The organism is Nocardia vulneris (assembly GCF_001613425.1).
GTDB lineage: Bacteria > Actinomycetota > Actinomycetes > Mycobacteriales > Mycobacteriaceae > Nocardia > Nocardia vulneris.
In genome coordinates, this window is the sequence record NZ_BDCI01000002.1 from 398,122 (window position 1) to 455,792 (window position 57,671).

The following is a 57,671-nucleotide window of genomic DNA, read 5'->3' on the forward strand; positions in this document are numbered from 1 at the left end:
CTTCGTGCCGGCGGGCGCCGCGAGCACGTAGGTACCGCTGACGGCGTCGATGCCGAACTGCGCGGACATGCCCGGAAACTGCTTGTCCAGGATTTCGGTCGCGCGTTCCGACGGCAGCGCGGGCATGCTGAACTCGTCGCTCATCGACTTGCTCAGCAGATGCGAGCCGGCACCGAGCGCACCGAGGAGGACCAGCCATAGCGGCAGCACGATCCACTTGCGGCGGAAGGCGAACTTTCCCCATTTATAGAGGTATACGGACACGAACGGGCTCTCCTCGAGGTCACCGGGTTGTGCTGAGATCAGGGCCCGTACAGCACCTTCGCGGCCCGCTTGCATGCGAACAGCTCCCCCGCGCCGTCCTTCTACCTACCGCACGGTAGGCGTGGCGTGGACGTAAGCGGAGGAGCAACCTCTAGTACGGCCGATGTTTTATCAGATCTCATCGCCGATGTCAGCTTTTCGGCCTATTCAGTCGAAAATCCCCGCGTGTCATGCTTTCCCGGCGCGGCGGCCGTCGCGTCGTGTCACCCCTGGTCCGCGGACGCTCGATTCGTCGCGGGGAGGAGGGCTTTCAGCGCGATCGTCAGGTGCGCGCGCGCCTGCTCGGTGCTGAGTTCGCCGGAGAGCCAGCGGGCGGACAGGCCGTCGGTCAGCGCGGTGACGATGAGGCCCATGGCTTTCGGATCCACGGACTGCGGCACGTCGCCCGCCGCCTGCGCCAGCCGGATCGCGTCGGCGATCTCCGCGTCCCACTGCCGCGAGGTCGTGGCGAGCGGTGCCCGCAGCGGCATTTCGAAGACCGCCGACGCCCGTAATTCGTGCCAGACCAACGCGTTCTCGAACACCTCGGGCTCGTCCTGGATGTCGGCGAGCGCGTGCGCGTGCAGCCGGTCCAGCGGGGAATCCGAACCCTCACTGGCGGTTCCGGATTCGCGGGCCCGGTCGTTGATATAGGTCAGCGCGGCGGCGAGCAGGCCGTCCCGATCCTTGAAGTAGTAGTAGAGCAGGCCGGGCGAGACGCCCGCGGCCTCGGCGACATCGTGTACGCGCAGCCCGCGCACACCCCGCTCGGCGATCGCCTTGGCACTCGCCCGCAGGATCGCTTCGCGTCGGCTCGCCATCGCAGTGTGCTCCAGTCGGTCGGCTCCGTTTCCCGAACCAACATAGCCCAACTGAACTTTCAGTCGGGCACCCTCGGCTGCTGCTGGGTGATGCAGTGGATGCCGCCGCCGCGGGCGAAGAACTCCCGGGCATCGACCGTCCGCACCTGCCGGCCCGGATACATCTCGGCGAGGATGCCCTGGGCCACGTCGTCATTGGGATCGCCGAAGCCGCAGGCGATTACGCCGTCGTTGACGACGAGGTGGTTGACATAGCTGTAATCCACCCAGCCTTCGCGATCCCGGAGCACCCGCGGAGCGGGGAGTTCGACGATCTCCCAAGCCCGGCCGTCGGCATCGGTGGTGTCCGGCAACAGTGCCAGCAGTTCGCGGGTCACCGCCCAGTCCGGGTGCGCGGTGTCGCGCTGAGCATGCACCAGCAGGGTTGCGGGCGCGGGAATCGCGGCGACGATATCGACGTGCCCGCGGGTGCCGTGCTGCTCGTTGTCCCGGGTCAGGCCGCGCGGCAGCCAGATGACGTGCCGCGCGCCGATGGTGCGCGCCAATTCGGCTTCGACCGCGGCCTTGTCGAGTCCCGGATTGCGCATCGGATCGAGTTGCACTGTCTCGGTGACCAGTACGGTGCCGAGCCCGTCGACCTGGATGCCGCCGCCCTCGTTGACCAGCTCGGAGCCGATCGTTTCGGCGCCCGCCGCGCGGGCGACCGTCGCACCGATCTCGCTGTCACGCGCCCAGTTCGCCCACTCCTGCCTGCCCCAGCCGTTGAAGGTCCAGTCGACGGCACCGAGCCCGCCGCCGCCCGCGTCGAGCACGAAGGACGGGCCGATATCGCGCATCCAGGCATCATCGAGCGGCGCTTCGAGCACATCGACCATGTCCGACAGATACTTTCGAGCCGCCTGCCGATCGCGCGGGTCGACGACCATGGTGACGGGCTCGAACTCGAGAATCTCGTGCGCCACCCGCGCCCAGGCCTCGCGCGCCTCGTGCGCGGATTCCGCCGTGGCGAACACGCTCGCGCCCAGCGGCGGAAAGGCCATCCAGATCCGTTCCTGCGGTGCCGTTTCCGACGGCATCACCCAGCTCATGACGCCCGGCTTCCGACCTGATCCGCGCCGAAGGCGTGGTCCCGATCGACCGGCGCGGTGAGCCGGCCGTAGGTATCGGGCCGGCGCGTGGTGAGGAACGGGAACAGACCGAGCCAGTCCTTGCGCTGATCCAGATCCAGGTCGGCGACCAGCACGGCGGCGCGGTCCCGCGGCGCTTGTGCGAGCACCCGGCCATACGGGTCGGCGATGAACGAAGAGCCGTAGAAGGTGACACCGCCCTCGTCGCCGAACCGATTCGGCACGATCATGAAAGTGGCTGCAGTGATGGCGTTTCCGACGATGACCTGCTGCCACAGCGGCTGGGTGTCGAAGCCGGGGAACGACGGCTCGGACCCGATCGCGGTGGGGTACACCAGGATTTCCGCACCACCGAGTGAGTACATCCGGGCGGCCTCGGGAAACCACTGGTCCCAACAGGTCGGCAGGCCGATGGCGGCACCATCCAGCACGGCGGGCCGGTAGATCGGATAGGCGTCCTCGGCCGGGCCGGGCCGGAAGTAGGTGTCTTCGTAGTAGCCGTCGCTGATCGGGATGTGCACCTTGCGGGTCCGGCCGATCAGATCCCCTTCGGGCGAGACCAGTATCGCGGTGTTGTAGCCGAGACCGTCTGGGCCGGGGGCCTTTTCGTACAGCGAGGCGTGCACCGCGACGCCGTGCGCGCGGGCCGCGGCAGCGGCGAAGGTGAACGTCGGCCCGGTCCGCAGATCCTCGGCCGCCGCGCCCGGGTTCGCCGCTGCTCGCACATCGGCGGGATAGCGCGACAGCGTCAGTTCCGGTAGGAACACCGCACGCGCGCCCTCGGCGGCGGCCAGGCCGATGCCGTCGTACAGCGTCGCGCGCAACGCCTCCGCCTCCGGAACCCATTGGTGCTGAACAAGTCCGACGCGCAGCGGCGTGCGGTCGCTCGGCGCGACGCGCGCGGGCGACACCGGCGGCGTCGGCGCGGTGGTAACCACGAAGGTCTGCTCGGTCATCACTACCTGCCTTCTCGTTATGCATAACTGAATATTCAGTCAAGATGGGTGGGACGAAAATTCATGCTTTCGTTGAACCCGGACACCGCCCGTGGCAGCGGAACCGATGCGGCCGAGGTGGTCCGAGTCCGCGAGGCGACCAGGTGGACCGCCGCGGCAACCAGTCCGGAACCGATCATGCTGATGTCGATCCCGTCCGCTATCGAAGCGATCGGACCCGTGTACACCGTGGTGTGGACCGCCAGCACGCCGACGATCGCGCCCGCGGCCCACGCCACCACCGCGCCGAGCTGCCAGCCGCCGGTGTACCAGTATCGACCGCCGGTGCGCCCCTGCGCGAAGGTTTGCAGATCCACGACGTCATAGCCGTGCACGCGCCGGCGCAGCGCGCCGATCACCATGATCACCGCCCACGGCGTGACCACGGCGTTCAGGATCACCGCGACCGCGCTCACCGAATCCACTGCGTCGAAGACGAAGACGCCGACGTAGAGCAACACGACGACCAGAGCCGCGGTCATCATCGTGGTCTGCACGCGCAGCAATCGCGGGAACACCCCCTCCAGGTCCAGCCCGCTGCCGTAGATGCACAGCACGCCCTGGCCCAAGCCGCCGAGGATCGAGATCACCACGATCGCGAAGGTGAACCACAGCGGCGCCGCGGCCACCAGATCTGTGGTGTAGGAGCCGGTGTTGCTCGTGAGGGTCGACGCGGTGAACGCACCGAACGTCGCCGGAATGATGCCGCCGAAGTACAGGCCGAGCCCGAGCGCTCCCGCGATCCGGCGGTCGCTGTGCCGTCGATGCGATACCCGGCGGGTGTAGTCGCCGATCGTGGTCGCATACGAGATCGGCCCGGACGCGGAGATCACCACGGCCACCACCCAGGTCTGCACGAATCCGCCGAGGGCGTACTCCCCCGCCGCCGCGTCCGCGTCGAAACGGCCCGCGAAGGCGAAGACCCCCGCGAGCATCAGCAGCCCGACCACCGGGACGATGATCTTCTGTGCCGCAACGATAGTGGCGTGCCCGAACAGGGCGATCGCGACCATCGCGGCGCCGATCACGCCGTAGGCGAGCCCGCGCACCCACCCGGCGTCGGGCGTCCCGAGCAACCGGGCGCCGGCCGCGACGAGGGCGTCACCGCTGGTCCACACGGTGATCGCGCCGAAGACGACGGCCGTCGCCAAAGCCAGCCCGGAACCGATGAAGCGCCCGCGGATGCCGAACTCGGCACTGCTCGCGACGGTCATGTTGGTCCCGGTGCGCGGACCGATGAGCGCGGTCGGCAGCACCACGAGGGCACCGATGAGCCCGCCGACGAGCAGCGCGGGCAGCGCCTGCCAGAACGACAGTCCGAGTTGAATCGCCACCCAGCCGTAGATCACCGCGGTCCAGGTGAATCCGCTGCCCAGGAATACCGCGGCCACATTCCACGGCGACGAATCCCGGGCCGCCTCCGGAAGATATTCGACGCCTGCTTGTTCGATCCGGCCGACCCGATCGCTGGTCGGGTCCACATGCTCTTTCATGAGGTGACGGTATTCTCAACTGAATATTCAGTCAATAGTGTGGCGCTGACTGTCATCGTTCGTTACTCCCTTGTCACACAACGACTTCAAGCGAACTCGGCGCGGTGCACCACGGCTCCGGCGACGACCGTCAAAGCGATCGGCGCAGCGGCCAATTCATCGGGCGGGACAACCAGCGGATCGAGCGAGAACACCGTCAGATCGGCCGTGCCACCGATCGCCACTCGCCCGGCCGTGCCCTCCCGTCCCGCCGCGCGCGCGGCATGCGAGGTGTAGCCCTCCAAAGCCATTGCCGCAGTGAGCGATTGCTTCGGAGAAACCGGTTCGACCGCCGAACGTCCTGCCGGACGGCGCAATTGCGCGTCCGCGAGAATGGCGCGAGCGTCGTAGGGGCCGATCGGCCAGTCCGAGCCCAGCGCGACCGTGGCCCCGGAATCACGCAGATCGCGGGTGCGAAACCCGCGGCTCGCCCGCTCGTCGCCCAATCGCACCGACCAGTTGTCGGTGTGATCGGCGCGCGTGAAGTGACTGCAGTGCGTCGGCTGCATGCTCGCGACCACCCCGTATTCCCGGAATTTGGCGACGAGTTCGGTGGGAATGGTTTCGATGTGTTCGATGCGATGCCGCACGCCGGACGACGGCAGCGCGGCAGCCGCGAGCGTCTCCAGCGCGTACCGGACGCCGGCGTCGCCGATCGCGTGGGTGACGGTCGGCACCCCACGAGCGGCCAAGTAGTGCACGGCTTCTCGATACTGTGCCGGGTCCGGCCAGAACGGCACCGTCGATTCGCCATGGCTGTCGGGTTCGTCCAGCCATGCCGTGCCACCGTCGATGGTGCCGTCGATGACGAACTTCACCCCGTCGACCTGCCACCGGCGGCCGCCGCGGCGCTGCAGGTCGACGATGTGCTCGAGCCCGGCGCGCCCGGTGCCCGGGTGGCAGCGTGGCGCGAACCGCAACTGGACGGGCAGCGCGAGTTCCTCGGCCAGTCCGGTGATCAATTCCTCGCTGTCGCCGTCGAAGTCCATCACATTCGCGGCGGTGAGTCCGGTCGCGGCCATCCCCCGCAGCACCTCGGCGACGCGGTCACGGCGCACGCGCATCGGGGCCACCGGGGCGACGTCGAGCACCAGGTCCATCGCCGCCGGTTCGAGCAGGTGCCCGGTCGGCCGGCCGTCGCTGTCGCAGACGATGCGCGCACCCTGATCGAACTCGCGGTGACCGGTCACACCCGCCGCCCGCAGCGCGGCAGGGTTCACCAGCGCCGAATGCGCGTCGTTCAGGTCGAGGTACACCGGGATCGTCTCGGCGACGGCCCGGAGCAGCGGCTCGAACGTAATCGGCTGGTCCGCAAATACATTCGGGTCCAGCCCCCAGCCGCGAAGCCAGCCGTCGACCGGCGCGACGCCCTCGGCGCGCAGTGCCGCGATCAGCTCGTCGACGGTCGACACCGACGACAGGTCGACACCGTTGGTCATATCCGCGCCGACCAGCGGATGGGCGTGGCCGTCCACCAGACCGGGCGTAATGGTCGCGGCGCCGAGGTCGATGACCTCGGTCCGCGCTCCGCGCCAGTCCCGGATATCGGCCGGGCCGCCGACGCCGATGATGCGGTCGCCCTTCATCGCGACTGCCTGCGCGTGCGGCCGCGCCGGATCGAGCGTGTGCACCCGTTCGGCGAGCAGGATCAGATCGGCGTAGTCGCCGGTGTTCGTCATCCGGGTCTCCCCTTCGTCCAGCCGATGCTACGGGTCAGAGCAATGACCATGCGCCGGTGAGGGTTTCGCGCAGGATCTGTTCCATCTCGTCGAACTGGGCCTGCTCGCAGATCAGCGGCGGAGCCAGCTGGATGACCGGCTCGGCACGATCGTCGGCCCGGCAGTGCAGGCCCGCGTCGAACAGCGACTTCGACACGTAGCCCTTGAGGATGCGGGTCGCTTCTTCATCAGTGAAGCGCTCCTTGGTATTTCGATCCTTGACCAGCTCCACCGCGTAGAAGTATCCCGCGCCGCGCACCTCGCCGACGATGGGCAGATCGGTGAGCTTGTCGAGGGTCGACTTGAACCGGGATTCGTTGGCCAGCACATGCTCGTAGATGCCGTCGCGCTCGATGAGGTCGAGGTTGGCGAGGGCGACCGCGCACGCGACCGGGTGGCCGCCGTAGGTGGAGCCGTGCATGAACGTGGCGCCGTGCCGGAACGGTTCGGCCACCCGATCACTGACCAGCACCGCACCGAGTGCGGCATACCCGGAGGTGAGCCCCTTGGCGGTGGTGAGGATATCGGGCTGATAGCCGAAACGCTTTGCGCCGAAATCGTATCCGAGGCGGCCGAACGCGCAGATCACCTCGTCGGAGACGAGCAGCACGTCGTGCCGGTCACAGATCTCCCGGACCCGCTGGAAGTAGCCGGGCGGCGGGACGAAGCAGCCGCCGGTGTTCTGCACCGGTTCGAGGAAGACCGCGGCGACGGTCTCGGGACCTTCGAACAGGATCGCTTCTTCGATGCGGTCGGCGGCCCAGCGGCCGTAGGCGTCGTAATCGTCGGTGTGCTCGGTGGCACGGAAGAAGTTGGTGTTCGGCACCCGCACGGTGCTGGGCACCAGCGGCTCGAAATCCGCTTTCGCGCCGGGGATCCCGGTGATCGACAGGGCACCCATCGAGGTGCCGTGGTAGGCCATCGACCGACTGATCACCTTGTGCTTGGTCGGCTTGCCGACGAGCTTGAAGTACTGCCGCGCGAGTTTCCATGCGGTTTCCACGGATTCGCCGCCGCTGACGGTGAAGAACACCCGATTCAGGTCGCCGGGGGCGGCCACGGCCAGGCGCTCGGCCAGCTCGAGCGCCCTCGGATGCGCGTATCCCCACAGCGGGAAGTAGGCCAGTTCCCGGGTCTGGCGGGCCGCGGCCTCGGCGAGCTCGGCCCTGCCGTGGCCGACCTGCACCGCGAACAGGCCCGCGAGCCCGTCGAGGTAGCGCTTGCCGGCGGCGTCCCAGATGTAGGCTCCTTCACCGCGCACGATCACCGGCGTCTCGGCATCGGCGTCCTCGGATTGCTGGGTGAAGTGCATCCAGAGATGGTCACGGACGACGCGGGCCGAGTCGCTGGAGCCCACGGCGGACAGATCGGTGATAGCGGTCATGTTTTCGGTTATCCCACATCACACCGTGGCCTGCAACTAGATCCGTTGCGAAATACTCGCCCGCCGATCGATACGGCGAAAAATGCCGATCTGAACTACGGATTTCGTTGCACGGATCAGCGCGTCCCCCACTGATAGGTCTGTTTACGCAGCTTGAGGTAGATCATGATCTCGGCGTGCCGGACACCGGGCAGCGTGCGCAGCCGATTCGACACCAGGTCGAGCAGCGCCGCGTCGTCGGCACAGACCGCCTCGCACAGCACGTCGTAACGGCCCGCGCATTCGACCACATAGCTGATCTCGTCCATCGCGGTGAGCGCGTCGGAGACCGGTTGCAGCGGCCCGTCCACCGTGATCGCGACCATCGCCTGCCGAAACAGTCCCACTTGCAACGGATCCGAGACCGCGACGATCTGGATGACCCCGGCGTCGGACAGCTTCTGCACCCGCTGCCGCACCGCGGCCTCGGACAGCCCGACGGCCTTGCCGATCGTCGCGTAGGCGCGCCGCCCGTCCTCCTGCAACTGGGCGATGATCTTCTTCGAGGTGTCATCCAGCACCGGCGCCGTCCGGCTCGATTCTTGGTCGCTCACGCCCGGCATCCTGCCCGAACACCGGGAGACCGACAAGCGTCGGACCGTGGTGTCGACGGTCCGATCCGGCACCTGGTTACCCGCTCGGCAACGAAATCCGTCGAATTTTCCGCAGGAGCGCCGCGGACACCGTCACGAGCGGCGCACCAGGATGGCGAGCAACAGCTCCGCCCGCACCCTGGCGTTGTCGAGGTCGCAGGCCAGCAGGTCCGCGACGAAGGCGATGCGCTTGCGCAGTGTGTGCCGATGCACGCCGAGCGTCGCCGCGGCCGACTCCCACTGTCCGTTCGCCTCCAGAAAGGTGTGCAAGGCGTTCAGCAAGTCGGTGCCGTTGCTCCGGTCGTGCTCGACGAGCGGGGTGAGCACGGTGTCGGCCATCGCGTCGAGCACCTGCCTGGTCGCGTCGAACGCCAGCAGCGAGCGGCCGGTCATCGCGTCGAATTCCACCGGGGCGCTGCCGCGTTCGGCCACCGAGGCGGCCCGCGTCGCGTTGGCCGCCGCCACGCCGAGATCACGCAGCCGATGTCCGCCGCTCAGCCCGATCCGGGTGAGCTTGCGGGCCGAGCCGAGCTCGAGCACGAGGCGGCGCGCGAACGAGACACCCTCGGAGCCGGGCAGCACCACCGATACCCGCTGGTCCACCGCAAACAGGAACACCGGGTTCCCGGCCGCGTGCAGCGCCGCCGCCACCACTTCACGAACGTCGGACGTCGTTGCGGCCGAATCGCATTCGGCGACGAGCACGCGGATCCGGCCGTGCGCGTCGGCGGCAGGCAGCAGCTGCGCCCAGGCGGGAGCGAGATCGGTTTCCGCGCTCAGCGCCAAGGCGAGCGCCTGGCTGTTGAGCTGCTGCTGCGCCGCCTGCAGCCGAACCGGTTTCGCGAAATCCAAGGCGAGCAAAGAGTTCGCGTGCCCCAGCAGGATCTGATCCACACCGCTCAGCGGTGCCGGACTGACCACCACCAGTTCGCCGAACGAGCGGCGGTCGACACCGATCCGCTGGTGTGTGATCGAGGCTCCGGAGGTATCGGTCCGCACGCTGCTGGCCGCGGTGGCCGGGTCGGCGGCGAGGGCGGCCCGGACCGCGCGCAGCAGTGCGTCCGAGGGCGCCTCCGGATGACATTCGGTCACCGTGCCCGCCGCGTCGACGATCAGCACCGTCGCCGCCAGCGAGCCGGCCAGTTCCCGGACGATCGCCCGCGCGCCCGATTTGAGCAGCGCCTTGGTCATTCGCGGTTGTGCGCGCGAGGCCCGTAGCAGCGCGTCGTACTGGAGTTCGGCGACGCGCGCGGACACCTTCTTGACCACGGCCGCGAACGGCGTCGGCAACGGCACCTCGAGCAGCGGGATACCGATGGCATCGGCGGCGGCGATCAGATCCGCGGGCACTTCGGCGTAGGTGAGGCCGGTGCCGAAGCCGACCGCCGCCACCCCGCAGTCGTCGAACGCGCGCAGGTAGGCCGCGCGCTCCCGGCTGCTGCGCGGCAACCGCATACCGGTGGTGAGCACAAGTTCGCCGCGGGAGAGCCAGGGAAAGGGATCTTCCAGTTCGGTGGTGAGCACGAGATCGACCTCGCGGCCGACACCACCGGCGCCGCCCCGGAGCCGGAGTGCGAGATCCGCTTGGGACAACACCCAGCTAATCGGTACAGCCATCGCGTGCAGTGTACAGAACGGCGAAGAGTGGGCGGCTGATTCACCATTTTGTCGAGAGGCGCGGGAGTGTGTCTCAGGGCACACTGATCCCAGGGCGAACCGAAGGACACGCCCCGAGAGATGGACGGTGAACAATGTCATTGCCGGTACTCGAGAACTTTATCGACGGCGAATTCGTGGCTTCCGGCGCCGCCGCGACACTCGATCTGGTGAATCCGGTGGACGAAACGGTGGTGGGCCGGGCGCCGATCTCGAACCGCGCCGACGTCGATGCCGCCATGGCCGCGGCCGCCAGGGCCTTCGAATCCTGGGGGAAGACAACGCCGAGCGCGCGCCAGTCCGCGCTGTTGCAGCTGGCCGACGCCATCGAGGCGCACTCCGACGAACTGGTCGAGGCGCAATGCCGCAACACCGGTCAGCCGAAAGCGGTGATCGCCGCCGAGGAGGTCGCGGTCAGTGCCGATCAGATCCGGTTCTTCGCGGGCGCGGCCCGAATGCTGGAGGGCCGCTCCGCCGGTGAGTACATGGCGGGCTTCACCTCCTACGTACGGCGTGAGCCGATCGGCGTGGTCGGGCAGGTGACGCCCTGGAACTACCCGTTCATGATGGCGATCTGGAAGATCGGCCCCGCGCTGGCCGCGGGCAACACGATCGTGCTCAAGCCCAGTGACACCACGCCGGAGAGCACGCTGGTGCTGGCGCGTCTGACGAAAGGCATTCTGCCGGACGGGGTTTTCAACGTCGTGCTCGGCGATGCGAGCACCGGCACCGAACTGGTGGGTCATCCGACTCCCGGGTTGGTGTCGATCACCGGCTCGGTGCGCGCGGGTATCGCGGTGGCCGGGTCGGCCGCACAGCAGCTCAAGCGCGCGCACCTCGAACTCGGCGGCAAGGCACCCGCCGTGGTCTTCGGCGACGTCGATATCGACAGGGCCGCAACCGGTATCGCCGAGGCCGCGTTCTTCAACGCGGGCCAGGACTGTACCGCGGCGACGCGCGTGCTCGTGCACGAGTCGATCCATGATCAACTCGTCGACGCGTTGGTCCGGAAAGCGGAAACGCTGAAACCCGGCCTACCCGAGGATCCGGACACGTTCTATGGTCCGCTCAACAACGCCCGCCACTTCGCCGCGGTACTCGGCAAACTCGCCGCGCTGCCCGCACACGTCAAGGTGGTCACCGGCGGACATCGACTGGGCGAGAAGGGCTTTTTCGTCGAGCCGACGATCATCACGCAGGTGCGCCAGCACGACGACATCGTCCAGGACGAGACCTTCGGCCCGGTGCTGACCGTGCAACCGTTCCGCGACGAAGCGCAGGCCATCGAATACGCCAACGGCGTCCGCTACGGCTTGGCCGCCAGCGTCTGGACCAAAGATCACGCCACAGTCGAACGCTGCACCCGCGCACTGGATTTCGGCGCGGTCTGGGTGAACTGTCACATCCCGCTGGTGGCCGAGATGCCGCACGGCGGCTTCAAGTACTCCGGCTACGGCAAGGACCTGTCCGCCTACAGCGTCGAGGAATACACGCGCGTCAAGCACGTGATGAGCGCACACGACTAGGCGGCAGGTAGATGAGCACAACCAACGCCCCGGGTCCGGAGTTGGTCGACAAAGGACTCGCCTCGGGGCAGGTCGGCGCGTTCGCCGGTGCGGTCCTGGGGGTTTCGACCGTCGCGCCCGGCTACACCCTGACCGCGAGCCTCGGCCTGATCGTGGCCGCCGTGGGTTTGAAACTGCCCGCCATCCTGATCGCGGGCTTCGTCCCGATGTTCCTCACCGCCTACGCCTATCGCGAGCTGAACTCGCGCATGCCCGACTGCGGGGCCTCGTTCACCTGGTCCACCAAGGCCTTCGGGCCGTACGTGGGCTGGATGTGCGGCTGGGGCATGGTGATGGCGACGATCATCGTGCTGTCCAATCTGGCCTCGATCGGCGTCGAATTCCTCTATCTGTTCCTCGCGCGGATATCCGGCAACGCCGCCCTCGCCGAACTGGCGGGCAACAAGGCCGTCGCTATCGCGACCACGTTGCTGTTCATCGCGATCGCCACGGTGGTCGCCGGGCGCGGCGTCACCACCAGCGAACGGGTGCAATACGTACTCGTCGGGTTCCAGATGGTCGTGCTGCTCGCTTTCGCGGTCATCGCGCTGGTCCGGGTCGGTACCGGCGATGCACCCGGCGGCTTGTCCTTCGCCCTCGACTGGCTCAATCCCTTCGCCGGAATCACGTTGAGCGCGTTCGCGATCGGCGTCACCGGATCCATCTTCGCGTTCTGGGGCTGGGACACCTGCCTGACCCTCGGCGAGGAATCCAAGAATCCGGACAAGGTGCCGGGCCGCGCGGGTCTGCTGTGCGTGCTGTCGATTCTGCTGACGTACCTGCTGGTCGCGGTGGCGGTGATGATGTACGCCGGGGTCGGCGAGAACGGGCTCGGCCTGGGCAACGCGGCGAACGCGAACAACGTCTTCGGCGCGCTGGCCGATCCGGTGCTCGGCTGGGCCGGCCCGCTGCTCCTGCTCGCGGTGCTCGCCTCCTCGGTGGCCAGCCTGCAGACGACGTTCCTGCCCGCCGCCCGCACGATGCTGGCGATGGGCGCCTACGGGGCGTTCCCGAAGAAGTTCGCCGCCGTGAGCCCACGGTCCCGGGTACCCGCGTTCAGCACCATGGTCGCGGGTGTCGTCACCGGGATCTTCTACACCCTGGTAACACTGCTTTCCGAGCACACGCTGATGGATACCGTTGCCGCGCTGGGCATCATGATCTGCTGGTACTACGGCATCACGGCGTTCGCCTGCGTGTGGCACTTCCGCGCCGAATTGTTCAGCAGCGCACGCAATATCGTGTTCAAGTTCGCGTTCCCGTTGCTCGGCGGGCTGATGCTGCTCGCGGTCTTCGCGGTATCGGTCCGGGAAAGCATGAACCCCGACAACGGCAGCGGCGCGTCGATCGGCGGCATCGGGCTGGTGTTCTTCATGGGCTTCGGCATGCTGTGCCTCGGCGCGGTCCTGATGCTGGTCGCGCGCTGGTGGAATCCCGGCTTCTTCCGAGACGGCGTCTCCACCCGCACGGAAACGGTGCCCGCCGAACCTGTTGTCCCCGCCTTGGTTCCGGCCGAGTTGCGCTAGCACCACCGGTACCGCACGGGGCCGAACTCTTTCGACACGCCCCGAACTACTCGACCCGTTAGGGAGTCTTCGATGCTCGATATCGCCCACCGTCTCGCGCAGCAGCGCAATCTCGTCACGGTCCTGCCGGGTCCGCGATCGACGGCGCTCGCCGCCCGCCGCTCGGCCGTGGTGGCCGCCGGAGTGGGGTCCTCGGTGCCGGTCTACGCGGCCGACGCCGATGGCGGCATCATCGTCGACGTCGACGGAAACTCGTTGATAGACCTCGGGTCCGGGATCGCGGTCACCAGCGTCGGTGCCGCCCACCCCGCCGTCACCGCCGCGATCGCCGACCAAGCCGCACGGTTCACCCACACCTGTTTCATGGTCACGCCCTACGAGGGTTACGTACAGGTCGCCGAGGAACTCGCCGCACTGACACCCGGACGGCACGAGAAGCGCTCCGTGCTGTTCAACTCCGGCGCGGAGGCCGTCGAGAACGCGATCAAGGTGGCGCGCTTGGCCACCGGGCGCAGCGCGGTCGTCGCCTTCGATCACGCCTACCACGGCCGGACCAACCTCACGATGGCGCTGACCGCGAAGAACCAACCCTACAAGGCGAATTTCGGTCCGTTCGCGCCGGAGATCTACCGGATGCCGATGTCGTATCCCTATCGCGACGGCGGCCTGTCGGGCGCCGAGGCCGCGCGGCGCGCGATCTCGCGCATCGAGGTACAGCTCGGTGCCGACGCGGTGGCCGCGCTCATCATCGAACCGATCCAGGGCGAGGGCGGTTTCATCGTGCCCGCCCCCGGTTTTCTTGCGGCCCTGTCGGATTGGGCGGCACGCAACGGCATCGTGTTCATCGCGGACGAGGTGCAGACGGGCTTCGCCCGCACCGGCGCCTGGTTCGCCAGCGAGCACGAAGGCGTCGTGCCCGACATCGTCACCATGGCAAAAGGTATCGCGGGCGGTATGCCGCTCGCGGCCGTCACCGGGCGGGCCGAGCTGCTCGATGCCGTGCATCCCGGTGGACTCGGCGGAACCTACGGCGGGAATCCGGTGGCCTGCGCGGCGGCGCTGGCCACCATGGCGACCATGCGCGAGCTCGACCTGCCCGCCCGTGCCCGAGCCATCGAGGCCGCGGTGCTGCCGCGGTTGCGCGCGCTGGCCGCAGAGGTCGACGTGATCGGCGAGGTGCGCGGACGGGGTGCGATGCTCGCCCTCGAGATCGTCCGTCCGGGTGGTCCGGAGCCGGACCCGGTGCTGACCAAAAAAATTGTCGCCCAGGCGCTTTCGCGTGGCGTGTTACTGCTCGCCTGCGGCACCTACGGCAACGTCATCCGACTGCTGCCGCCGCTGATCATCGAGGACGAGCTGCTCGCCGACGGCATCGAGGTGCTCGCCGAGGTGTTACGTGTTCACTCCGCTTCGACCGCGAGGAGAAACAACGATGCGTGACCGAACCGCCCTGCTCGACGAGGTGCCGACCGGGCTGTGGCTCGCCGGACGGCAGGTGGCGGCCGGTGACGCCGCCACCTTCCCGGTCCATGATCCGGCCACCGGTGCGGTGCTCGCCGAGGTGGCCGACGCCACGGTCGCGGACGGCGCGGCCGCACTCGACGCCGCGGCGGCGGCGCAGCGCGACTGGGCGGCGCGGCCGTCCCGCGAACGCGCCGAAATCCTGTATCGGGCCTGGGAACTGGTGCTGGAGCGGCGCGACGACTTCGCCTTGCTGATGACCGCGGAGATGGGAAAACCGTTGGCGGAGAGCCACGGTGAGGTCACCTACGGCGCCGAGTTCCTGCGCTGGTTCGCCGAGGAAGCGGTGCGCGTGCACGGCCGCTACACCCATTCACCCTCGGGCAACGGCCGGATCCTGGTGACCAAACAGCCCGTCGGCCCCACGCTGGCGATCACGCCGTGGAACTTTCCACTCGCGATGGGCACCCGCAAGATCGCACCCGCGCTCGCCGCCGGCTGCACCATGGTGGTCAAGCCCGCCCCCGAAACGCCGCTCACCATGCTGCTGCTCGGCCGGATGTTCGCCGAAGCCGGCCTGCCGCCCGGCGTGCTGTCGATCCTGCCGACCTCGCGCGCGGCCGAACTGACCGGCCCCCTGCTCACCGACCCGCGCCTGCGCAAGGTCACCTTCACCGGTTCCACCGCCGTGGGCAAGCTCCTGCTCGCCCGGTCCGCCGACCGGATGCTGCGCACGTCGATGGAGCTCGGCGGCAACGCCCCCTTCGTGGTGTTCGCCGATGCGGACCTCGACGAGGCGGTGGACGGCGCGATGGCCGCCAAGATGCGCAATATCGGCGAGGCCTGCACCGCGGCCAACCGCTTCCACGTCGACAACGCGGTGCGCGCGGAATTCACCGCGAAACTCACCGCCCGCATGCTCGCGCTGAAGATCGGTCCCGGTCACCTCGACGGTGTCCAGGTGGGGCCGCTGATCAACGAGCGACAGCGAAACACGGTGTCCGACTTGGTACTCGACGCCGTGACGAAGGGAGCGGTCGTCACCACCGGCGGCCACAGCCTGCCCGGCGAGGGCTACTTCTACGCGCCCACGGTCCTCGCCGACGTCCCCGCCGACGCGCGCATCCTGCGCGAGGAGGTCTTCGGTCCGGTCGCCGCGATCACCGGTTTCGACGGCGAGACCGCAGGGGTCGAGGCCGCGAACAACACCGAATTCGGCTTGGCCGCTTACCTTTACACCAAGGATCTGGATCGAGCACTCCGGGTCGCCGAAGCGATCGAGTCCGGTATGGTCGGCGTCAATCGCGGCATCGTCTCCGACGTCGCGGCCCCCTTCGGCGGCATGAAACAATCCGGCCTGGGCCGCGAGGCGGGCACCGAAGGTATCGAGGAGTACCTCGAAACCAAATACCTCGCGTTGCGCTGAACCGTCGGCCGACCTCGGAGGCCGGTGTCGGCCGACCGAATCGGGCGACCAAGTGTCGATAAAATAGCGGTCGATGCTGGAAAATCGCCACAACGCAGAGTCTCCCGCGCCGTTGCCGCAACCGGCGCCGCACGGTGCGGGCTGGCTCGCGCACGGCTTCCACATGGATGCGCATTCGCATACCGACGGCCAACTGGTGTACGCGGCGTCGGGGGTCTTGGCCACCACGACCGAGCGCGGCACCTGGGTCGCGCCCGCCAACCGGGTGACGTGGACGCCACCGGGATTCGTGCACTCGCACCGCTTCTACGGCGGGACCGACGCGCGGCTGGTCGTTGTTCCCGCCGAGCTGTGTCCTGCCCTGGTGCCGTGGCCCGCGGTGTTCGCCGTGAATCCCTTACTGCGCGAGGCTATTCTGGCGCTGACAATGCGGCCGGAAGTCCGTCCCGGCGCGCACGAACGGCTACGCGCCGTGGTGATCGACGAACTCGTCGAGGCACCCGGACAGTCCCTGCATCTGCCCGAACCCCGGGACGACCGGCTGCGCGCGGTCACCGGCCTGCTGCGGGCCGATCCCGCGCAGACCACGACACTGGTGGAACTGGGCCGCGCCGTCGGAGCGAGCGGGCGCACCCTCACCCGCCTGTTCCACGACGAGCTCGGGATGAGTTTCCACCGCTGGCGGACCATCCTGCGCATCCATCACGCGCTGGTCGAGCTGGGTGCCGGTCGATCCGTCACCGACACCGCGATCGCGTGCGGCTGGTCCAATCCCACGAGCTTCATCGAGGCCTTCACCGCCGTCGTCGGCCAGACACCGGGCCGCTACCAGGCCGATCTCCGCGACGGAACGTAGCGCGCGACGACTTTGGCGAGTTTGCCGTATCCGCTGTCCATTCACCGGTTGGCAGCACGTGCGCTCAGGACCAGAGTGGTGGTCGGCCCACGAACGGCCACCCTTACTGCGCTATTTCCCAAGAGGAGTTTCGAAACATGAGCAGAACAGCTGAGCACCCGGCCGTAGTCGTCGTCGGCGCCGGTGTAGCCGGGCTCACGCTCGGTAATTTCTTGCTGCGCAACGGTATCGGCTGCGTCATCCTGGAGAAGGAGAGCCGGGAGCAGGTCGAGCAGCGGCAACGAGCCGGGGCGCTCGACGGCCGCGGTGTACGGATGCTTCGCGAGTGGGGTCTCGGCGAGGTGGTCGACGGTTTCTCGACCAGGACGGCCGACACCGCCTATATGCCGCTGCTGATCGAGGGCGAGACACGGCTCTGGAACGCCACCGGCGACGACACCGAGGGCATCTTCTGCACGCAGCAAGCCCTCGTCCAGAATCTGATCAAGGTCTTCCTGCGCGACGGCGGCGACCTTCGGTTCGAAGCGCGAGACATCGGTTTGGCCGATCTGCAGGATCGGCCGACGGTCCGCTATCAGGATGCCGCTGGGACCCCGCAGGTCATCGGCTGCGCGCTGGTCGCGGGCTGCGACGGCGATCGGGGCGTCAGCCGGTCGTCCATCCCGGACGGCGTCCTCACCCGCTACGCCCACGAGCACGGGTACGCCTGGCTGGCCGTGCTCGCCGACGTCCCGGCGGATCCGCCCGCGGTGATGGCGGTGCATTCGCGCGGTTTCGCCGGGCAGATCACCCGCGGCCCGCAGGCGAGCCGCTTCTACCTGCAATGCCCGCTCACCGACACGCTCGACGAGTGGCCGGCCGAACGGATCTGGCGCGAACTGGGCGCCCGCTTCGGCTATCCGGTCGGCCCCGGCCGGATCACCGATCGCCAACTGGTACCGCTGCGCAGCGTCGTGTACAGCCCCATGCGTTACGGCAACCTCTATCTCCTCGGCGACGCGGCACATCTCGTCTCACCGATGAGCGCGAAAGGAATGAGCCTGGCGCTGCACGACGCCGAAGTGTTCGCGCGCGCCGCGATTCTCCAAGTCACCCAGAATGATTCGAGCCTGCTCGACGCCTACACCGACACCTGCCTGCGCCACATCTGGAACGTCCAGACCGCCGCGGTGCAACTCACCGAGATCATGCACAACGGCGGTGATGCCACCTACGCGGGGGAATTTCGCAAGCAACTCGCGCTCGCCGAACTGCGGCGCATGTCCGAAGCTCCTGCGGCCGAACCACTTTCCGCGTAGTGCGCCGGACGCCGTGCCACCGCCCGAGTCCTGGCGGTGGCACGGTCAGCCGCACATCAGGAACTTCACCCTGCCCGCGTAGTCGACTGGCAGATAGCGTTCGGGACCGGTTGTCCAGGGCTGGGCCGAGAGCGGGTCGTATCGGTCGGGCATCGTGACGCCGGCCGGTGCCGCCGCTACGAAACCGGCGGCCGCCGTGGTTCGCGTCGCGCGCCACAGGTGATCGCGGAACGCGACAACACCCGCGATATCGGTGTCGCGCGCGCCAGCGCGCAATGCGGCGACCTTGGCGGCGACGCCTTCGGTGGACAGATAGATCGGCGAACCGTCCGGATTCACGTCGCCGTCGATGCTGATCACATCGTGCATCGCATACCGGGACCGCAGCACCGCCGCGATCTCCGACTGCGCGAACACCGGGATATCGCGCGCACCGCGCGCGACTACGACCGCGTCGGCCAGCGCCTCGTTCACCGGCCCCGGCTCGTGGTCGCCGCTGGACGGATCGGCCGGACTCCGATATCCGAAGCTGTACGCGACGATCATCGTGAGAGATTCCGCCGGTCGGGTGGGCACGGTCCACAAATCCGGCGTCGCGCAGCCTGCCGGTGCGACCGGCTCGGCCGCCGCCGCACCGCAGTACGCCACCGCGCCGGCCAGCGTGACCGCGGCGGCCACCACCGACACGGTACGCAGCCGGTGGATCTTCCGGTCCATGCATTCCCTCGCTTTCGTCGAACCCTCGTCCTCGCCGCCCCGGACGGGCGGCCCTTCGATCATGCGCTGTGCTCGGCCGGTGCGCGCCGGGGAGTGACGGTCGACACCTGCTGTCCGTTGGCTGCCATATCGGACACCGGCGGCCAGTAGGGTGTCGGCGATGCGCCAGGGAAGAGGAGGTGCCGGCCATCATGCTGATCGGATCGCGGCGACTCCGCCGACTGGGCGTTGCCGTCCTGGTCGCGCTGGTCACCCTGGCGATCGCGTACGGGCCGCGGGAACCCATCGCACCGGCCATGGTCAGCTCCGGCATCGTGGCCGCCACCCCGGACAAGCCGTTGCGCATCGCCTACGACACCGCCCCGGACTGTTTCGGCGAGCTCTATCTACCGCGCACCGGGCAAGGCCCGTTTCCGGTCGTGGTGTTGATCCACGGTGGCGGCTGGTCGCAGAATCGCACGCTCACCCAATTCGACGCCCAGTCAAGGGCTTTGGCGGAGAACGGGGTGGCGGTGTGGAACATCGAATACCGGCGGGTCAACGGGGCGGGCGGCTGGCCGGTCACCCTCACCGACGTCGCCGATGCGGTCCTCGCGCTCGCCACCACCGTGCAGCGGCAGTCGGGAAATGCGTTGGATCTACAGCGGATTCAAGTCGCGGGGCACTCGGCGGGCGGTCATTTGGCGGCGTGGGTGGCGGGCCGGTTCCAGCGGTCACCGGAGCCGAAGGCGCTGCGCATCCGCAGTGCCACCCTCATGTCCGCGGTGCTCGATCCCGAATACGCCGTCACCAAAGGGCGCGACGGATTCGTCCGGAAACTCCTCGGCGGCTCGCCCAGCGAGGTCCCCGAACGCTACCGATACGCCTCCCCCATCGCCCATCTCCCGACCGGCATGCGCATCACCGCGCTGCACGGCGACGGCGACACCGTCGTGGCGCCGGAACAGAGCCGTCGCTACGTGAACGCGGCCCGACGCGCGGGCAACAGTGCCGACCTGCGGCTGCTGCCGGGCACCGGGCACGGCGAATTCGCCGACGCCGCCTCGCCGGCCTGGGCCGTCGCGCAACAGGTCATCCTCGACCACGCCGAGACGGTGCGCTGAACCGCTGCGTCGCATCGTGCCGCACGCGCAGTTCCTGAACTCACCGCGCGCCGAGGAGATGTTCCAGCGCAAGCTGATTCAACCGGACGAAACCGTACCCCCGCTCCCCCGCGCGATCGGCGTCGAATGTCGACAACTCGGTATCGGCCAGCAAATCGGCGTAGGTTTCGCCCGCCGCCAGTGTCGGCGTACGCACTTCACCGACGCCCGCGGTCGCCAAAGCTTCGTGCACCTCGGGATCCGCACGGAAGGAGCGGGCGCGCTCGCGCAACAACAGATAGGTCCGCATATTCGCGGCGGCCGAATCCCACACGCCCGCCAGGTCTTCGGTCCGTGACGGCTTGTAGTCGAAATGGCGCGGCCCGGTATACGCGGGTGTGCTGTCCGGGCCGCCGTGCTCCAGCAGGTCGACCAGGGCGAAGGCATTCATCAGGTCACCGTGCCCGAAAACCAGGTCCTGGTCGTATTTGATGCCGCGCTGGCCGTTGAGGTCGATGTGGAACAGTTTGCCGTGCCACAGCGCCTGCGCGACGCCGTGCGCGACGTTCAATCCGGCCATCTGCTCATGTCCCACTTCGGGATTGACGCCGACCATCTCGGGATGCGCGAGCGTACCGATGAACGCCAGCGCATGCCCGACGGTCGGCAACAGAATGTCGCCGCGCGGCTCGTTCGGTTTGGGCTCGATCGCGAACCGCAGATCGTAGCCGCGCTCACGCACGAATCCGGTCAGCACATCCAGGCTTTCGCGGTAACGGTCCAGTGCGGCACGCACATCCTTGGCGCTGTCGTACTCCGCTCCTTCGCGACCGCCCCACAGCACATAGGTCCGTGCCCCCAATTCGGCGGCCAGCTCGATATTTCGGAGCACCTTGCGCAGCGCGAACCGGCGCACCGCGCGATCATTGCTGGTGAATCCGCCGTCCTTGAACACCGGATGAGTGAACAGGTTCGTGGTCACCATCGGCACCACGAGCCCGGTCTCCCGCAACGCCTTCCGCAGATCCTCGACCCGGCGCGTACGTTCGGCAGCCGCAGCGTCGAACGGGATCACATCGTCATCGTGAAAACTGAGACCGTACACACCGAGTTCCGCGAGCCGATGCACCGCCTCCACCGCATCCAGCTCCGGCCGCGTCGCCTCCCCGAACGAATCTCGCCCCCGCCACCCCACCGTCCACAACCCGAACGAGAACTTGTCCGCAGCAGTCGGCGCCACCATATCGATCCTAGAGTTCGCTCAGATACTGACCTGAGCAACTATCCCGCCGCCCGCACCTCGAAGCAACCACCGCATGACCGACGGGGTCCACTCCACGCAGCTTCCGCAGGAGACCGTTCCGCGCCTCGACCGATCAGGACACCGACGGGCCGCGGCGCCCGGCTTCCGGATCCGCGACGCGAACAAATGCGCCCGTTCCGGGATCGATGCGATGGGGGCCGCGGAGGGGTTGGGGGTCGTTGCTCAGTGCGACCTTCAGTTCCTTCGGCTGATGACCGGCTTCGGCGGCACTGGCGCGGGCGGCCTCGATAGCTTCGGCTTCGGGTATGTCTCGTCCGCCCGCGAAGACGACCGCGACGTGCTGGTGCACGATTCGACCGGTTCCGGCTTCGTAGAGCGCGACGGTGCGGACGCTGGTTACTTCGGGCACGTCTCCAGCGCCCTGCAGAAGTGGAAGTTCCATCTCGACTCCTCCGAAATATGCTGGGATCACGCCCAGATGAACCAGTTGAGCACCACGTCGGTGTGGCAGTTGTCGGAAATCAGCAGCCCGCTGACCTCGGTGATGTCCTGCGAATAGAAGGTCGGCGTATGGATCGGTAGCTCGTGCGTGGCTCCGTCCGCGGTCCGGTACCGGAACCATGCCGCGATGGCGCGCGCGATCGGCGTCGCCCATTCGTCCCAGTCGAATCTGGACGACAGACTCATCTGCACGACAGCGGTCACCGGCGCGAACGAATACTGAATGCTGACAGTCTGATTCCAGGCCTCATGCCAGGCTGTCCACTGCCCCTTCATCTGATCACCCCTCCCGAAAGCGGCACTCGAACCGTGCCGTCCCTTCGCAGGGTCTCAGCAAAGTCCCCGCGAGACCATGATCCGGTCCTTTCAGCGGACCCGTTCCCCCGAGAAGTAAATGATCATTCTGCTGCCGCAGAGTTCCTACCTGCATGTTCGCAGCAATTTGTGCGGTATGACCGTGCGGCGTGGTTAACTCGACCGCCAGTGAGAAGGGGAGATCGGGATGGAGCCGACGGGTGCGCAGCGGGCAGCGCTGCGGATGATTTGCGATACGTTTGTTCCCGGCGACGGTTCGATGCTGCCGTCGGCGAGCGAGCTGGGGGCGGTGGACACCGTATTTCGGCTGTTGCGGCGCACGCCGCGGGAGGCGGATCGTAAGCAGCTGGCAATGCTGTTGGGGTGGTGGGATTCCCGGCTGACCGGCCTGCTTCTCGGTGCGGGGCCGCGACGGTTTTCCACACTGTCGCAACAGGAACGGGAACAGGCCCTGCTGCGGCTCGGTGATTCCCGGTTGGGTCCGGTGCGGGCTATCTTCCAAGCGCTCAAACAGGCAGCGCTGCTGGCCTACAACGTGACTCCCGGCCCGACGGGGACCAACCCCCTGTGGCGCGAAATCGGCTACCCGGCACCCAGCGGACCGCTCGACACCGCCCCTGCACCCGCGCTCACGCCCCTGCGATACACCGAGAACACCACGCTCACCTGCGATGTCGTCATCGTCGGATCGGGCGCAGGCGGCGGCACCGCGGCGGCCGTGCTGGCCGCAGCGGGCCTCGACGTGATCGTGTTGGAGCGCGGAAACTATTACGACGACCGGGATTTCGGCGCAGGTGAACTCTCCGCCCTGGAACAGCTCTACGCACCCGGCGCGAGTTCCGCGGAGGGCCAGATCACCCTGGTCGCAGGCACCTGCCTGGGTGGCGGCACGGTGGTCAACTGGAGCACCTCATTGCCTACTCCCGATTCCGTCCGTGCGGAATGGGCCGCACTGGGCGCGAAGCAGTTCGCCGAGACCGAGTTCGAGCAAGCGCTGAAGGTGGTGGGCGAGCGACTGGCCGTCACCGACACCCGTTCGCCGCTCTCGGCCCGCGACGGCGTACTGGAACGCGGCGCACAGGCGCTCGGCTGGGACGTAGGAACCCTGCCGCGCAACGTGACCGACGCCTGCGATGCCGGAAAAGAATGCGGTTCCTGCGGTTACGGCTGCCGCGTCGGCGCCAAACAGTCCGTCACCAAGACCTGGCTCGCCGACGCGGCCGCGGCCGGTGCCCGTCTGGTCGTCGACGCGAACGTGCGCCGCATCCACGTGACACATGGTCGCGCCGAGAGTGTTTCGGCGCTCACCGAGTCCGGGGCGCAGATCGAGGTGCGGGCCCGCGCCGTCGTCGTCGCCGCGGGCGCGGTACAGACACCCGCGCTGCTGCGCCGATCCGGGTTGGGCAACGAGAACATCGGACGCCACCTGCGCCTGCATCCGGCCGCCGCGGTGTTCGGCGTGTTCGAGGAGGAACTGCGGGGCTGGGAGGGCGCGTTGCAAGGCCGTATCTGCCGTGAGCACGCGAATCTCGACGGCAACGGCTACGGCGTCATCTACGAAACCGGGCCGGTGCATCCCGGTCTGGCCCTCGGCTTCATGGGTTGGCGCGGGGCGGACGCACACCGTCGCACCCTGCTCGATTTCGCCCGCACCACGCCGATCGGCATCATCACCCGCGACCGCGACTCCGGCACGGTCACCGTCGACAAATCCGGCGAACCGATCGTCAACTACCGTCTCTCGTCCTACGACGCGGCACACCTGCACACCGGCATCGAGGGCGCCGCAAGCATTCTCGAAGCAGCGGGCGCCCACCGCATCTTCTCCGGCCATCAGGCCGGCGTCGACTACGAGCCCGGGCGCCGCGGCTCGCACGCCGAATTCGCCGCAGCCTGCCGTGCCGCGGGCTACCAGCCCGGACGCTGCGCCATGGGCGCCCTGCACATCATGGGCTCCGCCCGCATGGGCGGCTCCCCACAGCTGTCCGCCACCGATCCCGACGGCGCCACCTGGGACGTCCCCAACATCGTCGTCGCCGACGCCTCCTGCTTCCCCACCGCCTCCGGCGTCAACCCGATGATCTCCATCGAAGCGATCGCCCACATGAACGCGAAGAGATTGGCCGCCGAACTGACCTGAGCTGTCACCGCATCGGGGCCGACTCGATGCCCCCAATTCTATTGGCATGAGCCGACGCCCGCGAATTGCCGCTACCCTCCTCGACACATCCTGCGGCGCAGTTGAAGTCGGTCGCCCCGGTGAAAGTAGGGGCGCTCCAGCAAATTTGCAGCTTTTTCAACTCGTCGCGGGATGTGCGTACACTCTGTTGAACTCGTTCAGCGGACAATGCATAATCACAGGGGAGGGTTCGGGGGATGTCCGACGCCGACGGCCGGGGAATTCTGCGCGGTGAAATCGCCGCATTCTATGCCGGTTTCGGTCAGGCCGAAGCCCTGCAGGCCGCATTTCGGCAGGCAGCGCTGTTCGTGCCGGTGACCGACGACGAGCGCATCGCCACTTCGCACGTGGGTGGTGTCGATTGGCTGTGTGCGTTCACCGGCATCGAGGAATACGCCCGCTACATGACGGCGCGAGGCTATCTGGCCGAAGACGGTATCGAGGCCGACCGAGAGTACCGGTACCACACCCTCTCGGGTTGGCGACTGCTCGACTATGCCGAATCGTGCAAGCAACCCACCGGCATCGCCGTAGACATCGTCGGGTCGAGCCCGATGGCATTTCCACCCGAAGTAACCGAGTAACACACGAATCGAGGGGGCAGCGTGACCCAGCAGGTCAAGGTAGATCCTGCGGTGCTGCAGCAGGCCGCGAAAGGAATTCAGTCCACCATCGGCGAACTGTCGAACATGGGCATCGGCGAAACCGGCAACATGGGCCGCGGTTTCGCCCTGCTCACCCTGTCGACGATGGAGGCAGGCAAGCACACCGTGCAGAAGACGTTCGAGGAGTTCACCGAGCGCTGGTCGTGGGGCGTCCGGGCACTGGTGCAAGCAGGCAACTCGATCGCCAGAACGCTCGGTTTGGCGGCTGGGCGCTACCACGAGATGGACGAGAAGGCCGAGGGCATGCTCAAGAAGATGTGGACCCACCTGGCGGGCAATCCACATCTCACCGACGAGCAGATCACCGCCCGTTCGTGGGGAGACACCTTCTCCGACAACGCCTTCAACCACATTCGCAACGCGGACTACAGCATGCAGTCGTTCGACAAGGCGAACCAGAAGATCATGACGAATGTCAAAGTGATCGAAGCGGTCGCTCCGCAGGCGATCGCGAATGTATCCCCGGTGAGCGGCAGCCTGCTCTCCGGTCAGACACCCGGGTGGGACACCGGCGCCTCGAAGAAGGCCGCCGAAATCATGAAACAGTCCGAGGGGCACTAGCCTTGGGATTCTGGGATGTTGTCAACGACATCGGCGAGGCGATCGAGGACGGTGTCGAAGCGGTCGTCGAGGGCGTCGGACAGGTCGCCGACGACGCGCTGGACCTGCTCTCCGACGGCGCGAAGGCGATCGGCCTCGACGGCATCGCCGAGGGCTTGGACGACCTCGGTGACAACATCGCCTCCGGCACCGGCGGTGACGTCGAAGAGGAGGAACTCGGCGAGACCGAGGATCCGAAAGAACTGATCCGCGGCGAGCCGACCGAAATCAGCGCCACCGCACAGACTTTGCAGAAGATGGCGACCGCCATCGATTCGACTGGGCAGGCGCTCAAGCAGATCGACGCCGCCGAATGGGTCGGCGAAGGCGCGGACGCGTTCAACGCGGTCTATGACAAGCAGCCGAAACTGTGGTTCGACTGCGCCGACGCCTTCACCTCGGCAGCCAAGGCAATGGAGGCCTGGCACAACGAGGTGAAGACCGGGCAGGGCAAGGCCGCCGACGCCATCGATAAATGGAAGGCCGCCGACGCGGAGGAACGCAGACAGAAGAACTGGTGGAACTCGCTCACCGGCGAACAGCAGGCGCAGACCACACTCGTCGACACCTGGACCTCGATGCGCAACGAAGCGCGAGAGATCCTGCGCGGAGCGCGAACTCAGCGCGACAACGGAGCCTCCATCGCAGTGGGCGCGTTCAACGCCGCCACCGACAAGGCACCGAAGGAACCACCGTTCACCGACCGCTGGATCGCCAACATCTCGGATATGGGCGGCGTCCTCGAGCACGGGGCATTGAACTTCACCTCCGGCCTGCTCACCAGCTTCACCGGACTCGTGCAGTTCGTGCGCCAGGTCAACCCGACCGATATCTACAACATGACCCACCCCGCCGAATACGCGACCGGCCTCTCCGATCTCGCGACGGGACTGGTTGTCGCAGTGGCGGATCCGGGCGCCACAGTCTCGGCGATACTGTCCGACGCCAGGAAGAATCCGTTCGAATTCATGGGCGCGCTGACCGGTGATGCGCTGCTCACTGCCGCCACCGGCGGTGGCGGCAGTGCCAAGGTCGCCGTCAGTGCACTGCGCAAGATGAAGGACGCGGGCCGGCTGGCCCGTGTCGCCGACGATGTCGGCGATGTCGGACGGCACCTGCCCAATTCGACGCACACACCGAGCGGCACGCCGTCGCACATGTCGATGCAGACCTCGCAGCACCCCGCGCCCACCCGCGTGGACAACGGGCATACGCCCACGGACACGAACCCGGTGCAGGCGAACAGCCGTCCTGAGGCTCCCGCTCCGAAGCACGAAAATGTCGGCGGTACAAACCATTCGACGACGGAGCAACCGCATCGGCCGGAGTCCCCGGCATCGGGTCCGGCGCACCATGCGCCCGATCCGACACCCACCCGGCACGCGGATCCGGACCCGGCACCGAGTTCTCATACCGACCCCTCCCCTGCCCCGCACACCGAACCCTCGCCCATACCGAACCAGCATGCGGATCCCGGCCCCGACCGCTCGCCGGTCGCCCACCGCGATCCCGACCCCGCACCGTCGCCGCACACGAACGCGGACCCGACGCCGCCCACACGCCCCGACGCCGATCCGCCGCCACATCGCACCGACCCCAGGCCAGAGGCGTTACGCCCCACGACCCATGCCGACAATCCCCCCACGGTGCACGCCGACCCCGAACGCGCGCCCCATTCCCGCACCGACGTCGACTCCCCCTCGCCGCACGCCAATTCCGATGCGCCGCAGGTGAACCCCGAGGCGCGATCGCCGCACGCCGACGCCACACCGAACACCCACGCGAACCCCGACACCACGCGAACGCCGCACAACGACACCGCACCGGGCGCGCGCGAGCACGCCGATACGACACGAGCACCGGGCGCGAACTCCGACGCGACCTCCGACATGCGCGCGACCCCCGACTCCCAGCGGTCCCCCCAAGCGAATTCCCAAGCGGCACCGCATGTTCGCACCGATCCAGGCCACAATTCGACCGCAGACCCGGTCCACGCGCCGCCCGTACGCTCTGACACCGGGGCTGCGCCGACCCATCAGACCGACCCGGCGTCGGTCCGCCCGCACACGCCCGACCCGCAGCCGGGCCCCATACGCCAACCCGATCCCGCACCCGTCTGGCAGACCAGCCCGTGGTCGCATCCGGACGCTCCGGCACCGTACACCCGCCCGGATCCCGCGCCGGGCATCCGCGCGCAGCCCGACCCCACGCGCGCCTACTCCGATCTCACCCCTGCGTCACGCCCTGAACCAGGTACCCGCACCCCATCGGATCGAACGCCTGCCGCACGGGCACAGCCGGACCCCGCGACACGTCCCTACGCCGATCCGAAACCAGTCGCCCGCCCGCACCGCGACCCCACTCCGACCAGCCGTACCGAGCCGCACCCGTCCCCGACCACCCGTCCCACTCCCGATCACGCCCCGCAGCGCGCACACGCTGAACCGACGACCCGCACCCACCCGGACACACCGACTCGGCACACCGATTCCCACGGCACGAACAGGCCTACGCCGCATCAGGATCCACATCGCACCCCGGACAGCACCGACCGCCACGATCGCCCACACGGTCCCGAAGACGCACCACGCGATCGGCGTCCCGACCTAAATCACCCGCGCGACCGCCACCCCGACCGCGAACCAACCCGTGACCGCGAGCACGACCTCGACGACAAACCGCGCGATCGCCACCCGAAGGACCGCCCCCGCACCCACGACGACACACCGCGCGATCGCGACTTCGACCACGACCGCCGACACAGGCCGGACAATTCGCCGCACGACCGCGACCGCACCGACAACCGCGACCGCCCCCACGATTCCGAGACCACTCCGCGGGACCGGCACCCCGACCGCGACCACGGCAACGACCGCCCCCGCGACCACGACGACACACCTCGCGATCGCCACACCGACCGCACGGACACCCACGACCGTCCGCACGACCCTGACGCCGATCACCCCGCCCGGGGACGCGCCGAGGCCGACCGGAATGCGCATGAGCACGCACGCGAGACGGGCCCCGAGGCCGATCGGACACCGGCGCAGAAGACCTGTTCCACCGACCCGGTCGATATCAGCACCGGCGAATTCCTGCTTCCCGACACAGATCTCGACCTGCCCGGTGTGCTGCCGCTGACCTTGCAGCGGGCCCACCATTCGAATTTCGGGTTCGGTCGCTGGTTCGGCCCGTCGTGGTCCAGTACTTTGGACGCAAGGATCGTGGTCGAGGACGCCGGCGTCACGTTCATCGGCGAGAACGCGATGATGCTCGCCTACCCGCATGCCGAGGTCGGCGTTCCGGTGCACCCGCTCACCGAAGGACAGCAGTGGTCGTTGACCCGCACCGAAGCAGGCGGGTACCGCGTGTGGGATCAACGAGCTGAGGTCCTCTGGCATTTCGCGCCGGAACTGGGGCTCGACGGCATCGAGGCCAGGTTCGGCAACTACGCGATCTCGGCGATCACCGACCGGCACCGCAACCGAATCCGGTTCCACTACGACGCCGACGGCGTGCCGGTGGAGGTCACGCATTCGGGCGGATATCGGGTCCGAATCGATTCGGACGGTGCGCGGATCACCGGCCTGTCGCTGCTCTGCGACGATCCCGAGCTCGGCGAATCAGCCGCCCGGGTGCTGGAGTTCGCCTATGCCGGAACAGATTTGGCTGCAATCACCGATGCCGACGGAGCCACCACCCGGTACACCTACGACGTCGAGCATCGGATGACCTCGTGGACCGACTCCAACGGCAACCAGATGGTGAACACCTACGACGAGTCCGGTCGCGTCGTCTTCCAGCGCGGCACCGCCGGAATATTGAACTGCGACTACGACTATCTGGAACTCCCCGACGGCACCGGCCGGCTCACTATGGTCACGGATTCTTTCGGCGCCTCCACGTCCCACGGCTTCGACCGCGAACTGCAACTGCGTGATCTCGTCGACCCGCTCGGCGGCCGCACGCACATCGACTACAACGCCGACCGCAGACCGCTGACCGTCACCGGCCCGGACGGCGCGACCACCCGCTACCACTACAACGGCGCGGGCGACTGCGCGAAAGTCGTTCGACCGGACGGCCATTCGACCGAGGTCGAATATCTCTGGCGCAACCGCCCGCTCACCATCACCTCCCCCGACGGCTCGGTGACCCACCGGGAATGGTCCGAGCACGGCAATCTCTCGGCGGTGGTCGACGCCATGGGGAGCCGCACCGAATTCACCTATCACCCCAACGGCGCACTGGCGTCCGTCGTCGAAGCCAACGGTGCCCGCACCACCTTTCAGGTGGATCAGGCGGGGCTGCTGACCCAGGTCACCGAGCCGCACGGCGCGGTGACGCATATCCGACGCGACGCCGCAGGCCGTACCACCCACATCATCGATCCCCTCGGCGAGGTCACCCGCTTCGACTGGTCTGCCGCCGGAAAGCTGCTGCGCAGAACGGATCCCGACGGGCGCAGCGAATCGTGGACCTACGACGGCGAGGGCAACATCCGCAGTCGCACCGATCGCACCGGCGCGGTCACCCGGCTCGGGTACGGCGATTTCGACCTCCTGCGCTCCCGAACCGATCCGGACGGCTCGACCACTCGCTACACCTGGGACACCGAGCGCCGTCTCGTCGCCGTGCACAACCCGATCGGCCAGACCTGGACCTACGAATACGACAGTGCCGGAAGGCTGGTCGCCGAGACCGCGTACAGCGGCGCGACCACCCGATACGCGTACGACCGCGCGGGGCGGGTCAGCGCGATCACCCCGGCAACCGGCGCGACTCGTCACCAGCACCACGACGTCCTCGGCCGCCTGACCGAGATTTCCGCGGGCGACGAGTGGATCCGCTACACCCACGACCCGGCAGGCCGCGTCCTGACTGCGGTGAACGGCGTCGGCGCGGATCTCACCCATCGTCTCGAATTCGCGTACACCGCAATCGGTGCCGTTGTGTCCGAGAAACTCGACGCCAACCCGCCGATGCTCTTCGAACAGGACAGGCGCGGCCACCGCACGCGCCGGACCACACCTTCGGGCGCTGTCGCCACCTGGCACCACGATGTCACCGGCCGCCTGGACCATCTCAACGCCGACGACCACGACATCACCTTCGACTACGACCCGCTCGGGCGGCTGACCACCTGGCGAGTAGGCGAAGTGGCCGTCACGCGTGGCCTCACCGCCCTCGGCCGAGTGACGCACCAAGAGGTGACCGCCTTTCCGCCACGCTCCCTGGCACTGGAAGCCGGGCCGTCGGCTCGACCGGACCCGACCCGCCTTCGTCGCGACGAATTCGCCTATCGCCCAGACGGATACCTCATCTCCCACACCATCGACCGTCCGCAGACCAACCCCTTGCGACGCGATTACCAACTCGACCCTGCCGGTCGGGTCACCACCGTTTCGACCGATGGCGCGCCCACCGAGCGCTACACCTACGACGCACTCGACAACGTCACCAGCGCCACCGTGTCAGCACCGACAGGGGGCAAACCTGACTTTCCGCCCGACAACGGTCGTCGCGAGTACCGCGGCGCTCTCCTCGTCCGGGATGGCCGCACCCGGTACCACTACGATGCCGCCGGACGGCTGATTCGCAAAACCACTGTCCGGCTGTCCCGGAAACCGGACGTATGGCACTACCGCTACAACGCTTTCGACCAATTGACCGACGCTTGGACGCCGGATCGCCAGTGGTGGCATTACACCTACGACGCCCTCGGCCGCCGCACCACCAAACAACACCGCGCTACCGACGGCACTGTCCTGGAGCGCGTCGACTATCTCTGGGACGGCACCCAGCTCATCGAACAGTCCAGCGGTACCGCGACCGTTCGCTGGCAGTACCAACCCGGCTCACACACGCCGCTCACCCAGTCGACCGACCAGGGCACGGTCGATCGCGAGTTCTACGCGATCGTCGCCGATCTCGTAGGTGCCCCCGCCGAATTGGTCGACCCCGCCACCGCCGACACCGTGGCCGACGCACACACCGATCTATGGGGCCGGACGACTTGGCGCGGGCAAACCGGCTCACCGTTACGGTTCCCCGGCCAGATCCACGACCCCGAAACCGGCCTGCACTACAACATGTTCAGGTACTACAACCCGGACACCGGCCAGTACCTGACACCCGATCCGCTCGGGCTGGACCCCGCACCGAACCCGTACGCCTACACCAGCAATCCGCTCCGGTTCATCGACCCACTCGGTTTGACGCCGACCGCGTGTGAACGCTTCGCCAACTTCTACCGGCAGGTCACGCCGAAGGAGCTGCAACGGGCACCGGCCCCCTACCCCGGTGGCCGAACCGGGCATGCGCTGCAGAAACACGGTGTCACCCCTGAGGTTCAAGCATCGATCCTCAACAACCCGCAACGGATCTTCAGCGGGGATTACCACGGCAAGCACCATGTCACCAAGGAGCCCTACATCCGCCCCGTCGACGTCTACTACAGCAAAGGCTCGATTGTCGTCACCGAGGCAGGCAACAAGAACTCCGTCATCACGGCCTATGGTTTGATCGACAAGAACGAGAAGAAGCCGAAAGCGCTCAAACCGGAAAAATGGGCCGAGAGCGAGCATTACGTCGAAATCACCCGTAACAACGGCGCTCATGAAGTGGTGTATCCCACGCGGGAGAGCTGGGAAGGGAACAGCTGGCAGTGACGGTCGAAAACGACCCTCAGGACAACCCGCCATCCGGCCGATGGCAGGCGACGATCGATACCTTCGTCGCCGGTTTCGGCGCGCATCTCGGCGAAGAGGTGACCGTGGTCAAGTCGAACCAGTTCGACGAAGGGTTCTCCTGTCTCCTACGAGGTCCGGCTCCGTCCGGGCCGCTCCAGGTGGCCTGGGAGGGGGTGCTCGGGATGGCCTACGAGGACGGAAAGCCCGACATCAGCGTGTCCCTGTTCCTGTACAGCCGGGGCCGCCGCGTGCGACTCGACGACCAGTCCGGCAGCTATCTCGAAATCGTCTACGAGGGCCCGCTCGACGGCTCGGGCTCCTGGCGTGATCTGGGCTGGTTCGAGGACGGCTTCGGCGAGTTCGAGGCCTACGACCAATACGGCGACTGACGGCCGGTTCTACGAAAACCTGCGCACTACGTCCAACTCATCCAGCCGCGGCGTGGGCACAACGGGATTCGTCTCGCCATCGAAGACCTGCACGGCGGCGAGCCGGTTCGGCGTGACGGCAGCCCAACCCGGATCGCCATGCGTGGCAAAGGATATCCAGGCTTGCTGCATCTCTTCGGCGAGCGCGGTCGGCGGGTGGTCGCCGAGCAGGCCCATCGCGCGGTGCACATCGTAGGTTTCGAACAGGAACGGCAACTCGCCGCTATGGATGGCAGCATCCACTGTCGTTGTGCGCCAGGCGAACTCGTTCAGGTACACGAGACCACCAGCGGTGGCGTAATTTTCGGCGAGTTCGTGGTACGGAGCGCGCACCAGCCATTCGGCGGCCACGGCGTAGAACAATTCCTGCGTTCCGGCATCGGGGCGGTTGCGGCGGAAGATCTCGACCACGGCGGGGTCCGCGCCGATCCGCTCCAGGCACCGTGCCAGCTCCGCGTCCTGATCAATCGCGGCGGGCTGCGGTGCGATCAGTTGCGCCATGGGTTGAACCTCGTCGGTCGACTGGCCCAGCAGCAGCGACACTCCGGCCGCTGCCCGGCCTGCGGCCGCCTCCGCCGGCCGCAGCGGGAGGATCTCCGCGTCGAGAACGGGCACGAACGGAAAGGCCCCGAAGCCGGCCCGCACGTTCGACGCGCCCCAGCACCGCGGGTCGGGGTCCTGCATGGATTCCAGCGTCATCGCCAGTTGCCGCCCGATGATGTCTTTACGTGCCACCGCGGCCAGCGCGGTGCGCGACGGCTCGGTCCCGAGGCGCGTCGCCCAGTTGCGTGCGGACAGATGCGCCTCGTCAGGCTCGGCGACCACGACCGGGCCGGGGCTCTGCGGGATCGCTCGATGGAACAACCCGGTGGCCGCGGGTGAAGCGAACAGCAACGCACAGCTCAACCCGCCCGCGGAGCTCCCGAAGATCGTCACGTTGCCGGGATCACCGCCGAACGCACGAATGTTTTCCTGCACCCAGGTCAGTGCGGCGATCTGGTCGCGCAGACCGCGATTGCTCGGTGCCCCTGCGATCTCGGCGAACCCGGGCGCCCCGAGCCGATAGTTGATCGCCACCACGACCGCGCCGCGGCGCGCCAACGGCGACGTGTCGGCGAACCGCGCCTCGGAATTACCACCCGCCTGCCACGCCGACGGGTGGATCCACACCATGACCGGCAACCCCGCGCCGCCCACATCCGGCGTCGTCACGGTCAGATTCAGGCATTCGTTGTCTTCCCTCATCGAGGCGTCGAGCAGTTCCGTGCTGCCGATCGAGACGCCTTGCGGGACCCACGGTCCCGGCTCCGTGCAATCTCGGATTCCGTCCCAGGACGGCGCGGGCTGCGGCGCGTCGAACAGCAGTTCACCCGCCGGAGCGGCGGCATAGGGGATGCCCTCGAAGACCGCCACCGCACCGCGCATGTGTCCCCGAACCCGGCCTGACGTCGTGGACACGACGGGATTCCCGTTTGCACCCATACTGCACCTCTTTCGGTTCGCGAACCGGCCGCCGCAGCGGCGCCGGCAATACGGACCCACGCTATGCGTCAGCTAGGACAACTAATGCCCTAGCCTTGATAAGCGGGAGTGTTGCCGGCACCACAGCAGCACCCGCCGGATCGACCGTGGTTCAGAGTCCCGAAGCCGCGCTACTTCCGCAGTGCATCCAGGGCCCGCTGAGCCTGGTTTCGGGCGATCGCACCGACCTCGTCGAGGTGCACCGGCGGTTCGCCGTGCTGGCGCAGGATAGGGATGCGCACGCGCACCGACACGTTGCTGTCCTGCACGCCGACGACGTAGTCCATGCCGGTGGTGCTGCTCGAATCCGCTACCGCCGTGTGCCAATAACCTTGCGCGCCGATGCCGGGCACGTCACCCGAATCCAGACCGGATCCAGTTGTGCCGGTGTCCTTGCGTTTCCACTCGTCGTAGGCGGGCGCCGCTCCGGCCGTGGTGAACTCGACGCGCAGGTCGATGGCCGCTTGATTCCAGTGCACGCCATCGCCGGCGGGACTCTTGTAGCTGACCTGACAGGTCAGACTGCCGGGTCCGTAGGCGCTCGGCTGGGTTTCGTGATGGGCGGGCGGCTGGTCCGGCGTGGACGACCACTGGTGCAGCACAGTGGAATCGACGAGGTCGCACGCATTGGCGGCCTTGCTCATCGCATAGTTGCCCGGCGCGGGTTCCGGCGGTGGCGTGGTCGTCGCTGCGGCGGACGACGTCGCGGATGTAGCGGTAATGCGCAGGCCGTCCAGCACCTTGCGGGCTTGGGTGCGTGCAACCGAATCGAGTTCGTCCCGGCCGATCACGGGAGCCGCCTGCTCGCGGGAGAGGTCGATGTCGATTTTCACCGCGACTCCCCCATCCCACACGCACACAACATATTTCGCGTCGACGATGCCGCCGAAGTTGTCGGCTTCGAACTGCCAGTACCCCTGGGTCCCGATCCCGGTGAACTCCCCGGAGGTCACCTCGGAGCCCGCGTCGGCCAGGTCTGCGGTGCTGCGCTTGCAGTGCTCGTAGGTCCGTGCGCCCGATCCCGCTTCGACATCGGCTCGAACCCGGAGGGCGGCAGTGTTCATCGGAAACTTGTCGCCGGGCGCGTTGCCGTAGAAGAGATTGCAGCTGAGCGTGCCGACGTCGCCCGAATTCCGGGTTTCCGTGTGATCGGGCTCGCGCAGTGGTGCCGCCGCCCATTTCGTCAGCACGGCGCGGTCGACGAGATCGCAAGCGTTCGTCGTCGCCGCCGCCGAGTATGTCGCGGGTACCGGAAGCGGAGTGCCCGATACGCCGCCGCCGTCCCGGCTCGCGACGAAGCCGATCACCATCCCGATCACCAGCAGCAAACCGACCCCGACCGCTCCGGCGACGATCAGCAGCGGTGTGCCGTCCGCCCCTGACCGACCACCGGCTCCGTGCGGAGAACCCGTCATACTTCTACCCCTCCGTCACGGACGGGCCGCCCCGCCCGACCATCGACTCGCGCTCCGAGCCTAATCGCGTGGGCTGGCCGAGGAAGAAAGCCCCCATCAGCAACTAGAACGTGTTCTAATTCTGGTCATGAACCGGCTGGTGCACGGGCACGTCGATCCCGCCTTCCAGGCAGTGCGCGAGGTCTTCGAGGCGAGTTTCGAGGACGGACAGAACACGGGAGCCGCCGTGGCGGTGTTCGTCGATGGCCGTGCCGTCGTCGATCTCTGGGGTGGCGTAGCGGACACGCGCACGAACCGGGCCTGGGAGCACGACACCCCCGCCGTCACCTTCTCGTGCACGAAAGCGGTCACCGCGACGGCCGCACTCGCGCTGGCCCACACGGCGGGTATCGGCTGGGACGAACCCGTGACGACATGGTGGCCGGAGTACGGCACCGCGGGGAAAGCGGCGACGACCCTGGCGGACCTGCTCGCACATCGCGCCGGGCTCCCGGCCTTCGACCGCGTCGTCACCGCCGCCGACGCCGCCGACCCGGCCGCCATGGCCGCGCTCCTCGCCGATCAGCCCCCACTGTGGCGGCCGGGTGCCGAACACGGCTATCACGCACTCACTTTCGGGTGGCTCGTCGGAGAGTTCGTCCGCCGCCGCACCGGTGCCACCGTCGGCGAATACGTCCGCCGTCACTTCGGCGACGAACTGTGGATCGGCGCACCGCCCGAGGTAGCCGCACGCGCGGCACGGGTCGCGTTCCCGCCTGCCGCCGAACAGCTCTGGTCCGATCCTGGCCCGATCGATACCGCGACGGTCGCGAAAATGGCACAGGCCTTTCGCGATCCCGATGCGCTTGCGCTGCGCGCCTCCACCAATCCCGCTGGGTCCTTCAACAATCCGGAGGTGCTGGCCGGCGGGTGGCCCGCCGGCGGACTGGTCACCACGGCGCGCGCCTTGGCCGGGTTCTATCGCGATCTCGTCGACGGAACGCTGCTTCCGCCGGAATTGCTCGCCGAAGCGACTCGCGAACAAGTACGCGGCCCGGACGCAGTCCTGTTGCTGGAAAGCGCTTTCGGCCTGGGCTACATGCTGCCCTGCGAAAACTTCATCCTGCCCGAACCGGCCCGCGCGCGGGCCTTCGGACATCCCGGCGCGGGCGGCGCGATCGGGCTGGGCGACCACACCCACCGGGTGGCCATCGCCTTCGTGCCGAACCTACGGCGCGACTGGCTGTCCGGCGACCGCCGCGCTTACAACCTGGTCGCCGCCACATACGCTGCGCTGTAAGCGGCTTGCGACACCACCCGCGCAAACCACACCTGACTGTGAGGGACCGTATTTTCTGGGGATCGTGGGACGGCCTGGGACGGGATAAGCTCGCTGGGGCAAGCGTCTTCGAATTCCTCTCCTACACAACAGGAGTCATGCGATGTTCGACCATGCCCGAAGCATTGGAAGGCGTATCGGTAAGCACCGGATCGCCGGACTGACACTCGCCGCCACAGCGGGATTCGGCGTCGCGCTGGCACCGACCGCCGTAGCCGTGGCGCCGCCGCCGAGTCTCACGGTGGACAGCGTTGCGCACTTGAACACCGACCGCAGCGTTGACGTCACGGGCACCTACACGTGCAGTGGTGGCCCGAGCAGCATCATCAGGGGCGATTCGGGGCTGTACCAGGATGACGCGGGTGTCTCGTCACCGTCGGTCACGGTGCCCGGCAACTGCGACGGCGCCGCACATCCCTACACCATTCATTTCCCGCCCGGCAGCTACTTCGAATTCCAGCCCGGCCCCGCCACTTTCACCAGTGTCTGGCTGTTCTACGACGCCAACGGCGATCCCACCGAGGCCGAACTCGTCAACGCCCCGATCACATTGCAGAACTGAGGGGTCCGCTCACTCCACCAGATCCAGGAATTCCCAGTGCGCTCCGGGTTGTGCACCGCTGAGCCACTTTCCGCAGTTCTGCAACACCACCGGGCCCGAAGTGATGTGCTGAGTACCGGTCTCGAGATCCCGCAGGAACCGATCGATCGTGCCGCGCCGGATCGCGGTCGTCGCGGCCCAGCGGTGCACGGTCTGGCCGACGTCGTGCGCCGTCCACGTCGCGTGGTTGAGCGCCAACCGGACCAACGTCTCCTGTTCGGTGCTGAGCGGTTCCCCGTCGGCCAGCGTCTCTTCGTGGTCCTGCCAGACCCGCATCACCCACGCGCGGGCCGACCGCAATTTCGCTTCGGCACCGGCATATTCGGCATGGAACTGCGCGGTGTCGACGGCGGCGTGGCGCGTGCCGGACTTCTTCGCGGCGTACCGCTGCAACTCGTCCAGCAGTCGCCGGCCGGTGCCGAGCGCCCAGCCGGTGTGCACGATCGCGGACATGTTCACCACGCCGATGCGGTAGATCGCACCACCGTTGGCGGGCGTCATGGTTGTCGCGGGGTAGGTATGCGTCTGCGGCACGAAGACTTCCGTGCAGTGATAGTCGATGCTGCTCGTCGCGCGCAGCCCGAGCACATCCCAGTTGTCCACCAGCGTCACCTGCGATTTGGGCATCGCGAGGATCCGCGGCTCGCCCGTCCCCGCCACCTGGATCGCGCTGTGGATGTGCGTGGCCAGTGCCATGCCCGAGGCGAACTGCCACTGCCCGCTCACCAGATAGCCGCCGTCCACCGGGACGGCGCGTCCTGGCCGGGTACCGTGGCCGGACAGCAACGCGTGCTTGCCCGCCGCGACGTCGGGAAACAACTCGGCCGCCGCGGCCGCACCGAGGTAGGCCGCAGTAGTGCCCGTCACCATCTGCAACACCATCATCGTCCATCCGGCCGAGGCGTCGTGATAGCTGAGCCGCTCGATCGTCTGGATCAACTGCAACGGCGAGAATTCGTAGCCACCGAGATTCTCCGGCAGACCGGCTCGGACGATCCCCGCGGCCAGCAGGTCCCGCGCCACCTCGTCGGTGAGACTGCCGCGTTCCGCGGCCGCGGCCGCATTCGCTTCTATCGATTCGGCGAGCGCATCGATCCGTTCCAACATCGCAGGGAATTCTTTGCTGATGTGCAGCCGAGCCGAAGCAGTCATACGACGATTATTCCTACATCTAGATAGCGTTGTGGCACAGCCCATTTCGCAACCACCGAGCAACCACCACTCTCGAACCCCACCCCCGCCCTGTAAAGGCCTCGGTCGACTCAGTGGACCACCCGCAGGTCACGGCCCCTCGTTGCGGTTGCGCACCTGACGGTTCCGGGCGACTGATCCGCTGGGTGGACCGGCGCGATGCGCCTGGCCGGCCCGTCGCGAAGTCGGGGGCAGAAGGTATTACGAACAAGGCGGCGACATGTCGCCGGGGGGGGAGAACGCTCATGTCCACGATCGAGGACGGATCGGCGGCGGCACAGTTGCGGGAGGCACTGTCGAAGCCGATGTTCAACACCGTCTTGAAAGCCTGGGTCGGCGACGGGACTTCCGACTACGAGGTGTATCTGCGCACCGCCGAACTGTTGTCCTTGCAGACCGAGGCGGACCGGCTCACCGATCCGGACGAACTGATGTTCCAGATCGTCCATCAGGCTCAGGAGATCTGGCTCAAACTGATCGCGCACGAACTCGTCGGTGTCGTAGGCGAACTCGACGGTGACGACCTGTGGCGGGTGTCCGCGCGGCTCGATCGGACGATCCGGATCGCCGAGTGTCTGGCCCGCGAGATCCGCGTGCTCGAGACGCTGACACCGCGCACCTATCAGGTCATCCGGCGCAGTCTCGGCAATGGCAGCGGGCAGGAATCACCCGGCTACAACGCGGTTCTCCTCGCCGCCGAACACGTCGACGCGGCGCTCGATCGGCTGCTGGACCGCCGCGGGGTGGGCCTCGCAGAGGTCTACGCCGCCGCGCAGCCCGCGCTCGAACGCATCTGTGAGCTGCTGGTCGATGTCGACGAACGGTTCCAGCTGTGGTTGATCAGCCACTTCATGTTGGTGCGCAGGACGATCGGCGTCGGTCACGGGGTGCACGCCCTCGACGGGGTGCCGACGCGGGTACTGACCGGCCGGATGACGAAGCCGCTGTTCCGCTCGCTGTGGCAGATCCGGATCGAGCTGACCGAGAGTTGGCGACGCGAGGGCGGATACGCGCCCGGAGCGGCCCGTACGGCGACGGCCCGATGAACGACATCAGCCATATCGACACTCTGCGTGCGCAATTCCCGGTGCTGGACACCTGTGTGTACCTCAACAGCAATTCGACCGGGGCGCTGCCGCGCGGCGTCGAGCAGGTACTCGATCGCTACTGGGCGACGATGCGGAACTGGCGTGACGACGCCTGGGGCGGATGGCTGGACGAGCTGGACGGCTATATCCACGCGCTGGCCGAATTCCTCGGCGCCCCAGCGAAAACGATCGTCACCGACACGAACCTGACCACGCTGCTCGGCCGGCTCGCCACCTGTTTCGATTTCGGTGGCGAGCGCACCAAAGTGCTCACCACCGACCGCGAGTTCCCCACCGTGCCGTTCCTGTGGCAAGGCTTCGCCCGCTACGGCGCCGAACGCGTAATGGTCGATTTCGATACCGGGGCAATCGAAGCCGCGATCGACGAGCAGACCCTGCTCGTGTGTGTGGCCCATGGCAGCTACAGCACGGGAGCGATGCTCGATCTCGAACGGATCGTCGCGCGCGCCCATCGGATGGGTGCGCTGGTCATCATCGACGCCTTCCAAACGGTCGGCGTCGTGCCCCTGAATCTGCCCGCGCTCGGGGCGGATTTCGTACTCGGCGGCGCGGGCAAGTGGCTGTGCGGGGCGCACACCGCGTTCCTCTACGCGCGCCGCGAACTCCTGCCGACGCTGCGGCCCGCCGCCACCGGCTGGTTCGCCGGTCGTGATCCGCTGTCGTTCCGGCCTGCCGAGGACTGGGCCGCCGATGCGCGGCGGCTCGCGGGCGGCACGCCGATTCCGCTCACCGCCATGATGTCCCGCGTCGGCCTCGACCTGCTGGCTTCGGCGGGCATGCCGGCGATCCGGGCGCACTCGCTGCGCTGCACCGAACGCATCATCGAGCGGGCGGACGCAGCGGGCCTCACGGTGCGCACCCCGCGGGCGCCGCGGTACCGCGGCGGCGTTGTCTGCCTCAGCTTTCCGGGTGACGAGCTGGTCAAGCGGCGGCTGGTCGAACGCGGCATGGTGTGCAGCTGGCGCGAGGGACTGCGCGTAGCTCCCCATATCTACAACACGGTGGACGAAGTGGACGCTTTCATGGACGCGGTGGCTGCCGAGCGAAAGGGGCTGCGCGCATGACCGGGATCGTCGTCTCGCCGCGCGCGCTGCTCAGCCTGCTGTGCAACGGCGACAAGGCCATCGATGTCGTACGAACCGCTTGGGAGATGGGTCTTTTCGACGCGCTGGACACCGGACCGGTGTCGCTCGGCGCGCTGTGTGATCGATTCGAGGTGGTACCGATCCGCCTGTACAAGCTGCTCGACTGTCTCGAATGCCTCGGCCTGGTCGGACGACGGTCCTCGGACCTGTTGCACGACACCGGATATCACGCGATCGACGGTGCGCGCGACGCGGCCGTCGACGTGCTGGGTCCGGACTCGCTCGAACGGGACCGGGACACCTACCCGTGGCGCACGCTGTACGGGCATCTGCCCGAGGTACTGCACGGCACGCGTGGCATGCCGTCCGCGGCTTTCGCGTGGCCGCTCGACAACGCCGAGCAGGTCGCCGGATTCGAACACAGCATGGCGGCCGGGATCGGCCCCATCGCCGAGGCGTTCGGAATACACGCCGAGTTGTGGCGGGACGACTCGCGGCTGCTCGACGTCGGTGGCGGCGACGGCACCTTGGCCGCGCACCTGCTGCGGAACCAACCGGCCCTGCGGGCCGACGTCTACAACCTCCCCGCGTTGCGGCCCCTCGTGGAACGCACGCGGGCGCAATCGGGCTGCGGTGATCGGCTGGGTTTCGTCGGCGGCGATTTCCTCGCCGAACCGCTGCCGAGCGGGTACGACATCCTGTCGTTCGTGCGCGTGCTGCACGACTGGCAGCGACCGCAGGCCCGGGAGCTGCTGGCCAAGGCCTACCGCGCCCTCCCACCGGGTGGGCGGGTGCTCATCTGCGAGGAATTCCGGGACGCCGAACGGCTCGCCCGGCAATTCTTCTGGTCGTATTTCCTCATCGGCGTGGACAGTTGCACAAGCATGTTGCGGGAAGTGGCCGACTATCTCGACCTGCTCGGCGAGATCGGTTTCCGAGAGGCCACGGTCCTGCCCGGACCGTTCGACATCATGGTCGCCACCAAGCCCACTGCCGAAAACGAGATTCCGGTCCGGTGAGTGACAAGAAATATCGACCTGCTCCGCCGGTGCTGGTCGACTGAACATATGCAGACTTTCGACCACATATTCGTCGGCGGCGGCCACAATGCATTGGTCGCCGCGGCCTATCTGAGCAAAGCGGGCCATGAGGTACTCGTCCTCGACCGCAATGATCGGGTGGGCGGGTTCGTGCGCAGCGCCGAATTGACGCCAGGGGTGATCTACGACCCGTTCTCGTCCGCGATCCCCCTGTTCATCAGCGGGCCCGCGTGGCGTGACCTCGGGCCGGATCTGGAGAAACAAGGTCTGCAGATCTTACAACCCGAGTTCCCGACCGGGGTGTCCCTGGAAGACGGCACCACGGCGGTATTCCCGCGGGACCCGCTGGCGCTCGCGGAGGAGGCGGACCGGCTGCACCCCGGCGACAGCTCGGCGGTCGCCGAGATCGTGTCGGCGCTGGGGCCCGCGGTGGGCCCGATATTCGGGTTGCTGGGCCAGGATCTGACCGGAGCAGCGGCCCGCGCCACCATCGCTCAGCTGGTGCGCGAGGGGAACGGCTGGTCGGAAGTCGCCGAGATCGCACTGGACAGTGCGCGTTCCGCTGTCTCGGAGATCGAATCCCCCGCCATGCGTAGCCTTTTCGGCTCGTGGCCGGCGCACGTGAGTCACGGCCCCGACGACGCGGGCGGCGCGTTCTGGACGACGATCTTCCCACTCGGTTTCACCGCGGGTGGCAATCCGATCCCCCAGGGCGGCATCGGCAAACTCGCCGAAGCGCTCGCGGGCATCATCACCGACCACGGCGGTGTGCTCCAGACCGGTGCCACCGTCACCCGGATTCGGGTGGCCGACGGACGCGCCGTCGGCGTGCAGCTGTCCGACGGTAGCGCGTATCGGGCCCGCAACAGCGTCGTCGCCTCCGTCAACCCCGACCAGCTCTACGAGTGGCTGCTCGGCGAAACCGAAGTGCCCGAACGGATCCTGCGGCAGGCGAGCCGATACCGGTACGGCACCGGGCTCTTTCAGCTCCACCTCGCGACCAGCGCGCCGATCCCGTGGACGGACAAGCGTTTCGAACGGATCGGGCAGCCGTTCCTCACCGAGTCGCTCGACGGGCTGTCCCTGCACGTCGCGCAGGCACGGGCCGGGTTGCTGCCCGCGTGGCCGACGATGACCGTCGACTCCCCCACCGCGCACGACGCGACGCGCGCACCCGCGGGCATCAGTGTGCTGCGCATCCAGGTCACCGATGTGCCCACCCGCCCACGTGGCGACGCGGCGGGAACGATCACCACCGACGGCACCTGGAACACCGACGTGGTGAACCATTTCGCCGACCGGGTACTCGAGGTCGTCGAACGGCATGTCCCGGGCTTGAGCGCAACCATCATCGCCCGCGAAATTGTCACTCCCGCAACTCTTTCCGCATTCAACCCGAACAGCGGCCCCGGCGACCCCTACGGCGGTGCCCAAGACCTCGCGCAAAGCTTCGCCCTTCGCCCGACCTCGGCCGCACCCGGTCACCGCACGTTCGTCCCCAACCTCTACGTCCTCGGCTCGGGCACCTGGCCGGGCGCCGGCGTCTCCGGAAACTCCGGTCACATCGTCGCCCAGTATCTACTGTGATCCCGACCCCTCGGCCGCGGTCGTACCGCGATCGACACCGCCCCTTTATCTCTGGTGAACTTCCAGGGCAGTGCGAACCGCACTCTCGAGCGCTCCTTCGATCCATGCCGGCTTGAGCGTAGTGTGGTCGCCGGCCAAATGGATTCGCCCTTCGATTGTCCGGGTCGCGGCGTGGTGTTCGTGTAGCTGGCCGGGGGTGGGAATGACCGCTTCACCCAGGGCATAGCGGGCACGTTGCCAGGACTGCGAGACACCGACACCGGTGAATTCGGTGTCGACGCGGGGACCGAACATGCGACGCATCCCAGCGAGCGCGAAATGCACCCGCTCGCTTTCGGTGAGCGAATCCCAGCGCATGGCATCGTCGGACCAGGTGTAGCTGGCCAGGACGACGCCGCCGTCGGACTCGGGCACGTGGGAGGGGAAATAGGTGAATCGATTAGGACAGTCCGATACGCACCCACCACCGCGGAATCCGCGCACGCCTTGCTCCCAGAACCTGGTCTTGAACTCGAGCAACACCTTGGTGGCGGCATCATGGTGCAGTTCGGTGATGGCACGACGGGTCGGATAGGACAGCGGCGGGTCGAAGGTGCAGAAACGGGTGGCGGTCAAGGGGATAGCGAGAATGGCGTAGTCGCCCTCGAACGATTCGATCGGATCCATCGGTGCCCCATCGGTGTGCTCGCTGCCGGATTCGGCGGTGGTCCACACCTTTACACCGCGATCGGTCTGCTCCAGGTGGGTCATGCGTCTGCCCTGACGCACGGCAGGCGCGAGTTTGCGGGTGAGCGCATCGGTCAACGTCGCGGTGCCGCCTTCGAGTTCCCAGTAGCTCGCGTCCGGGCGGATGAGGGCATGGTCCACCATCGCGGAGATGACACCGTAGTGCAGTCGGGAGGTCAGGTTCTCCAGGGTGCCCACCGTAGCGAGATGCGCAAGGCTCCAGCCGTGCTCCATCAGATAACGGTGCGTGGAGTAGTCCTCGTAGGTATTGAAAACCTTTGCCCAGCCATCGATTCGACGCTCGATGGGCCAGTCGTCAGGCACCCCCACCTTGTGCAACGCCAAATCGAGCGCAACTCTGGCCGGCGCGGTGAGGTCCACACCGAAATCACGATGCAACGCCGCGGGATCGCCGGCGTACTCGGCGCGCGTGAGGATCCTTCCATTGGTGTTGATCAGCGTACGGCCCGCCGCGGGCGGTGGCCGGAACTCGACAGCGGGACCGTTGCTCCATTGCTCGCCGGTGAAGGAGCGATATACGACGGGCGTGACCGCCGCGGAACGTGCCTCCGGCGCGACGTCCGCGTTGTGGAATTGCCGCCGCCGCAGCCCCAGTTTGTCGGCGAGCGCGAGCACCATGGGATGGGCGCTCGGTAGCCGCATGGCCCCGGCCTCCGCATACAGGTTGGGATCGCTGAACATGCCGCGAAAGGTCTTGACGCGCCCGCCCGTTCGGCTGCCGTTGGCTTCGATGACCGTCACGCGGTGCCCGGCGTCGGCCAGCAGATTCGCCGCGGTCAGTCCGGCCGGACCCGCGCCGATCACCAGAACTCGTTTGGGCGCAGTAGTTTCGGGCAGACCGGTGTCGATCAGCGTGCGCAGGTAGGTCAGCCGCAGATCGTTGCCCGCGGCGTCGACCCCCAGCATCTCCCTGGCCAACTCCACGCTGCGATCCATCGACCGCGCGAAGTCCGTTCGAGCGGAAGGCGGACCGCAGGCGAGGGTCGTCGCGCCTGCGGCCAACGCTCCCGCCGCAGCCGCGGTGGTCAACAACGCACGCCGTCCGATCACAGTTTCCGCCACGCCCCGACCGATCCCTTCTGTGGACCACGACCCGGCTGATTTCTTGCGATGTTGCCGGATGTTAGCAAGGATGGTTCAGGCGGCAGCGATGTCGACCTGTGGGCACGCCGACGGAATTTGTCACGGTGCGGATGGGCTGCACAGCACGCCTGGTTTCGCCTTTCGCCCGATCGCCGCTCGGGTACTGGCCGGGCGCCGACGGCTCCGGAAGTTCCGGCCACATCGTCGCCCGTCGCGGACGTCGCAATTCAGACGCCACGCACCGAGTGGATTTGCACGGCGACGTCGGCCGGGACGTCGGACTTCCAGCCCGGGGTGACATGGAAAATAATGCCGCCGCGGTAGTTGTATTCCGTGTATCCCTCCCACGGTTTCGAGGTGCGATTCCAGAGGGAATAGACCTGGCCGTCCATGTTCTGCAGACGGAGGTCGGTCGAACCGAGCTGGAAGTAGGCGATTCGCCCGCCGCCGTCGGGTGCGCTGAAGATACAGAACCGGGCGCTCGGGCAGCGGTCGTATCCAGCTGCTTCGGCCTGCGCGGGGGCAGCGAACGCGCCCATTCCGACCACTCCGGCAACCGCAGAGACCGCCACCGCGGCCTGTTTGAAAGTCATGCGAAAACGCATTGTCGTGCCCCTCCCGTTATGAGGCGGCTCGAGCGAGCCTGCCGTCGAATGGATAGTAGGACAATCGAAGTCGGTCGCATTCCCCAGTTGCGACCCCACTCGCGCCGCGCGGGCCCGCGTTCCGGCAGACGATGACCCGTGGATTATCGAGTACTTACGGTTGCGAACTACCCCGCTGAGTAGGGTCGGGGGATGGTGTTCGATTCCACTCGGTTCGATCTGCAACCCTATGCCGGTTTCGACTTCGACGGCTGCGTTCGGCGGACGTATTGCAGCTTCGAGGATGCCGGGTGGCAGTCGCTGCTCGTACAGCGGTTCGAGCATGCGCCCGTGGTGCGTGAGATGCCGTTGCCGGCCGCGGCGGATCTACATCTGGTGTTACCGCTGACGGGGAAAGCGGTGCTGCAGACACGCAACGGCGGGCGCAGCGTGCCGTCCACCTGGCTGCCCGGCACAATCGACGCCAAACTGCCGGGCCAGGTCACCTCGGTGAGTTATCGCGGCGACGGACCGATGCGCAGTGTGCAGGTGCACATCCCGCGCCCCACGGTCGACGCGGCCGCGGCCCAATTGGGCGAACAGGGCGTGGATTTCGAAGCGGTGTCCGCGGCGCTCACGCAAGGCGATCCGCTGATCGAGGAAGTGATGCGCGCGCTCGCGGTGCCCAGCGGCGCGGATGATCTCTACGCCGAGTCCGCGGCCGCCTTCCTGAGCATGCACCTGCTGGTCCGGCATGCCGGTGCGGCGGCGCCGACGGCACCGGCCCGCGAGGATCGGCGGGTGCGCGCGGCGGTGACGATGATGCGCGAACGGTACGCCGAGCCGATCACTTTGGCGGATATCGCGGGCGAAGTGCATCTCAGCGTCTACCACCTGGTCCGGGTCTTCCGGACCGAGACCGGGACGACACCGCATCAGTTCCTGCTCCGGCTGCGGGTCGACGAGGTGAAGCGGCTGCTGCGCGACACCGAGCTCCCGATCGAACAGATCGCGCCGCGTTGCGGTTTCGGCAGCGCCGGTGCGCTGTCCACCGCTTTCCTGCGGTACACCGGCGTCCGGCCTTCGGTGTACCGCAAGAACTGATCGGCACGCCGCAATTCCGTGCCTGGCCCTCGCGCCACGCGGTCACGTGTACTGAGACCCGGAACACGACCGCTCCGATTCTTCGAAATCGACTGTGCGAGAGGGGCAACGACACGTGCGCGAAAGCTGGGTCACCGATGTCGTGGCCGGTTACGAGAACGACCACGCGCCCGCCCATGAGTACCTCGGCGAGAACGGCGAATGGACCGTGGTCAGCCGGCACGGCCTACTGCACGGGGTGCGCGCGGCCGCCGCGGGATGGCGCGCGGCCGGTGCGCGTCCCGGTGACCGGATCGCGATGGAGGCCACCGACCCGCACCTCTTCGTCCCGGCCTTCCTCGGCGCCCTGTGGGCCGGTGTGGTGCCGGTTCCGGTGCCGCCACCGCCGCCGCAGGGACGTCGCGCCGCCTGGCACGATCACGTGGCAGCCATGGCCGCCGCAGCGCAGACCCGGGCGATCGCGCTGCGCGCCGGCACGGCCGCCCCCGCGGGCAGCGAGCGGACGATCGTCCTCGATACCGTCGTGGCAGCACCACCGGACGCGTCGGATCCCTGCCATCCCGAACCGGACGCGACCGCCTACGTGCAGTTCAGCAGCGGCAGCACCGGAACTCCGCGCGCGATCCCGGCGCGCGTGGCCGCGGTGCGGGCCAACGGGATGGCCATCATGCGCGACGGCCTGCGCGGCGATCCGGCGGTGGACCGCGGGCTGTCCTGGCTGCCACTGCACCACGACATGGGGCTGGTCGGATTCGTCTTGGCGCCCTTGCTGATCGGCGTTCCCGTCTCCTTCGTGCCGACCCGCGCCTTCGTCCGCCACCCCGGGCTGTGGTTACGTGCCATGTCGGAACGGCGCGCGACGATCAGTTTCGCCCCCAATTTCGCCTACGCGCTCAGCGCCCGCCGGACCGCGCCGGAGGAGATCGCCGCGCTGAAGCTCGACCACGTGCGCGTGCTCGGGTGCGGCGCGGAGCCCATCAACCACGCTGTGTTGCACCACTTTCTGCGCACCTTCGCACCCGCGGGACTCGAACCCGAAACGCTGACACCGTGTTACGGACTCGCCGAGGCTACGCTCGCAGTCGCGCTCGCCACGCCGGACCGCCCCTACCGCGTGGACCATCTCCGCGCCGGCGAATTGTCCGGCGGGCGCGCCGTCCCCCTCGAGCCGGAAACCGCCGCCCAGGTGCCGACACAGCACGAAAATAGCTCCACACCTACGGTTTCCGAGGAAACAGCGACGATCGTCAGCTGTGGACCGCCGTTGGCCGGTCATCAGATCGTCGTGCGCGACGACGTCGGCGAAACCGTCGCCGAGCGGATCGTCGGCGAGATCTGGGTGCGCGGTCCCTCGATCGCACGGACCTATCTGGGCGCGGTCTCCGCGACGCACCATACGTTTCGGCCGGACGGCTGGCTGCGTACCGGCGACCTCGGCTACCTGGCCGACGGGGAACTGTTCGTGACCGGCCGGGTCAAGGATCTGCTGATCCTCAACGGCCGCAACATCGATCCGCAACGGGTGGAGTGGGTCGCCGAGACCGTGGCCGGTGTGCGGGCCGGCGGCGTCGTCGCCTGCACCCGGCCGGGATCGGGCTCCGAGGAACTGGTCGTGGTCGCGGAATGCCGGACCGCGGACACGACGGAAATACCTGCGGCACTGCGGGAAGCCGTCGCCGCCGCCCTCGGCATTCCGGTGCACGACGTGGTGACCGTGGCTCCCGGCACCGTGCCCAGGACGACCTCGGGAAAGCCACGACGGCAGGAGACCCGCCGTCGTTACCTGGAAGGGGCGCTGCATGTCCAGCAAAGCTGATATCGCCGTCAGTTACGACCTCGACCCGGAGTTCTACCGGCTCTGGCTCGACAGCCGGATGAACTACACCTGCGGCGTCTTCGACGACACCGACGATCTCGACACCGCCCAACTCGCCAAACTCGCGGTCCTGCACGACTTCGCGCACATCAAGCCCGACCGCACGGTGCTGGACATCGGCTGCGGCTGGGGCAACAACCTCGCCTACCTCACCCAGGAACGCGGCGTCGCCCGAGCGCACGGCATCACCCTGTCGCAAGCCCAGTACGACGACATCCTGCGCCGCGAGCTACCGGGAGTCACCGTCTCCTGCATCGACTATCGCGAGTTCACCCCGGTGCACACCTTCGACGCGGTGCAGTCGATCTGCATGATCGAACATGTCTGCACCCCCGAGGACGCCCGCGCCGGACGCGCCGTGGCCCGGTACCGCGACTACTTCCACAAGGCGTGGACATGGACCAACCCTGGCGCGTACTTCGCACTCCAGACGGGTCTGCGTGACCGCCTCCCGCGCCGTGCCGAAGACGCGCGCGAGCTGCGCTGGCTCGGCGAGACCATCTTTCCCGGCGGCATGACGCCCCGGGCCGAGGACATCGTCATGGCCGTCGGCCCCTACTGGGAGGTCATGCAACTGCGCACCCGGCGCGAAGACTACGAACGCACCACCACGCACTGGCGCAGCCGGTTGCGCGCACACGAGGAAGAAATTCGCGATCGCTGGGGCGGCGCCCTCTTCGATACCTACGACCGCTATTTGACGTGCTGTATCAACTCGTTCGCACGCAGGCACATGACCCTGTCCCAGTGGTGCCTGCGTCGCGTGGACGATCCCGAGTAAAAGCTCTCTGCCCCAACGAAACCGCATCGAAGGGAACGCCTATGACCCAGGACGAACTGCTGGCCCTGCTCGGCACCGGTCTGCGCGACGTCACCTCCGCGGCGCATCCGCCCTTGCGCCCGGACTCCGACCTCTTCTCCCCCGGCATCGATTCGGTGCAGCTGCTCGAACTCGTCACGTGGACCGAGAAGCAGCTCGACATCCGCCTGCCCGACGAAAAGCTCTATACCGTCACCGATGTCGAGGGGCTGTGCCGGCTCATCATGACCGAACTAGCGCATCGGGTCGATCGATGAACAGGGATCTGCGCGAGTCCTTCCACCGCACGTACATGACGTTCTTCGAGAACGCCGAGCGCACGCGCCGTTGGAATCCGTTCAACGACATCGACTGGGACGGACTCGACACCGCACAGAGCGACGCGCAGCTCGCGACCAACGCTGAAACATTCTGCGGTGTCGAACTTTTTCTCCCGGACTACCTCAACACCCACCTGGAACTGTTCGGCCGCAACTACGCCCAGGCCTGGTTCGCCGCGAACTGGGGGTACGAGGAATCCAAACACGCGCTCGTGCTTCGCGAATACCTGCATCGCAGCGGCCAACGCACCCAAGAGCAGCTCCACGACTACGCGGATACGGTCCTGGCCAAGCGCTGGGAACGACCGTACGCGAGCCCCCGGGAGATGCTGATCTACGGAATGATCCAGGAACTCACGACTTTCGTGGTCTATCGCTCGCAGCGCACGCTGGCCGACCGGACCGGGCACTCGGTCCTGGCCGATATCTACCGGATCATCGGCCGCGACGAGATGGCGCACACGAAGTTCTATCAGCACATGGTCGCGCTGCTGCTCGACGAGGACCGTGCAGGCACTCTCGCCGATCTGGCTCATGTGCTGCGGACCTTCCGCATGCCCGCCGAACAACTGCTGCCCGATCCCGAGGCCCGCTCGGTGCTGATGCGCTCCACCGGGATCAACGCGCAGGTCTACCTGCGCGACATCGTCGCGCCCACCCTGTCGGCCTTGCACCTGACCCGCCACGATCTGCCCGCACCCACCCGCCACCGGAAGGAGCGCTAGTGTCCGAATCGCCGGTGATCGATGTGCTCAGCGACCCGCTCTTCGATCCGCACGTCCGCTACCAACTGGGCGTAGACGATCTGATGCGGCTGACCGTCGAGCGCGCGAAGCTACTGCACGCCAAGGGAATCGTGGGCAGCGAAGCGTGGTGTGGCGGCAACCGGCAGGACCGCTTCCCCGATCTGGTGCGCACCGCCGGCTGGTTGAGTGCCTTCGACATCTCTTTGGTCGCCACGACCGGCAACCAGCAGCTGGCCGGCAATGCGCTGCTCGCACACGGCAGCCCGGCGCAGATCGAGGCCTATCGCGACGAAATCGACCGGATGGCCCAGGTGTACGCGTTCGCCGCGACCGAGATCGGCCGGGGCACCAACCTCATCACCACCGGAACACAGGCCCACTATCGCCACGACGACCGCTCGCTGACCCTGACGACTCCGTCCGACGACGCGGCGAAATACTGGATCGGTAACAGCCTGTTCTCCGCCACCTACGCGATGGTGCTGGCCCGGCTCGTGGTCGACGGCAACGACGAAGGGCACCACTGGTTTCGGGTGCCACTGCGGCCGAGCGAAGGCGCGATGCCGTTCGCCGGCGTACGGATTCGCCGGGCCGATCCGAAGGGCGGGCTCCCCGGGAACCAAACCGGGATGCTCCATTTCGACCAGTACCGCATTTCGCTGGACGCCCTGCTGTCCGGATGGGCGCAGATCGACGACTCCGGCAAGTACAAAAGCGAAATCCCCAGTCGCGAACGCTATCTGCGCTGCCTCGGGACGTTCTCCCAGGAACGCATCTTCCCGGTCACGGGAGCCGCCGCCGTCCTGCGGCGCTGCTCGGCGATCACGCTGCGCTACAGCACGCACCGCGAGACCTCGGGCAAGACCCTGCTGAGCTTCGAGCACTACCGCGAACGCCTGCTGCCGGTCGTCGCCGAGGCGCTCGCTCTGCAGCACCTGACCGAACACCTCATCGAGCAATGGACCAGCCGCTACCCGACCGAGCCGATCACCCTGCACGGACGGCCGCTGCACGGGCTGACCTCCGCGGCCAAAGCCCACGCCTCGTGGGCCGCCAACACGGCGCTCGTCGAACTGCGGGAGCTGTGCGGCGGGCACGGATTCCACAGCCACAACGAGATCGTCACCGCCCGGGTGGACGGCGAGATCAACACCACCTTCGGCGGCGACAACAACGTTCTCTGCTACGAAAGCATCCGGATCGTCGCCAAGAACACGGAGGCCGACCGTGCCCTGCCCACCCCGCCCACCCGCCCGCACACCGGACTGCGCTCCTGCGACGAGGGAATCGAGCTCCTGGAAGCGTTGGCGCAGTTGCTGTTACGGCGGTGGCGCGAGACTCGCCGCGGCGCACTGTGCCGGCCGCACGTGCACGCCAGTTGCAGCGCCGCACTGCTGCGCCGATGGTCGGCGCATACCCGGGGCCCCGTCGACGACCGCCTCCGGCTACTGCACGCGGTGACTTGCCTACTGGGCCTTGCCGATCACCTGACCGCGGAGGGATTGCTCGACGGTCCAGGCATCCGCGGCCTGTTCACCCAACGCAGCGAACTGAGCGATCAGTGCGCCGAAGATCACGCCGAAGTCCTCGATCTCCTGGACGTCCCGGCAGTCCTGCTCGACGTCCCCCTCGCCCACCCCGATTACGTGCACCGCACCGTCACCGCAGCCCGGGACACCACCCCATTGCACGCCCCGCGGGGACAGGCGCAGTCGGCGTAGGGCAGTCTGCGTCGGCCCAGGAGCCGCAATGCCCCGGGTTCTGCGCCTACCGCACGACTACGGATTCCGAGGACCCGGAGCGCAGGACCGCGTCGATGTGGATCTGGCGGGCAATGAAGTGCCCGCACTCGACGGTTGCCGGGATGCCGGTGAGGTGCAACGAGTTTCCGTCGGGAAGTCCGGCGTAGTAGAGGCCGGGTAGCGCGCCGAGCATGCCCTTCTGCCGGTGCGGCGCGCCGTGCTCATCGAGGGCTTGTTCGGGCAGGAAACGGTAGTCCGGCCCGAAACCCGTGCACCAGATGATCGCCGCGATGTCGTGCTGTGCCAGGTCGAGCTTGCCGCCGAAATCGGTGATATGCGTCATGTGCACGTCGAGGGGCGGATCCTGTTCCGGAGCGACGAAGCCGCGCAGGCGAATTCCGGTGTCGATCCGATGCAGAATCGCGCGGAACGAACGGCCGGAATCCGCCGCGACGGCTACGACATTGTCCGCCAACGACAACACTGTGCCCTGCGCCGCCCGCACGGAACCGACCAGGCCGACACCCTTTTCGGCCAAGGTGCCGAGGTTCAGGTCCGCACCGCGGTTCGTCACGGCGCTCACCGGCAGACCGGGCAGCTTGGCCGGATCGGCACTGTCGAAATCCCCGGTCACGAAATCGTCGTACAGCGAGAAGATGTACATCCACTCGTGGATGCCCCGGCCCCGGTAGCGGCGCGGAAACACCCGGTGCCGACCGACCGACAGAAAGACGCGGCGGCCGGTGTCGGCGAGTTCGTCGGCGATCTGCTGGCCGCTGATGCCCGCCCCGACCACCAGGACCGCCCCCTCGGGCAGGGTCGCGGGATTTCGGTAGTCACGCGAATGCACCTGCCGGACAGCCGGATCGATATCGGCCGCGAAGTCGGGCACCCGAGGTTTGGCGTAACCGCCCACCGCCGCGACAACGTTGCGGGATTCGAGCGCGGCGCCGGTCGACAGCGACGTCCGGAACCTGACGTCGTCGCGATCCGACGCTGCCGGCGCGCACTCGACCGCGCGGACCTCGGTGTGCTGCCACACCCGGAGCTGTCGCTGTGCCGCGTAGCGACGCAGGTGCCCCGCCAGCTCGCGGCCCGACATGGTGCCGTCGGGATCGGTGCCGTCGTACTCCCAGCCGGGGAACTGGATGGTGCGGTTGCCGCTACCGACCAGCAGGCTGTCCCACCGTTCGTGCGCCCAGGCATGACCCACCTCGGCCTTCTCCACGATCACCGCCTCGTGGCCGATCTCCTGTAGCGAGGCGGCCACCCCGCACCCCTGCTGGCCTGCACCGATGATGACAGTTTCGGCGTATTCGATGGTCATCGGATCACCCTCTCCGCGCTGCGCGACGGTCGTAGTTCCACCCTGTTCGTTAGGCTTGCCTTACTCAAACATTTGAAGTCGAGTAGAGATCAAGTCCGCCAACGACGAGAACGGCAGGTGAGATGGACGACACCACTGCGACAGCTCGGCCGCGAGATCACGGCCTGGTCGGAATCGGCACGGCCGCAAGGCGATTCGGCCTGGCAGAATCAGCGCTGCGCTACTGGGAAAAGCGCGGGCTGCTCCGCCCGGCCCAGCGACGGTCGCGCTGGCGCCTCTACGGCGACGACGAACTGCATCGCATCGGCCTCATCCAGATGTGGCGCGAAACCGGCCTGATGAATCTCGACGAAATCGGTACGGTCCTGGCCGCGCGCAATCACGAGTGGCGGCACGCGGTCCAGGAACGGCTCGACGAGATAGCCCAGCAGCAGGAACGGCTCTCGGCCGCCCGCGCAATGCTGGAACACCTCCTGACCTGCCCCGACCCCAACCCCGCCCAAGCCTGCCCCTACCTGCGCACCATGACCGACAACCGCGTGGTCGCAGCTAGCGACCAGCCGGAAAGTGCGCGCTGAGCGGTACGGCCAGCCGGGCGAGTTCGCCGCACAGTTCCTCGCCGCGGCCCGCAACGTCGGCCGAGGCCGCCAGTTCGACGGTGCCGGTCTCGATGCCACCGCTGGTCTGCTGTGGGACATCGAAGAGCAAGGAGCAGGTCGAATCGGATTCGCTGCGCCGCGCGAGCACGGCACGGCGATCGGCGACGGCGATCGGCGCAGGCCGGATGAAACGGTCGCTGCCGTATGCGAAGTCGGTGAATCGCCGGTCGGTGGTGTGCACGTCCACGCCGTACCAGCCCGCGGACCAACTGCATCGTCCCTGCGAGTCACTCGCCACGGCCGCGTTTCTCGTCCGCGGGTCCAGTCCGGCAGCCGTGACGTCACCGTCGGGTATCCTGCACGGATCCCAGACAGGTTGCGGCGCAGGGGTTGTCGTAGCGGGCGCCGACTCCTGCGTGGTCTCGCGGACGCCGTCCAGGGTGCGGCGTGGGAGGCTGGACGACAGGCTGCGAGTGAGTACCGCGGCGATCGCCTGGGCGCCTGCGGCCAATTCCGTACGCAGTTTCGGCGAGTCGCCCGTCGGTGGGGTGCCACTCGCCCCGGACCAGTCCAGACCCGTAGTGCGGACGACCACCGACAGGTTGGCGACCTGCGCCGACACGTCTGCCGCGATCCGACGGTCGCCGGCGGGCTGGAAACCGATCGTCGCGCCGTCGCCGATACCGGGCAACGGTGTCACGGTGGCGGGTTCCGGCCCGGCCGAGGTTGTCGCCGTAGCGCTTCGGTCCGCGAGTGTCGGGGCGTCCAGGAACAACAGATGAATGGTCGCCGCGCGGGACAGCGGTACCGGCTCGGCAACCTGCTCGGGCCGCGGAATGGGGTCTTCGAAGGTCACCTCGCACTCGAGCGATCCCCCGACCGCGGTGGTGTACCGCTGCTTGGTGAAGGGTTGGGCGTCACTCGCGGGCAAGGATCCGGAAAACCCTTGTAGCGCATCGGCCGCGATCGCGCCGACCTCGGCACACGATGCGGGCAACGCGGCGAATCCGGTCGCGTATCGCAGTCCGTCCGGGCCACCACCGGAACAAGCCGTCGCGACCAGCGCACCCGCCAGCAGCCCGACGCCACGGTACAACCGCGACGTCGAGCCCGCCCGCTGCCGAAATATGTGGCATGGCCTGCCTATTCGCATTCACAACCCCCGTGGCGTCCGTCGTCGTCCGCTCGGACGGTAACAGCCCGGGTTCGCCCCTCGGGAGCAGTGAGTTCTAGGGGCCGCGAGGTTGCTGTCACGACTCCTTTGCTCGGAGCAGTTCGTTCAGGATCGGGCCGATCGCGCCGGCGGCTCGCGGGTTCATCATTCCCGTGTGCCACTCGTCGATCGGTATCTCCTGAATGGGCCCGGTGATGTGCCCGCGCCAGGTTTGCGCGATCTGGTCGCGGTATGACTCGCGGGCGGCGACGAAGAGCACGGCGTCGCCGTCGAAAGACCCGGGTGTATGCGGCACCGGAGCCATGAAGCTCTCCGTTACCCGCTGCACCTGTTGCGTGGTCAGGATGCCTTCGCTGCTGAGTCGCTGCGCGAGTAGCGGGAACAGCTTTTCGGGATCGTCGATCTGCTGCTCATCGGTCATGCCGAGGAAATCGCGCCAGCCACGCAGGAATTCGGTCAATGCCCGGCGGCCCTGCACGTCATCGGGCTCGGACGCGGGTGACAGCTCGAGGTTCTCCGCGATACCGGTATCCACGAGGGCGAGCAGGCCGACCGGGTGACCCAGCTGTTGCAGCCGAGCCGCCATGGCGTGCGCGATCTTTCCGCCCAGCGACCACCCGAGCAGATGGAACGTGGTGTCCGGGAACGACTTCAACAGCTCGTCGACGTAACGCTCGGCGTACGCCTCCACTGATTCCAGACGCGCACCGTCCTCGACGATATAGGGATCCTGCAAGCCGTACACGGGTCGGTCCGCATCCAGATGCCCGGCGAGTGCGCCGTACACCCACGCGAGTCCGCCGCCCGGATGGACGCAGAACAACGGGGTGGCACGCCCTGCCGACCGCAGCGGCGTCAGCACGCCGAGCGAGACGCCCAACTCCGACTGCGGTTGCGCCAGATACCGCGCGAGGGAAGCAGGTGTCGAGTCCGCGAAGATCAGTCGATACGGCACGGCGGTCCCGGTGCGCGAACGCAGGCGGGCCACCAACTGCATGGCGACCACCGAGGTGCCGCCCAGGGTGAAGAAGTCGTCGTCGGCACCCACCCGCGCCGCGCCGAGCACCTCGGCGAACACCGCGACCACGATCTCCTCGAGCGGGGTCGCAGGGGCTCGATACGGCGCGACCACGAACTCCGGTGCGGGCAGGGCACGCCGGTCCACCTTCCCATTCCCGGTGAGCGGCAAGGCATCCAGCACGGTCACGGTGTCGGGGACCATGTACGACGGCAATCGCTGCGCCGCCGCCTGCCGGATCCTCACCGCGTCGACCTCGCGCCGATCCGCGACGACGACATAGGCCGCCAAGCGGACATCGCCGCTGTCACCGGCGTGAACGGTGACCACCGCGTGCCGTACCTCGTCCGATCCGGCCAGCGCCGCTTCGATTTCGCCGAGCTCGAGGCGCTGACCCCGAATCTTGACCTGACCGTCGGCGCGACCCACGAACAGCAACACCGCATCGTCCGCACCGACGGCCTGCCACCGCACCAGATCTCCGGTCCGGTACATCAGCGAACCCGCCGCCCCGAACGGATCGGCCACGAACGATGACGCGGACAACCCCGCCCGGTTCAGATATCCGCGTGCCACACCGGGACCGGCCGCGTACAACTCACCGACCGCACCCGGCGGCACCGGCCGCAGCGACGAATCCAGCACCGTCAACCGCACGCCGGGAATCGGGCCGCCCAGCGACACCGGAGCACCGACCGCCAGCTGCGCGCCCGCGACCCAGATGGTCGCCTCGGTCGGCCCGTACAGGTTGAACACCGCACGGACCCCGGCGGCATCCGTACCCGACCACCGCCGCACCAACTCCGGCGGACAGGCTTCGGCACCGGTCAGCAGCACCCGCAGGTCGTCGAGCCCGCCCGGATCGACCGAGAGGCCGACCGCGGGCGACAGGAACGCGTGCGTAACGCGGCCGGCCCGCAT

The 57,671-nt window shown here is 67.7% G+C and carries 45 protein-coding genes and 1 pseudogene (2 of these 46 only partly in view); 25 read left to right on the forward strand and 21 right to left on the reverse strand.

Annotation, left to right across the window (positions count from 1 at the left end; all coding sequences use genetic code 11):
• From NVU01S_RS03630 to NVU01S_RS03670, 9 genes and pseudogenes are all read right to left on the reverse strand, one after another.
• Window positions 1–264: pseudogene (locus tag NVU01S_RS03630) on the reverse strand (MMPL family transporter); its annotated part reaches 2,043 nt to the left of the window's first position; the annotation flags it as partial.
• A gap of 263 nt (window positions 265–527) precedes the next feature.
• Window positions 528–1,124 (reverse strand): TetR/AcrR family transcriptional regulator, encoded by a 597-nt coding sequence (locus NVU01S_RS03635; RefSeq protein ID WP_043664843.1) that lies wholly within the window; start codon window positions 1,122–1,124, stop codon window positions 528–530.
• A gap of 59 nt (window positions 1,125–1,183) precedes the next feature.
• Entirely contained in the window at window positions 1,184–2,212 is a 1,029-nt protein-coding gene (locus NVU01S_RS03640) for an agmatine deiminase family protein (protein WP_043664846.1), read from the reverse strand.
• Window positions 2,209–3,207, reverse strand: coding sequence for a nitrilase-related carbon-nitrogen hydrolase (locus NVU01S_RS03645; RefSeq protein WP_043664849.1), 999 nt, complete (start codon window positions 3,205–3,207; stop codon window positions 2,209–2,211). The genes NVU01S_RS03640 and NVU01S_RS03645 overlap by 4 nt, the downstream gene beginning before the upstream one ends.
• A gap of 35 nt (window positions 3,208–3,242) precedes the next feature.
• Window positions 3,243–4,739: a purine-cytosine permease family protein gene (locus NVU01S_RS03650; protein WP_043664852.1), complete on the reverse strand. Its 1,497-nt coding sequence runs from the start codon at window positions 4,737–4,739 to the stop codon at window positions 3,243–3,245.
• Between the two features lie 86 nt (window positions 4,740–4,825).
• Window positions 4,826–6,457, reverse strand: coding sequence for an amidohydrolase (locus NVU01S_RS03655; RefSeq protein WP_043664854.1), 1,632 nt, complete (start codon window positions 6,455–6,457; stop codon window positions 4,826–4,828).
• A 34-nt stretch (window positions 6,458–6,491) separates the two neighbouring features.
• On the reverse strand, window positions 6,492–7,880 hold the full coding sequence (locus tag NVU01S_RS03660; RefSeq protein ID WP_043664856.1) for an aspartate aminotransferase family protein: 1,389 nt from the start codon (window positions 7,878–7,880) through the stop codon (window positions 6,492–6,494).
• A 116-nt stretch (window positions 7,881–7,996) separates the two neighbouring features.
• On the reverse strand, window positions 7,997–8,482 hold the full coding sequence (locus NVU01S_RS03665; RefSeq protein ID WP_162184235.1) for an Lrp/AsnC family transcriptional regulator: 486 nt from the start codon (window positions 8,480–8,482) through the stop codon (window positions 7,997–7,999).
• A gap of 123 nt (window positions 8,483–8,605) precedes the next feature.
• The gene (locus NVU01S_RS03670; protein WP_043664858.1) at window positions 8,606–10,129 is read right to left on the reverse strand and encodes a PucR family transcriptional regulator; all 1,524 of its coding nucleotides are present in this window, start codon (window positions 10,127–10,129) and stop codon (window positions 8,606–8,608) included.
• A gap of 134 nt (window positions 10,130–10,263) precedes the next feature.
• Between NVU01S_RS03670 and NVU01S_RS03675 the strand changes: the two genes are divergently transcribed.
• The 6 genes from NVU01S_RS03675 (at window position 10,264) to NVU01S_RS03700 (ending at window position 18,300) form a co-directional block, all read left to right on the forward strand.
• A complete protein-coding gene (locus NVU01S_RS03675) occupies window positions 10,264–11,694 on the forward strand; it encodes a gamma-aminobutyraldehyde dehydrogenase (RefSeq protein ID WP_043664859.1) in 1,431 nt (476 codons plus the stop codon).
• Between the two features lie 11 nt (window positions 11,695–11,705).
• On the forward strand, window positions 11,706–13,259 hold the full coding sequence (locus NVU01S_RS03680; RefSeq protein ID WP_043664862.1) for an APC family permease: 1,554 nt from the start codon (window positions 11,706–11,708) through the stop codon (window positions 13,257–13,259).
• A 72-nt stretch (window positions 13,260–13,331) separates the two neighbouring features.
• Entirely contained in the window at window positions 13,332–14,699 is a 1,368-nt protein-coding gene (gene gabT, locus NVU01S_RS03685; protein WP_043664864.1) for a 4-aminobutyrate--2-oxoglutarate transaminase, read from the forward strand.
• The gene (locus NVU01S_RS03690; RefSeq protein ID WP_043664867.1) at window positions 14,692–16,146 is read left to right on the forward strand and encodes an NAD-dependent succinate-semialdehyde dehydrogenase; all 1,455 of its coding nucleotides are present in this window, start codon (window positions 14,692–14,694) and stop codon (window positions 16,144–16,146) included. The genes gabT and NVU01S_RS03690 overlap by 8 nt, the downstream gene beginning before the upstream one ends.
• 73 nt (window positions 16,147–16,219) lie before the next feature.
• Window positions 16,220–17,002, forward strand: coding sequence for an AraC family transcriptional regulator (locus NVU01S_RS03695; RefSeq protein WP_043664870.1), 783 nt, complete (start codon window positions 16,220–16,222; stop codon window positions 17,000–17,002).
• Window positions 17,003–17,139: 137 nt separating this feature from the next.
• On the forward strand, window positions 17,140–18,300 hold the full coding sequence (locus NVU01S_RS03700) for a 4-hydroxybenzoate 3-monooxygenase (protein WP_043664872.1): 1,161 nt from the start codon (window positions 17,140–17,142) through the stop codon (window positions 18,298–18,300).
• A 45-nt stretch (window positions 18,301–18,345) separates the two neighbouring features.
• Here the strand turns inward: NVU01S_RS03700 and NVU01S_RS03705 are convergent, their stop codons facing one another.
• The gene (locus NVU01S_RS03705; protein ID WP_052280198.1) at window positions 18,346–19,017 is read right to left on the reverse strand and encodes a hypothetical protein; all 672 of its coding nucleotides are present in this window, start codon (window positions 19,015–19,017) and stop codon (window positions 18,346–18,348) included.
• 191 nt (window positions 19,018–19,208) lie between these two features.
• On the opposite strand from NVU01S_RS03705, the gene NVU01S_RS03710 reads away from it, so the two are divergent.
• Window positions 19,209–20,120: an alpha/beta hydrolase family protein gene (locus NVU01S_RS03710; protein ID WP_043665143.1), complete on the forward strand. Its 912-nt coding sequence runs from the start codon at window positions 19,209–19,211 to the stop codon at window positions 20,118–20,120.
• Window positions 20,121–20,160: 40 nt separating this feature from the next.
• Here the strand turns inward: NVU01S_RS03710 and xylA are convergent, their stop codons facing one another.
• The 3 genes from xylA to NVU01S_RS03725 all read right to left on the reverse strand — a co-directional run bounded on the left by xylA (window position 20,161) and on the right by NVU01S_RS03725 (window position 22,068).
• The gene (gene xylA / locus NVU01S_RS03715; protein ID WP_043664875.1) at window positions 20,161–21,342 is read right to left on the reverse strand and encodes a xylose isomerase; all 1,182 of its coding nucleotides are present in this window, start codon (window positions 21,340–21,342) and stop codon (window positions 20,161–20,163) included.
• A 133-nt stretch (window positions 21,343–21,475) separates the two neighbouring features.
• On the reverse strand, window positions 21,476–21,805 hold the full coding sequence (locus NVU01S_RS03720) for a hypothetical protein (protein ID WP_043664878.1): 330 nt from the start codon (window positions 21,803–21,805) through the stop codon (window positions 21,476–21,478).
• Between the two features lie 26 nt (window positions 21,806–21,831).
• On the reverse strand, window positions 21,832–22,068 hold the full coding sequence (locus NVU01S_RS03725) for a hypothetical protein (RefSeq protein WP_156161423.1): 237 nt from the start codon (window positions 22,066–22,068) through the stop codon (window positions 21,832–21,834).
• Window positions 22,069–22,366: 298 nt separating this feature from the next.
• On the opposite strand from NVU01S_RS03725, the gene NVU01S_RS03730 reads away from it, so the two are divergent.
• The 5 genes from NVU01S_RS03730 (at window position 22,367) to NVU01S_RS03750 (ending at window position 32,704) form a co-directional block, all read left to right on the forward strand.
• The gene (locus NVU01S_RS03730) at window positions 22,367–24,319 is read left to right on the forward strand and encodes a GMC family oxidoreductase N-terminal domain-containing protein (RefSeq protein WP_043664884.1); all 1,953 of its coding nucleotides are present in this window, start codon (window positions 22,367–22,369) and stop codon (window positions 24,317–24,319) included.
• Window positions 24,320–24,555: 236 nt separating this feature from the next.
• Window positions 24,556–24,942 (forward strand): hypothetical protein, encoded by a 387-nt coding sequence (locus tag NVU01S_RS03735; protein ID WP_043664886.1) that lies wholly within the window; start codon window positions 24,556–24,558, stop codon window positions 24,940–24,942.
• 21 nt (window positions 24,943–24,963) lie between these two features.
• Complete coding sequence (locus NVU01S_RS03740; protein ID WP_043664889.1) at window positions 24,964–25,584, forward strand: type VII secretion target; 621 nt, start codon at window positions 24,964–24,966, stop codon at window positions 25,582–25,584.
• Window positions 25,585–25,586: 2 nt separating this feature from the next.
• Complete coding sequence (locus NVU01S_RS03745; protein ID WP_052280200.1) at window positions 25,587–32,294, forward strand: putative T7SS-secreted protein; 6,708 nt, start codon at window positions 25,587–25,589, stop codon at window positions 32,292–32,294.
• On the forward strand, window positions 32,291–32,704 hold the full coding sequence (locus tag NVU01S_RS03750; protein WP_014985331.1) for a hypothetical protein: 414 nt from the start codon (window positions 32,291–32,293) through the stop codon (window positions 32,702–32,704). The genes NVU01S_RS03745 and NVU01S_RS03750 overlap by 4 nt, the downstream gene beginning before the upstream one ends.
• A 9-nt stretch (window positions 32,705–32,713) precedes the next feature.
• Here NVU01S_RS03750 and NVU01S_RS03755 read toward each other — a convergent pair whose 3' ends face one another.
• A complete protein-coding gene (locus NVU01S_RS03755) occupies window positions 32,714–34,201 on the reverse strand; it encodes a carboxylesterase/lipase family protein (RefSeq protein ID WP_167829344.1) in 1,488 nt (495 codons plus the stop codon).
• Window positions 34,202–34,395: 194 nt separating this feature from the next.
• The gene (locus NVU01S_RS03760; protein WP_043664897.1) at window positions 34,396–35,679 is read right to left on the reverse strand and encodes a hypothetical protein; all 1,284 of its coding nucleotides are present in this window, start codon (window positions 35,677–35,679) and stop codon (window positions 34,396–34,398) included.
• A 127-nt stretch (window positions 35,680–35,806) separates the two neighbouring features.
• Here NVU01S_RS03760 and NVU01S_RS03765 point away from each other — a divergent pair, with 127 nt between their 5' ends.
• Window positions 35,807–36,958 (forward strand): serine hydrolase domain-containing protein, encoded by a 1,152-nt coding sequence (locus tag NVU01S_RS03765; protein WP_043664899.1) that lies wholly within the window; start codon window positions 35,807–35,809, stop codon window positions 36,956–36,958.
• A 142-nt stretch (window positions 36,959–37,100) separates the two neighbouring features.
• A complete protein-coding gene (locus NVU01S_RS03770; protein ID WP_043664902.1) occupies window positions 37,101–37,559 on the forward strand; it encodes a DUF6299 family protein in 459 nt (152 codons plus the stop codon).
• A gap of 9 nt (window positions 37,560–37,568) precedes the next feature.
• Here the strand turns inward: NVU01S_RS03770 and NVU01S_RS03775 are convergent, their stop codons facing one another.
• The gene (locus tag NVU01S_RS03775; RefSeq protein WP_043664904.1) at window positions 37,569–38,750 is read right to left on the reverse strand and encodes an acyl-CoA dehydrogenase family protein; all 1,182 of its coding nucleotides are present in this window, start codon (window positions 38,748–38,750) and stop codon (window positions 37,569–37,571) included.
• Between the two features lie 284 nt (window positions 38,751–39,034).
• On the opposite strand from NVU01S_RS03775, the gene NVU01S_RS03780 reads away from it, so the two are divergent.
• The 4 genes from NVU01S_RS03780 to NVU01S_RS03795 are packed head-to-tail and all read left to right on the forward strand — an operon-like array spanning window position 39,035 to window position 43,610.
• A complete protein-coding gene (locus tag NVU01S_RS03780) occupies window positions 39,035–39,835 on the forward strand; it encodes a tryptophan 2,3-dioxygenase family protein (protein ID WP_043664907.1) in 801 nt (266 codons plus the stop codon).
• The gene (locus NVU01S_RS03785) at window positions 39,832–40,962 is read left to right on the forward strand and encodes an aminotransferase class V-fold PLP-dependent enzyme (RefSeq protein ID WP_043665149.1); all 1,131 of its coding nucleotides are present in this window, start codon (window positions 39,832–39,834) and stop codon (window positions 40,960–40,962) included. Before NVU01S_RS03780 ends, NVU01S_RS03785 begins: the two co-directional genes overlap by 4 nt.
• Window positions 40,959–42,002, forward strand: coding sequence for a methyltransferase (locus NVU01S_RS03790; protein ID WP_043664909.1), 1,044 nt, complete (start codon window positions 40,959–40,961; stop codon window positions 42,000–42,002). Before NVU01S_RS03785 ends, NVU01S_RS03790 begins: the two co-directional genes overlap by 4 nt.
• 48 nt (window positions 42,003–42,050) lie before the next feature.
• A complete protein-coding gene (locus tag NVU01S_RS03795) occupies window positions 42,051–43,610 on the forward strand; it encodes a phytoene desaturase family protein (RefSeq protein WP_043664911.1) in 1,560 nt (519 codons plus the stop codon).
• Window positions 43,611–43,655: 45 nt separating this feature from the next.
• Here NVU01S_RS03795 and NVU01S_RS03800 read toward each other — a convergent pair whose 3' ends face one another.
• Window positions 43,656–45,419, reverse strand: a complete 1,764-nt coding sequence (locus NVU01S_RS03800; protein WP_043664913.1) for a flavin monoamine oxidase family protein — start codon at window positions 45,417–45,419, stop codon at window positions 43,656–43,658.
• Between the two features lie 248 nt (window positions 45,420–45,667).
• On the reverse strand, window positions 45,668–46,033 hold the full coding sequence (locus tag NVU01S_RS03805; protein ID WP_052280202.1) for a peptidase inhibitor family I36 protein: 366 nt from the start codon (window positions 46,031–46,033) through the stop codon (window positions 45,668–45,670).
• A 204-nt stretch (window positions 46,034–46,237) separates the two neighbouring features.
• On the opposite strand from NVU01S_RS03805, the gene NVU01S_RS03810 reads away from it, so the two are divergent.
• From NVU01S_RS03810 to NVU01S_RS03835, 6 genes are all read left to right on the forward strand, one after another.
• Window positions 46,238–47,128 (forward strand): helix-turn-helix domain-containing protein, encoded by an 891-nt coding sequence (locus NVU01S_RS03810; RefSeq protein WP_043664914.1) that lies wholly within the window; start codon window positions 46,238–46,240, stop codon window positions 47,126–47,128.
• A gap of 115 nt (window positions 47,129–47,243) precedes the next feature.
• Complete coding sequence (locus tag NVU01S_RS03815; RefSeq protein ID WP_052280203.1) at window positions 47,244–48,944, forward strand: AMP-binding protein; 1,701 nt, start codon at window positions 47,244–47,246, stop codon at window positions 48,942–48,944.
• Window positions 48,928–49,785: a class I SAM-dependent methyltransferase gene (locus tag NVU01S_RS03820; protein WP_043664917.1), complete on the forward strand. Its 858-nt coding sequence runs from the start codon at window positions 48,928–48,930 to the stop codon at window positions 49,783–49,785. Before NVU01S_RS03815 ends, NVU01S_RS03820 begins: the two co-directional genes overlap by 17 nt.
• A gap of 41 nt (window positions 49,786–49,826) precedes the next feature.
• Window positions 49,827–50,081, forward strand: a complete 255-nt coding sequence (locus tag NVU01S_RS03825) for an acyl carrier protein (protein ID WP_043664918.1) — start codon at window positions 49,827–49,829, stop codon at window positions 50,079–50,081.
• Window positions 50,078–50,869 (forward strand): acyl-ACP desaturase, encoded by a 792-nt coding sequence (locus tag NVU01S_RS03830; RefSeq protein WP_043664920.1) that lies wholly within the window; start codon window positions 50,078–50,080, stop codon window positions 50,867–50,869. Before NVU01S_RS03825 ends, NVU01S_RS03830 begins: the two co-directional genes overlap by 4 nt.
• The gene (locus NVU01S_RS03835; RefSeq protein WP_043664922.1) at window positions 50,869–52,611 is read left to right on the forward strand and encodes an acyl-CoA dehydrogenase family protein; all 1,743 of its coding nucleotides are present in this window, start codon (window positions 50,869–50,871) and stop codon (window positions 52,609–52,611) included. Before NVU01S_RS03830 ends, NVU01S_RS03835 begins: the two co-directional genes overlap by 1 nt.
• A gap of 46 nt (window positions 52,612–52,657) precedes the next feature.
• Here NVU01S_RS03835 and NVU01S_RS03840 read toward each other — a convergent pair whose 3' ends face one another.
• Window positions 52,658–53,959: a flavin-containing monooxygenase gene (locus tag NVU01S_RS03840; RefSeq protein WP_043664923.1), complete on the reverse strand. Its 1,302-nt coding sequence runs from the start codon at window positions 53,957–53,959 to the stop codon at window positions 52,658–52,660.
• A gap of 122 nt (window positions 53,960–54,081) precedes the next feature.
• On the opposite strand from NVU01S_RS03840, the gene NVU01S_RS03845 reads away from it, so the two are divergent.
• The gene (locus tag NVU01S_RS03845) at window positions 54,082–54,537 is read left to right on the forward strand and encodes a MerR family transcriptional regulator (protein WP_043664925.1); all 456 of its coding nucleotides are present in this window, start codon (window positions 54,082–54,084) and stop codon (window positions 54,535–54,537) included.
• Here NVU01S_RS03845 and NVU01S_RS03850 read toward each other — a convergent pair.
• Window positions 54,509–55,654 carry a DUF3558 family protein gene (locus NVU01S_RS03850; RefSeq protein WP_043664928.1) on the reverse strand — a complete coding sequence of 382 codons (1,146 nt, stop codon included), beginning with the start codon at window positions 55,652–55,654 and terminating at the stop codon, window positions 54,509–54,511. The two genes, NVU01S_RS03845 and NVU01S_RS03850, sit on opposite strands and share 29 nt — an antisense overlap.
• A 154-nt stretch (window positions 55,655–55,808) precedes the next feature.
• Window positions 55,809–57,671, reverse strand: partial view of a non-ribosomal peptide synthase/polyketide synthase gene (locus NVU01S_RS03855; RefSeq protein ID WP_043664931.1) — the end only. The gene runs 24,012 nt beyond the window's last position; the window shows 1,863 of its 25,875 coding nt (coding positions 24,013–25,875); its start codon lies off the right edge, out of view; its stop codon occupies window positions 55,809–55,811.

Bases quoted from the DNA above. Each gene is read 5' to 3' on its own strand.
- NVU01S_RS03780 (WP_043664907.1), top strand. From the start codon at position 39,035: ATGTCCACGATCGAGGACGGATCGGCGGCGGCACAGTTGCGGGAGGCA.
- NVU01S_RS03695 (WP_043664870.1), top strand. From the start codon at position 16,220: ATGCTGGAAAATCGCCACAACGCAGAGTCTCCCGCGCCGTTGCCGCAA.
- NVU01S_RS03825 (WP_043664918.1), top strand. From the start codon at position 49,827: ATGACCCAGGACGAACTGCTGGCCCTGCTCGGCACCGGTCTGCGCGAC.
- NVU01S_RS03635 (WP_043664843.1), bottom strand. From the start codon at position 1,124: ATGGCGAGCCGACGCGAAGCGATCCTGCGGGCGAGTGCCAAGGCGATC.
- NVU01S_RS03790 (WP_043664909.1), top strand. From the start codon at position 40,959: ATGACCGGGATCGTCGTCTCGCCGCGCGCGCTGCTCAGCCTGCTGTGC.
- NVU01S_RS03670 (WP_043664858.1), bottom strand. From the start codon at position 10,129: ATGGCTGTACCGATTAGCTGGGTGTTGTCCCAAGCGGATCTCGCACTC.
- NVU01S_RS03820 (WP_043664917.1), top strand. From the start codon at position 48,928: ATGTCCAGCAAAGCTGATATCGCCGTCAGTTACGACCTCGACCCGGAG.
- NVU01S_RS03840 (WP_043664923.1), bottom strand. From the start codon at position 53,959: ATGACCATCGAATACGCCGAAACTGTCATCATCGGTGCAGGCCAGCAG.
- NVU01S_RS03810 (WP_043664914.1), top strand. From the start codon at position 46,238: ATGGTGTTCGATTCCACTCGGTTCGATCTGCAACCCTATGCCGGTTTC.
- NVU01S_RS03700 (WP_043664872.1), top strand. From the start codon at position 17,140: ATGAGCAGAACAGCTGAGCACCCGGCCGTAGTCGTCGTCGGCGCCGGT.
- NVU01S_RS03705 (WP_052280198.1), bottom strand. From the start codon at position 19,017: ATGGACCGGAAGATCCACCGGCTGCGTACCGTGTCGGTGGTGGCCGCC.
- NVU01S_RS03655 (WP_043664854.1), bottom strand. From the start codon at position 6,457: ATGACGAACACCGGCGACTACGCCGATCTGATCCTGCTCGCCGAACGG.
- NVU01S_RS03735 (WP_043664886.1), top strand. From the start codon at position 24,556: ATGTCCGACGCCGACGGCCGGGGAATTCTGCGCGGTGAAATCGCCGCA.
- NVU01S_RS03775 (WP_043664904.1), bottom strand. From the start codon at position 38,750: ATGACTGCTTCGGCTCGGCTGCACATCAGCAAAGAATTCCCTGCGATG.
- NVU01S_RS03845 (WP_043664925.1), top strand. From the start codon at position 54,082: ATGGACGACACCACTGCGACAGCTCGGCCGCGAGATCACGGCCTGGTC.
- NVU01S_RS03645 (WP_043664849.1), bottom strand. From the start codon at position 3,207: ATGACCGAGCAGACCTTCGTGGTTACCACCGCGCCGACGCCGCCGGTG.
- NVU01S_RS03690 (WP_043664867.1), top strand. From the start codon at position 14,692: ATGCGTGACCGAACCGCCCTGCTCGACGAGGTGCCGACCGGGCTGTGG.
- NVU01S_RS03765 (WP_043664899.1), top strand. From the start codon at position 35,807: ATGAACCGGCTGGTGCACGGGCACGTCGATCCCGCCTTCCAGGCAGTG.
- NVU01S_RS03770 (WP_043664902.1), top strand. From the start codon at position 37,101: ATGTTCGACCATGCCCGAAGCATTGGAAGGCGTATCGGTAAGCACCGG.
- NVU01S_RS03730 (WP_043664884.1), top strand. From the start codon at position 22,367: ATGGAGCCGACGGGTGCGCAGCGGGCAGCGCTGCGGATGATTTGCGAT.
- NVU01S_RS03680 (WP_043664862.1), top strand. From the start codon at position 11,706: ATGAGCACAACCAACGCCCCGGGTCCGGAGTTGGTCGACAAAGGACTC.
- gabT (WP_043664864.1), top strand. From the start codon at position 13,332: ATGCTCGATATCGCCCACCGTCTCGCGCAGCAGCGCAATCTCGTCACG.
- NVU01S_RS03760 (WP_043664897.1), bottom strand. From the start codon at position 35,679: ATGACGGGTTCTCCGCACGGAGCCGGTGGTCGGTCAGGGGCGGACGGC.
- NVU01S_RS03805 (WP_052280202.1), bottom strand. From the start codon at position 46,033: ATGACTTTCAAACAGGCCGCGGTGGCGGTCTCTGCGGTTGCCGGAGTG.
- NVU01S_RS03710 (WP_043665143.1), top strand. From the start codon at position 19,209: ATGCTGATCGGATCGCGGCGACTCCGCCGACTGGGCGTTGCCGTCCTG.
- NVU01S_RS03675 (WP_043664859.1), top strand. From the start codon at position 10,264: ATGTCATTGCCGGTACTCGAGAACTTTATCGACGGCGAATTCGTGGCT.
- NVU01S_RS03720 (WP_043664878.1), bottom strand. From the start codon at position 21,805: ATGGAACTTCCACTTCTGCAGGGCGCTGGAGACGTGCCCGAAGTAACC.
- NVU01S_RS03640 (WP_043664846.1), bottom strand. From the start codon at position 2,212: ATGAGCTGGGTGATGCCGTCGGAAACGGCACCGCAGGAACGGATCTGG.
- NVU01S_RS03665 (WP_162184235.1), bottom strand. From the start codon at position 8,482: ATGCCGGGCGTGAGCGACCAAGAATCGAGCCGGACGGCGCCGGTGCTG.
- NVU01S_RS03795 (WP_043664911.1), top strand. From the start codon at position 42,051: ATGCAGACTTTCGACCACATATTCGTCGGCGGCGGCCACAATGCATTG.
- NVU01S_RS03785 (WP_043665149.1), top strand. From the start codon at position 39,832: ATGAACGACATCAGCCATATCGACACTCTGCGTGCGCAATTCCCGGTG.
- NVU01S_RS03650 (WP_043664852.1), bottom strand. From the start codon at position 4,739: ATGAAAGAGCATGTGGACCCGACCAGCGATCGGGTCGGCCGGATCGAA.
- NVU01S_RS03830 (WP_043664920.1), top strand. From the start codon at position 50,078: ATGAACAGGGATCTGCGCGAGTCCTTCCACCGCACGTACATGACGTTC.
- NVU01S_RS03660 (WP_043664856.1), bottom strand. From the start codon at position 7,880: ATGACCGCTATCACCGATCTGTCCGCCGTGGGCTCCAGCGACTCGGCC.
- xylA (WP_043664875.1), bottom strand. From the start codon at position 21,342: ATGGTGGCGCCGACTGCTGCGGACAAGTTCTCGTTCGGGTTGTGGACG.